We start from the raw sequence: 50714 nt of genomic DNA on the forward strand, positions 1-50714 counted from the left end.
GGGGGCGTCCCCCTCCCGACTCGCGCAGCGAGTCGAGAGAGGGGTGAAGGCGCGAAGCGACTCAGGGGGTGTCAGCCAAAGTTCACCCAGTGGTTGTCCATGCGCGCGCCGGCCAGTTCCTTGGCATGCGCGTGCGTGAACGGGCTGGGGGCGCGCGCATCTTCCAGGGAGTGCGAGACCCCGGCGGCCCACAGGCGGCCGCTGCCTACCGCCAGTGCGCAGACCTCCTCCAGCCCCACCAGGCCGCGCCACTGGCCGTCGGGTGTGAAGGTGGCCACGCCCTGGCTGCGCGGGCAGCTCACGGCCCAGCCCTCGGCGGTGCTGGCGATGCTGCCGCCATAGCCGGCCATCGACTGGCCGGACGGGCACAAGCGCAGCGCCTTGCCATCAAAGAGCGCGAGGATGGGCGCAGCCGCCTTGTCCGCCGCGTCTCCGTGCTCGGCCTGCAGGGCGATGCCCAGCACCGTGCGCTCGGCGTTCCATGCCAGGTGGCGCAGGCTCAGGCGCGCATCGGGCAGGCGCCACTGGCCCTGCAACTCGCCGCTGTCACCGTGCAGCCGCACGATGCTCGAATCCATGGTGTGCAGGTCGCGCTTGGTGCGGCCGGTTTCGGGGGCCGTGGGCACGCCGCCGTTGGCCACGATCAGCGTGGGCTTTGCGCCCTTGGCGGCAGGGGCCCAGATCAGCTCGTGCGCGTCAATGCCGTGCGTCGCCCACTCGTCCACGGTCTCCAGGCTGCGCGCGTCGCGCCGTGCCACCAGGCTGGCGCCCGTGTCCACGTCGGTTTCGGTGGTGTAGAGGGTGCGGCCATCGGCGCTGGCGATCACATGGCCGTTGAAGGAGCGCGTGGCATCGACCCAGTGCCATTGCGCCTTGTCGGCGGGCTGGCCCGGGTGCCAGCGCACCAGCCAGTCGCCGGGGCGGCGCGCGGTGGCGACCATGCTGCCATCGGGCAACTGGCTGAGGCCGTGGGCGCGTGTGGGCACTTCCAGCACGTGGCGTGCGCGCAGCGGCGAAGGGCCGCCGGCCTGGGCTGCCAGCACGCCGATGCGGTAGCTGCCATCGGCCTCCTGCCAGGCGCCCAACAGCTGCATCTCCAAACCCCGGGGTGCGGCATGCGCAGCCAGGGGCATGGCCCCCAGGCTGCCCATCAGCACCAGGGCCTGGCGGCGGCTCAACGATGCGTGCACCTCAGTCTCCGTCTGCGTCGGAGAAGCCGATGCTCACCTGCAGCGCCGGGGCAATTTCCGCTTCGGCCAGGCGCTTGAGCGTGGCCAGCTCCCTGGAGGCCTGCAGCACCCGCTCGCCGCCGGCCTTGCCAGTGGCGCCGGACTGGTCGATGGCCTGCAAGGCCTTGTCCACGCGCTGCGTGGTGGCCAGCAGCTGGTCGGCCAGCGGGTTCAGGCCGCGGCCGCGCAAATAGGTCTCCAGCGGCACCAGGGCCTCGCCGGGTGTGGGCGTGGCGGCGCTGTCGGGCAGCACGGCCAGGTTGCGCAGGGCATTCCACTCGGCCTTCCAGGCGGCAGAGGCCTGGCCGCTGGCGGCACGCGGGTACTCGGGCGGGCGCGTGCCCTGGGCGGCGCGCAGCGGCTTTTCCATGTGCGCCCAGCGCAGGCGCTCGATGCCGCCCACCCACTGGTTGATGAACTCGCCCATGGCCGCGGTGGAGCGCTCCTGCTCGTCCTCGGCCGCCCAGTCGGTGCCGGCAGCGGTGTCGAAGGCGCTGGCCACAGCCACGGCCTCGCGCTCGATGTCCAGCGCCACTTCCACGGCGTAGCTGCAGGCAGCCGATGCCGGGGCAACGGGTTGCGTCCACAGCAGCCATTCCAGTGCCGGCAGGCCCTTGGCAGGCGTGCCGATGCGCTCGAAGGCCTGGGCGCCCTGGGGCTGGGTCTTGATGGCGCGCTCGATGAGGGCTGGGCGCGTGGGCGCAAAGTCCATCTGCCGCTGGGTGCGGCGCGCGATCACGGGGCCCACGGCCACGGCGCCCAAAGTCTCCCAGGCCATCATGCTGCGCTGCCAGGCGCTGCGGGCGTTGGCCAAAGCGGCTTGCGATTGCCCAGCCGGTGCCTCGCACAGCGCGCGCACGGCCGGTGCCAGCGCCTGTGCCGCCGTGGCGAGTTCCTGTGCACGCGGCTTGCCCCAGTGGCCGTACAGGCTCTGCAGTGCATGCGTGGTGTCGTAGAAAGGCACGGCGTTGAGCTTCCAGCCGGTCTGGGCCTGGGCAGGCAGCAGCAGTGCGCCCAGGGCCAGGGCGACCGCGGCGGCGCGAAGGGGTTGGTGTTTCATAGCGACTCCACGAACTTGACCAGCGCGTCGCGCTCGGCCTTGTTCATCTTGAGAACCTTGTCCTTGGCGGCCTCGGCCTCGCCGCCGTGCCACAGCACGGCCTCGAGCACGCCGCGGGCGCGGCCGTCGTGCAGCAGCCGGGTATGGCCGTTCACGTCCTTGATCAGGCCCGTGCCCCACAGCGGCGGGGTCTTCCACTGCCGGCCATTGGCGGCGAAGTCGGGCCGGTTGTCGGCCAGGCGCTCGCCCATGTCGTGTAGCAGCATGTCGGTGTACGGCCAGATGCGCTGGCCCGACAGTGCCTTGCTCGTCAGGTGTGGGAAGGGGCCTTCCTTGGTGACGTAGCTCGGCCGGTGGCAGGTGGCGCACTGGGCCTGCGCGAACAGCGCCTGGCCGCGCAGCACCTGGGCGTCCTTGGGGTTGCGCCGTGCGGGCGGTGCCAGCGTGGCCTGGTAGAAGACCACGTCGTCAAAGGTCTTGTCGTCGATCTCCACGCCGGGCTGGCCCTGCGCGGCGGCGCTCTTGCCGCTCGGTGCGGCCAGGCAATCCTTTTGCGTGGGCGTGCAGGTCTCGTTGGCGAAGTGCCTGGAGGTGATGCCCATGTCGCCCTGGAAGGCGCCGCCGGTCTGGTGCGCGATGGTTGCGACGTTGCCCTTCCAGCCGAAGCGGCCGAGCATCATCTGGCCCGAGGGCGCGTCCCACACCCGGTTGGGCACGCCCTTGATCGGGCCGCCGGCCGCAGCTTGGTCGGCCGCGTTGGCCAGGATGTCGGCTTCGGCAATGGCTTCGAGCAGGCCCACGCCGATGATCTGCGGCGCGATGCGCGGGCTGGCCATGATCTCAGGGTGCATCGGGCCGTAGCCCAGGTCGGCAAAGCCGTAGCTCGGGTCGAGCAGTTCGTAGCGCGTGCCATCGGCGAATTGGCCCTTGATGGTCTTGTAGCGCAGGGTCACACGGCCCTCGGGCTTGACGCCCTGCACGCCCGCGTTGTTGAACTGGTCGCCATACACCGGGTCGTGCTTGGGTCCGCCATGGGCGTCCGCGCCGGGGATGGACAGGCGGATCAACAAGGCCACGGTCGGGTCCTTGGTATCGCCCAGGCGGTTGAAGATGGCTGGCGGTTCGCCCCGGCCGTCCTGCACATGGCAGCCACCGCACGAGCGCGCGATGAAGTGCGGACCCAGGCCGTCGCGCGCCTTGGTGGAGGCCGGTGCCTCGACCCAGTTGCGGCGGAAGAACGAATTGCCGATCACGAAGCGCGTACGCTCCGCATCGTCCAGGTTGGCGGCCGGGAAGGAAAAGGCATTGCGGCCCGTGGCGAACACCGTGGTGTTGCCACCGACCTTCTCGCCGAGCGGGTCGGCGGGCGTGTCGGCCATGAGGCCGCCCAGGGCCGCAAGGCCGATACTGGCAACCGCCAGGCGCAGGGCGCGCCGGCGGTAAGGGGCTTGCAAAGAAAACATGGAACGAAAGGAAAGCGCAGGGAGCCTCAGGGTTGCACCAGCGTGAGCTTGGTGATGCCGATGGCGTTCGCGGCTTCCACGAGGTCCTTGCTTTGTTGGGTCAGGCTGTCGATGGTCTTCTGGATGCGCTGGCGCCCTGGCGCGTCCTTGCCGCCGATGATCTCACGGTCGAACGGTGCCTGGATGCCTTCGGCCGCTGCCACCGAGGCGGCGATCTGCCTGGTGGTCTTGTCGGCCAGTGCCGGGTTCTTGGCGGCGACCAGGTCGCGCAGCGATGCGCCCTTGACCAGGCTGCCGTCGGCGCGCTGGTACTCGCCCAGCCACACGTTCTGGATGCCCTTGGCATTGGTCACGGCGTCGCGGTGCGTGTTGTCCGAGAAGCACGAATGCTCGTCTTCCTGGTCCTGGCTGTTCAGCGCCACTTCCAGGCGTTCGCCGGCCAGCTCGCCGCGCGACAGCGAGCCCAGGCCCACCAGCATCTTGCGCACCGATTCCATGTTGCCCTTGGTGAACTTGGCGCGGTAGTTGGACTTGGCCTCGGGCGCCCAGGACTTCACGAGGAAGGACAGATCGTCGATCAGCAGCTCGGTCACCACGTTCAGGTACTGGCGGCGGCGGTCGGCGTTGGGCTTCTTGCCGTCCACGAAGTCCTCGAAATTGCGGTTGCCCGGACCGGTTTCGGACAGGTCCTGGCCCCACAGCAGGAACTCGATGGCGTGCCAGCCGGTGGCGATGTTCTCCTCGCCGCCGCGCTCGTTCTGTGCCGCCAGCGCCTTCTTGGTGATGGCGATCTTGCGGTTGTTGATCAGGCCGGCCTTGGGCTTGCCTTCGACGCTGTCCACGTAGGACTCGTCCATGGGCCAGGCATTGATCTGGCCTTCGGGGCCCTTGTCGTCGTCGATGGGGCCGCCGTAGAAACGGAAGGCTTCGGTCTGGCCGTAGAACTCGCGTGCGGCCAGCCAGGTCTTGCGGGCCTCGGCCAGGGTCTCGGCCGACGGCTGGGCCGTGAAGGCCTTGATCGCGGCCTGCATGGACTTGGCGCTGCTCAGCGTGTCTTCGTAGTTGGCATGCACCAGCGTGGCGTACTGTGCTGCCACCGCGGCGGGCGTCACGGCCTGCTGGGCCTGGGCGGCCGTGCCCTGCGCCTGCGCCACGCCCATCAGGCCCAGGGGGCTGGCGGCGATCAGGGCCGCGAGGGCGGTGGTGTGCAACAGCTTGGTTTTCATGCGTTTCTCCTCAAACAACGAAGACGGGTGACAAGGCAGACATGCCGGGAACGGTCCGGTCCGGCAAGGCGCCAGGCCGTGGGAAGTCCGGTGGGTGTCGGTGGGGCGCAAGCCCGGAGGGAAGGGACGCGCCGCAGTGCAGGCATCCCTTGATCGCAGTGATTATAAGAATGGGTTTTATTTGCATTGGTGCGGGAAGGGGATTTCCCTGACCTGCAGGTGCGGCTTGCACCCCCCGAAAAGGAGCGGGGCCCTGCATCGCTGCAGGGCCCCGTCCCGCCGCGCCAGGCGCGGCATCCCATGACTTGTGGCGAACCTTCGTCGATCAGCCCAGGCGTGGCTGGCTCGGCGTTGCGGTGAGGTAGCCCACCGCGGCGCCGGCCTTGTTCTTGTAGTTGGCGATGATCAGCGGATCCAGCGTGGGCTTGACCACGTTGTGGATGGCGCCCCAGTCACCGGCGTGCTGGAAGTTGCTCATGATGTAGGTCCAGCCGTTGATCTCGTCCACGGCATGCAGGCCCGTGGATTCGCCGCCGGCGGGGATGGACATCAGGCGCGACAGCTGCTTGGTGTCCACGTTGTAGGCCCACAGGAAGTTGTTCACGTGCTGGCCGCTGTCCTCGCCGATGAACAGGGTGCGCATCTTTTCCGAGAACTTGAGGTTGTCGGGGTTGCCGATGGTGTTCGGGTTGGCGGTGTTGCCCAGGGCGTCGGCGCTGATGTCCTCGCCGACCAGCAGGGCCTTGGTGTCCACGGGCATCCACTCGCTGTTGATGTTGGAACCGGCCGTGTCCTTCTGGCCGCCGCGCAGGTTCAGCGCCATCACGGCACCGGCGTTGATCGCCTTGGGCACGGACACGCCGTTGCCCGCCACGTTCAGCGCATTGCCGGCCACCATCGAGGTCTGCACGTTCTGCAGCGCCGAGTAGGCGATCTTGTCCTTGGCGTTGACGGTGGTGCCTTCCATCTTGGTGAAACCCATGCTGGCGCCCACGAAGGCGGCGTAGCGGTGGGTTTCCAGGAAGGCGGCGGCCTTTTCCATGCCGGGCTTGAGCTTGATCCACTCTTCCTTGCCGTTGGCGACGATGCGGGTGTAGCTGGCGTCGTTCGGGTTGGTGGTGGCCACGGTCATGATGTCCGTGGGCTTGAGCGTGTTGGCCAGGGCCTCGATCTCGGCGCTGTTGGCCGAGCCGAGCTTGATCCAGGTCAGCGGCGCGCCGGCGGTGGCCTTGGCGTCGACGGTGAAGCCGGCGCCGACCTTGGCGGCGTACAGCGTGCCCGAGGACAGGTCTTTTTCCTTGTCGGCCACGAACACGAAGTAGGCGCTGTTGGTGGCGTCGTCACCCATCAGGGCCGTGCGCTGGTCGGGCATGACCTGCACCAGCTCGTGCGAGATGCGGCCCATGCAGAAATGCTTCTTGATGCTGGCGGTGCCGTCGGCGTTCACCGTCACTTCGGGCATGTGGCCGTAGTGGTAGGGGTTGGCACGGCTCGCGTCGCCGTACAGGTTCTTGCTGTAGGCCTGGAACTGGGTGTTGCCGGCGATGGTGAAGGCATCGGGTTCGTACTCTTCGCTCGACAGGTGGGTGCCCCAGGGCGAGAGGCTGGCACCGCAGGTGATCCACAGGCCGTGCACCTTGGAGGTGTCCACGTTGTGGTACTTCACCAGGGCGAGCTTGCCGGTGTTCGGGTCCTGGTCCAGCGTGAGCACGGCGATGGGCGAGGGCAGCTTGCCGTACATGTCGGTCTTGCCGTCCTGGGCCCAGGTGGTGTATTCGAACTGCACCACGGCGAAGACGTGGTTGCCCTTGACTCCGTCGACCTTGGCATTGGGCACGGTCAGCAGCGAGGTGCCGTCCGGGGCGTCGGAGAAGAACTGGCGCTCCTTGCCGGCCACCGAGGTGTCGATGATGGGCTGGTTGTTGATGTCGTAGTAGCTGCCGGCCAGGATCTGGCCGCCCTTGACATTGGCCACCGAGTCGCCGGTGATGAAGAAGGGCTGGTAGGCCAGCGCATAGCTCTTCACCGAGTTGTCGCTCAGCGTGACCTGCATGGTCGAGCCCACGGTGTTGGTGGCCATGGCCGCCGGGTTGGCCAGCGTGGGCGCGGCCATCGAGGTGAAGGCGGTGGACACATAGCTTGCGTCGTCGCCGCCGCCGCAGGCGGTCAGCAGCGCTGCGGCAGCGCCACCGGTGGTCAGGGGAAGCAGGGGTATGCCGGCCAGGAATTGGAGGGCCTGGCGGCGCGAAGGGATGGACGCAGAGGTCATGGAGTGCAGCTTCCGTGGTTTGTTATATGGGTTTTTATGGAGAGCGGCCCGGCGCCCTTGCACCCCGCAGGCAGGGCCAGGCAACCGGACCGCTCTCTTGGTGCCGGATGCTAAGCACACTGTGTGACAGCCATTTGACGGTGCCGTGGCGGCCGGTCGACAGCCCGCTGAATCGCCCTGCGCGCCGAGTGCTCTTGCGTCACGGATCGGTCATATGCGCTTCCTAGACTGCCCACTTCCCATGACCAACCAATACCACGAGGAGTGCGGCTCTCATGAGCAAAACTATTTCTGACAAGGTCGTTCGCAACGACGCTGGCAACACCCCCTTCAGCGCCATCTTGGAAGTCCAGCTGTCACGCCGCACTGTCACGCGCGGTGGCCTGAGCGCGGCGCTGGCCCTGCTGACCGGCACCAGCCTTTCCGCCTGCGGCGGCAGCGACGACGAGCCGCTGAAGCTGGGCTTCAGCTCGCTGGCCAACTCCATGACCGACGCCTGCGTGGTGCCTCCAGGCTATGTGGCCCAGGTGCTGGGCGCCTGGGGCACGCCGCTCAACGACAGCGCTGCCGAGTGGGACCGCGACGGCAAGAACACCTCCAGGGACCTGCTCAACTCCACCGGCATGCACCACGACGGCATGCACTACTTCCCGCTCGACGGCAGCTCCAGCGAAGGCCTGCTGGTGGTCAACCACGAGTACATCGACGAGAAGGCCCTGCACCCCGCCGGCCCGACCACGGTGAACAACAAACGCCCCGCCGAGGAAGTGCGCAAGGAAGTCAACGCCCACGGCGTGGCGGTGATGCACATTCGCAAGACCGGCAACGCCTGGGCCATCGTCAAGAACTCGCGTTACAACCGCCGCTTCACCTCGGCCACGCCGATGGCGCTGGCCGGCCCGGTCGGCGGCACCGACTGGGTCAAGACGCCGTATTCGCCCACCGGCACCACGGTGCGTGGCACCAACAACAACTGCGGCAACGGCACCACGCCCTGGGGCACCTACATTACCGCCGAGGAAAACTGGGCGGCCTGCTTCGTCAACACCAATGCATCGGGCCTGCCCGCGCACCAGGCGCGCGTGGGCGTGCCCACGGCTGCCGGCCGCTACAAGTGGGAAACCGCTGCTGGGGATACCACCGAAGTGCAGGGCGAGTTCGCGCGCTTCAACGTCACCCCCAGCGGCACCAGCGCACTGAACGACTGGCGCAATGAGGTCAACGGCTTCGGCTACCTGGTCGAGATCGACCCCTACAACCCCGACAGCGTGGCCACCAAGCGCACGGCCATGGGCCGCTTCGCGCACGAAGGCGCGGCCTATGGCAAGCCCGAGTCGGGCAAGCCGCTGGCGTTCTACAGCGGCGATGACTCGCGCTTCGAGTACATCTACCGTTTCGTGTCCGATGCCAACTGGGACCCGGCCGATGCACGCCGCACCGACCGCCTGGCCGTGGGCACCAAGTACCTGGACAAGGGCACGCTGTACGCCGCGCGCTTCAACGAAGACGGCTCGGGCACCTGGCTGCCGCTGACGCTGGCCAGCGTAGGCAAGGACGGCACGCGCCTGGGCGACAAGTACAAGACGATCGACGAGATCCTGATCAACACCCGCGCCGCGGCCGACTTCGTGGGCGCCACGCCCATGGACCGCCCCGAGTGGACGGCCGTGCACCCCTCCAACGGCGATGTGTACGTGACGCTGACCAACAACACCAGCCGCAATGCCACCACCGGCACCAACGCTGCCAACCCGCGCCTGAACAACGCCAACGGCCACATCGTGCGCTGGCACGACACGCCCAATGCGAACACCTTCAAGTGGGAGATCTTCGTGTTCGGCTCCGAATCCGGCGCTGCCGCAGACACCAACCGCTCGGGCCTGACGGCGCTGAACCAGCTGGCCAGCCCCGACGGCCTGGCCTTCGACGACCGCGGCATCATGTGGATCCAGACCGACAACGGCATCGACGGTGGCCGCAACAACGCCGTGGCCCGCTCCACCAACGACCAGATGCTGGCCGTGATCCCCGGCGCCATGACCACCGACAGCAAGGGAACGGGCCCGGTCATCAACGCCCAGAACCAGGGCGACCTGCGCCGCTTCTTCGTCGGCCCCAACGAAGCCGAGATCACCGGCTTTGCCTACACGCCGGACTACAGGACCATCTTCCTGAACATCCAGCACCCGGTGAACTGGCCGGCCTACGGCACCAGCGACGCCACGACCGCCCCGACGGGCAGCGTGCGCCCCCGCTCTTCCACCGTGGTCATCCAGAAGGCAGACGGCGGCCCCATCGGGGTGTGACGGGGCGCTTTTTGCAGTAAGCCCTTGCAGGCTGTCACGCGCAGGCGTGGCAGCCTTTTTTCTTGCGTGCCTGCCTGGCGGCAGGCCGGGGTGCTTCAGTAGTCGGAGCCGTACGGCGATGGTGGCCGCGCGCGCGACGTGGACCCGGAGGCCGGTGCGGAACCGCCGCTGCCGCCTGGTGCCGCGGGGTAGGTGATCTGCCCGCTGCCATCCTTGCTGCCCTTGCGCCCGGCGATCTGCCAGGCCGTGCGCTGGTCCACAAGCTTGGCCAGGAACTCGAGTTCCTCGTCCGTATGGTTGATGGCACCGGCCGGCGTCAGCATGCGGCCGCTGCGCGGCGCCACCTCGGCCCAGAAGGCCTGGTGGTAGGACGCCTGGCTGACGACGGATTCGCCGCCGGCCGCGATGTCCACGGTGCCGTAGCAGTTGCAGAAGTAGCTGCGAAAGTCCTGCTCAGGGAACACCTCGGCATACACCCCCGTGCCGCGGATGCCGGCCGTGGCCGTGGGCATGACCACCTGGCGCTCGCTGCCGCGCCCCCAGACGCTGGCCACTGCGCCCGTCAGCAGGCGCAGCACCTTCACCGCGGTGGGGGTATCGCCTTCGAGCGACATGCGCGTGTTCTGGCGCACCATGAAGGCGTCCTTGCCGACGGTGAAGACCACGGTGGAGCCCGGCCCGGTCTCGATCCGGTCACCGGGCGCGATGGCTTCGCCCGCGGCCAGGGCCTGGCCGTTGCGGCGCACGTCGCCACGCGCCTCCACCACGTTGCGGCCCTGCTGCGCGTGTGCCGCCGTGAATCCGCCGGCCGCCGTCCAGGCTGCGGCCGCCTGCAACAGGCTGCGCCTTTGGTACCAGACGATTTCGTCCTCAGTGCGGCCCTGGAGCTGGTGCTGGCTGTTCGTCATGGGATTCCTCCGATGAGGGTTTGGCAGGCGGTTCGAAGCAATCGCGGAAAGTGAACACGATGGAGGTGAAGAACATCGCCGCCAGCATCATGGCTGTGCCGACCATGATGCCGCTCGCGGCCGCGCCCAGCCCCAGCGCCACCATGAGGCCCGATGCAAGGGCCACGACCACGCCGGCCATCAGGAACACGCCCATCCAGCCCAGGCCGAAGACGAGGAAGGCGCCAAAGTTGCGCACGCAGGCCACCAGGCTGAAGAACAGGGCCTTCACGGGAGGGACACCGTGCCAGTGCACCAGCCCCGGCGCATGCCAGAAGGTCAGCGACAGCGGCAGGTACAGCAGCATCGACAGCCACATGGCGGCCTGGAACGCGCCGTTCTCGGCCACTTCGCGCTTGAGCGGCGTGCCGCCCAGGTAGACGCTGGCGAACAGGCCGCCGTCGATCAGCGCCGACAGCCCCATGATGGAGAGAAAGCCCACGGCGTACAGGGCGCCCAGCACCAGCATGTCGCGCAGGCGCTGCTGGCCGGTGCGAAACGCCACCAGCAGCACGGCGGGGGTGGGAAAGCGCCCCATCGTGGTCTCGGCCGCCGCCACCATCATGGCCAGCGTGGCCGAAGGCAGCAGGGCCAGCGCGATGGCCGGGCCAACCAGGGGCACCAAGCTGGCCAGCGACATGGCGGCCATGGTCATGAAGAACAACGCCGCCAGCGCCATGGGTTGGCGCCAGAACGACCGGACGCCGAGCTGTACCCAGGTCATGCCGGTGCGGGCGGGGACGATGTTGAGTTTCATGGGGACAGAGGGCTGCTCGGGACAACGGCCCGTGTGTTCGGGCCTGGCGGATGGGTGGGGGAGACAGTGCCGAATTTACCCCAGCCCACCATGGCCGGGGCCGCATGGGGGCTTGCGAAAGTCCTCCAGGGCGTGACATTCCTCGCGGAATGCCGGTTCAGGCCGGTTTTTGGGGGGCGAAGGGTGCTCAGCCGGCATGCACGGGCTGCGCAATGCGCCCGCGCAGCACGCGCTCGAAGTGGGTCGGGTCGTGCGGTTTGAGCATGGAGGCCTCGCGCGGCAGGTAAAAATCCCACAGCCGCGAGATCCAGAAGCGCAGGGCGCCGGCGCGCAGCAGGGCCGGCAGCAGTTCGCGCTCGGCTGCCGTGAGCGGGCGTACCGCCTGGTAGGCATCGAGCATGCGCCGCGCGCGCTCAGGGTCGTGGGCGCCCGTGGGCAGGTCGATGCACCAGTCGTTCAGGCACACGGCCAGGTCGAACAGCCAGGTGTCGACGCCGGCAAAGTAGAAGTCGAAGAAGCCGGTGAGCTCCTCGCCGTCGAACATCACGTTGTCGCGGAACAGGTCGGCATGCACCGGCCCGGTGGGCAGGGCGGTGTAGGCCGAGGAGGCCGCCACGTGGTTCTGGTAGGCCAGTTCCGAGCGCAGCAGCGCTGCCTGGCTGGCATCGAGGTGCGGCAGCACCACGGGTACCGTCTCGTTCCACCAGGCCAGGCCGCGCAGGTTGGGCTGGTGGCGGTCGTAACCGCGGCCCGCCAGGTGCATGCGCGCCAGCATGGTGCCCACGGCGGCGCAGTGCACCGGGCCGGGGGCCAGCTGGCTCTTGCCGCGCAGCTTGCTCACCACGGCGGCCGGCTTGCCGCACACGCTGTGCAGGATGTCGCCGTTGCCGTCGCCACGCGGGTCGGGCACGGGCACGCCGCCATGCGCCAGGTGCTTCATCAGGTGCAGGTAGAACGGCAACTGCTCGGCCGTGAGGCGCTCGAACAGCGTCAGCACGAACTCGCCCTGGTCGCTGGTCAGGAAATAGTTGGTGTTCTCGATCCCGCCTTCGATGCCGCGCAGTGCGACCAGCTCGCCGAGGTTCAGGCGGCGCAGCAGTGCGCGCGCCTCTTCATTGGAGACTTCAGTGAAAACGGCCATCGCTCAGCGGGGAAAGTGCGGAAAAGGGGAATAACAGGGGGGCGGCGCGCGCAGCGCGCAGGCGCCAGGCGGTCAGAACTTCAGGACGTTCCAGACTCGGGGGGCGGTGTTGGTCTCGGCACCGTTCAAGGCGCCGGTGCGGCCGCGCGCGCCGTCGGGCGACTGCACTTCGTAGCTGGGCATGTTGCCGGTCTTGGGCTGCACGTTGATGCTCTGCGTCTGGCCGCCCACGCGCAGTTCGTCGACGCGGCTGCCCGCGTCCTCGATCTGGATGCGTTCGGTGCGCTGGTTGGTGCGCCCGGACAGGGATTCGGGCGTGGTGAGCGCCTCGCCTTGCCGGGGGGCGCCCACGGGGGCATTCTGGCCAGGGGTCTGGGCCAGTACGGGGCCGCCGGCCAGGGCCAGCAGCAGGGAGAGGTGAACAGCGCGCATGGCCTGATTGTAGAGCGCCCCGCGCACGGGTGCCGCAGGGGCTTTGGCCGTGCACAATGGCTCCCCATGAGCAATAAAAAGACCCTGGTGCTGGTGGACGGCTCCAGCTATCTGTACCGCGCCTACCACGCCATGCCCGACCTGCGGGCCGTGCCGGGCGATCCCACGAGCGCGGCCACGGGCGCCATCCGCGGCATGATCAACATGATGCAGGCCCTGCGCAAGGAAGTGCATGCCGACTATGCGGCCTGCATCTTCGACGCCAGCGGACCGACCTTCCGCGACGAGATCTACCCCGAGTACAAGGCGCAGCGCGCGCCCATGCCCGATGACCTGCGCGCGCAGATCGATCCCATCCACGAGGTGGTGCGCATGCTCGGGTGGACGGTGCTGGCCATTCCGGGCGTGGAGGCCGACGACGTGATCGGCACCCTGGCCGTGACCGCGGCCAGCCAGGGCGTCGACGTCGTGGTCTCCAGCGGCGACAAGGACCTGTCGCAGCTGGTGGACGAGCACATCACCATCATCGACACCATGAACGGCAAGCGCCGCGACGTGGCCGGCGTGACGGCCGAGTTCGGCGTGCCCCCGCACCTGATGGTGGACTACCAGACCCTGGTGGGCGACACCGTGGACAACGTGCCCGGCGTGCCCAAGGTGGGCCCCAAGACGGCGGCCAAGTGGCTCATGGAATACGGTTCGCTGGCCGAACTGGTGGCGCGCGCCCACGAGATCAAGGGCGTGGCCGGCGAGAACCTGCGCAACACGCTCGACTGGCTGCCCACGGGCCGCAAGCTGGTGACCATCCGCACCGACTGCGACCTGGTCGAGCACATCGTGGGCCTGCCCGCGCTCGACGCCATCGTGATCGGCGAGCAGCAGGTGGATGGATTGCGCGGGTTCTATGAAAAGTACGGTTTCAAGGGCCTGGCGCGGGCCCTCGGGGGGCCTGCCGCCGAGCCTGCTGTCGAGCCCACGCCCGCTGCCCGCAAGAAAGCCGGTGGCGATACCGACACCGCCGACCTGTTCGCCGAGCCGGCCGAGGGGGGTGTAGACGGCACTCCGGCCGCTGTGGAAAAGCCAGCCCGCAACGAGCGCTACGAGACCATCCTGACCTGGGATCAGTTCGACCGCTGGCTCGCCACGCTGCATGTGGCGCCACTGACGGCGCTGGACACCGAGACCACCTCGCTCGACGAGATGCGCGCCGAGATCGTGGGCATCAGCTTCAGCGTGGAGCCGGGCGCGGCCGCCTACGTCCCGCTGCGCCACGAGGGGCCCGACGCGCCCGTGCAACTGCCCTTCGACGAGGTGCTGGCGCGCCTCAAGCCCTGGCTGCAGGACCCGCGCCACCTGAAGCTGGGCCAGCACATCAAGTACGACCGCCATGTGTTCGCCAACCACGGTATCGAGGTGCAGGGCTATGTGCACGACACCATGCTGCAAAGCTACGTGCTCGAAGTGCACAAGCCCCACGGCCTGGCCAGCCTGGCCGACCGCCACCTGGGGCGCAGCGGTATCAGCTACGAAGACCTGTGCGGCAAGGGTGCGCACCAGATCCCCTTTGCCCAGGTCGATGTGGCCAAGGCCGCCGAGTACTCGTGCGAGGACTCCGACCAGACCCTGGACGTGCACAAGGCCCTGTGGCCCCTGCTCGAAGCCAACGACAAGCTGCGCGCCATCTACGAACTGGAGATGGCCAGCAGCGAGGCCCTGTACCGCATCGAGCGCAACGGCGTGCTGATCGATGCCCCCACGCTGGCCAACCAGAGCCACGAGCTGGGCCAGCGCATCGTGCAGCTGGAGACCGAGGCCTACGAGATCGCGGGCCAGCCATTCAACCTGAGCAGCCCCAAGCAGCTCGGCGAGATCTTCTTCGACAAGCTCGGGATGCCCGTGGTCAAGAAGACCGCCACCGGCGCGCGCAGCACCGACGAAGAGGTGTTGGAGAAGCTCGCCGAGGACTACCCGCTGCCCGCCAAGCTGCTGGAGCACCGTGGCCTGGTCAAGCTCAAGGGCACCTACACCGACAAGCTGGCCCAGCTGGCGCTGCCGCGCACGGGCCGGGTGCACACCCACTATGCGCAGGCCGTGGCCGTCACCGGGCGGCTGTCGAGCAACGACCCCAACCTGCAGAACATTCCCATTCGCACGCCCGAAGGCCGGCGCGTGCGCGAGGCCTTCGTGGCACCGGCGGGCAGCGTGATCGCCAGCGCCGACTACTCGCAGATCGAGCTGCGCATCATGGCCCACATCAGCGGCGACCACTCGCTGCTGCACGCCTTCCATGCGGGCCTGGATGTGCACCGTGCCACCGCGGCCGAAGTGTTCGGCGTGGAGGTGGACCAGGTCACCAGCGAGCAGCGCCGCTATGCCAAGGTCATCAACTTCGGCCTGATCTACGGCATGAGCAGCTTCGGCCTGGCCAAGAACCTCGGTATCGAGACCAAGGCCGCGGCCGCCTACATCGACAAGTACTTCCAGCGCTACCCCGGCGTCAAGCAGTACATGGACGAGACCAAGGCCGCCGCCAAGTCCATGGGCTATGTGGAGACGGTGTTCGGCCGGCGCCTGTACCTGCCCGAGATCAACTCGCCCAACGGCCCACGCCGCAGCGGCGCCGAGCGCGCGGCCATCAACGCGCCGATGCAGGGCACGGCGGCCGACCTGATCAAGATGGCCATGGTGGCGGTGCAGAAGGAACTCGACGCGCACAAGCCGCAGGTGAAGATGATCATGCAGGTGCACGACGAACTGGTGTTCGAGCTGCCCGAGGGCGAGGTGGACTGGGTGCGCAGCCACATCCCGCGCCTGATGGCCGAGGTGGCGGCACTCAAGGTGCCTCTGCTCGCCGAGGTCGGCGTAGGCCCCAACTGGGACAAGGCGCATTGAGGACCCTTGGCGCTGGTGCGTTCATTGCAAGGTAGAAAAGCATGCGCCTGCGCCACATCGAAGTCTTCAACGCGGTGATGCTCACCGGCAGCGTGAGCGCTGCCGCGCGGCTCATCAACGTCACCCAGCCCGCGGTGAGCCGCATCCTCGCGCATGCGGAGCTGCAGCTCGGCTTTGCGCTCTTCCACCGGCTCAAGGGGCGGCTGGTGCCGACCACCGAGGCGCAGACGCTGTACCCGCACATCGAACGCCTGTTCGCCCAGCTCGACGACGTGCAACGCCTGGCGGCCAGCCTCAAGGGCGACCGGCGCGAGGGCGCGCTGCACATCCTGACCGTGCTGGCACTGAGCTACGAGGTGCTGCCGCGCGCGCTGCGCAGCTTCCGTGCGCTGCACCCGGACGTGGACGTGACCATCGATGCGCTGCACTCGCCGCAGATCGTCTCGGCCCTGGTGCTGCAGGAGGCCGACGTGGGCTTCGTGTTCAGCTCCATCGCCCACCCCTCGCTGAGCCAGGAGCACATCGCCGATGGCTACATGGTCTGCGTGGCACCCAAGGGCATGCTGGGCCCGGCGCTGGTGCAGGCGGGCAGCGTGCACCTCACGGACCTGGCGGACACGCCGGTGGTGCGCCTGGACGTGCGCGACCCCATCGGCACCGTGATGGGCCATGCCTGCCGCGAGGCCGGCGTGGGGCTGCGCACGGCGATCACGGTGCAGACCTACCATGCGGCGCTTGCCCTGGCACAGCACGGCCATGCAGTGGCATTGGTCGACGCCTGCACGGCGGCCTCGGCCGACCGCAGCCAGGTCGACGTGCTGGCCCTGGCGCCGCACATCCCCGTGCCCATCCAGTCGCTGCGCACCGTCAACCGGCCGGCCTCGCTGCTGGCCAGTGCCATGGCCGCCTGCATGCGCCTGGCCGTGGCCGAGACCATGGCCAGCAAGGGCTTGCCCAGCCCCAGGCCCTGAGCACAGGTTCTGGTCGGCGGGGGGCGGGCGGGGCCCCCATAACTTTCCGGCATGGCCTACCCGGAGAAATGAATTGTTCAAAGCGGCGCTGAATTTCTACAGTGCACCTACGCCTTTTCATTTCTTTTCTTCGTCGCAAAGGGAACCCCATGCCAACGACCGCCGCCGCCCGTGCCACCCTGCTGGCCGCCTGCCTGCTTGCCTGCTGTGCTGCCCAGGCCGACACCCTCAAGAAGATCGCCGACACCGGCAAGATCACGCTGGCCTACCGCGAATCGTCCGTGCCCTTCAGCTACCTGGCAGGCACCGGCCAGCCCGTGGGCTTTGCGGTGGACATCTCGAACGCCGTGGCCGAGGCCGTGAAGAAGCGCCTGAACAACCCGGCCATCAAGGTCGAGCTGCAGCCCGTGACCTCGCTCAACCGCATTCCCCTGGTGCAGAACGGCACGGTGGATCTGGAGTGCGGCTCGACCACCAACAACACGGTGCGCGGCAAGGACGTGCAGTTCGCCACCAACTACTTCTACACCGGCACGCGCCTCTTGACCAAGAGGAGCTCGGGCATCAAGGGCTTCGGCGATCTGGCTAAGCGCAAGATCTCCACCACCTCGGGCACCACCAATGCCCAGGTGGTGCGCAAGTACGACCGCGACAACAAGCTCGACATGGAGATCCTGATGGGCAAGGACCATGAGGATTCGCTGCTGCTGGTGGACACCGGCCGGGCCGAGGCCTTCGCCATGGACGACATCCTGCTCTACGGCCTGATGGCCAATGCGCGCAATCCGGCCGAGTGGGATGTGGTGGGCGAGGCGCTGCAGGTCGAGCCCTATGCCTGCATGCTGCGCAAGGACGACCCGCAGTTCCAGGCCCTGGTCAACGGCGTCATCGGCGGCATGATGAAGTCCGGCGAGTTCGAGAAGCTGTATGCCAAGTGGTTCATGTCGCCCATCGCGCCGCGCGGTCAGAACCTCAAGCTGCCCATGGGCAAGGAGCTGCGCGACAACCTCGCCGCCCAGAGCGACAAGCCCGCCATCTGAAGGGAGCCACCGAGCATGTTGGCAAGCCATCGCCCCGCCACGCAGACGGTGGGCATCCTGGGCGGCATGGGGCCGGCGGCGGGCGCGGACTTCGCGCGCCTGTTCGTGCAGGCCTGCGGCGAACGCATGGCGCAACTGGGCATTCCCGTGCACGACCAGGCCTATCCCGAGCACTGGCTGGCGCAGGTGCCCATTCCCGACCGCACGGCCGCGCTGGGCGACACCCGACTGGGCGCGCACCAGCCTGCCGAACCCATGCTGCAGGCCACGGGCCGCCTGGCCGCGCTGGGCGCCCGCGCGGTGGCCATCGCCTGCAACACGGCCCATGCCTGGCATGGCCTTCTGCAGCAGCGCTTTCCGCAGCTGGTGGTGCTGCACGGGGTGCAGGAGGTGGTGGCCGGCCTGGCGGCGCGCCAGGTGCGCAGCGTGGGCCTGTTGGCCACGCGCGGCGCCTACGATGCCGGGCTGTACCAGGGCGAGCTCGAGCGTGCGGGCATTGCCTGCTGCCTGCCCGGCGTGGCCGGGCGCGAGCAGCTCATGCAGGGCATCTACGACGGGGTGAAGGCCGGCGACTATGCGCTGGCGCGCGAGCGCTTCAGGGCGGTGGCGCGGGCGCTGCAGCAGCGCCACGGCATCACCACCCTGGTCATGGGTTGCACGGAGATACCGCTGGCGCTGGAGGAGGGCCCGGCGCTGCCCGGCCTGGCGCTGGTCAACCCCTCGGCCGTGCTGGCGGCGGCGCTGGCGCGGCAGGCCTACCTGGACGCGGGCGCCTGAGCGCCGGCCCGCGCTCCGGGCTTCCAGGGAGAGGTGGGTCCGCGAGGGGAAAAGGCCGTCCACTGCGGCATGTGTTTGGCCGGGCGGTGGCAGCCGCCGCGCAAACCGCCTAGACTGCGCGCTGCCTTGTTCTGTTCATTCACCCTCTCTGGAGATCAACGATGCTGAGCGACGACCACCGACTGGATACCGAGGCCCTGGTGCCCGGCCGTGCCACCGAAGCCGGCGCCACGCGCCGCCTGGCCCTGCAGACCGCCCTGGGCCTGGGCTATGCAGCCGCGGCCACGCCGCTGATGGCGCAGACAGCCATCGCCACCCCGGCCGACGGACTGACGGCCGGCGAGGTCAGCTTCACCGTGGGCGGATTCAAGGTGCCCGCCTACCGCGCCGCGCCCGCCGGCAAGACCGGCCTGCCCGTGGTGCTGGTGATCCAGGAAATCTTTGGCGTGCACGAGTACATCGCTGACACCTGCCGCCGCTTCGCCAAGGCCGGCTACCTGGCCATCGCCCCGCAGCTCTATGCGCGCCAGGGCGATGCCTCCAAGTACACCGAGGCCGCCAAGCTCATGGCCGAAATCGTCTCCAAGGTGCCCGATGCACAGGTGATGGCCGACCTCGACGGCGCCGTGGCCTGGGCCACCGCCAACGGCGGCGATGGCGCGCGCGTGGGCATCACCGGCTTTTGCTGGGGTGGCCGCATCACCTGGCTATACGCCGCGCACGGCCCGGTCAAGGCCGGTGTGGCCTGGTACGGCCGCCTCGTGGGCCAGCCCAGCGAGCTCACGCCCAAGCACCCGGTGGACATCGCCCCCATCCTCAAGGCGCCGGTGCTCGGCCTGTACGGTGAAAAAGACACCGGCATCCCCCTTGACACGGTTGATAAGATGAAAGCTGCCCTGGCCGGTGGCTCCGCCGCCGCCAAGGCTTCGGAATTCGTGGTGTACCCCGATGCGCCGCATGCCTTCCACGCCGACTACCGCCCCAGCTATCGCAAGGAAGCGGCCGACGATGGCTGGAAGCGTGCGCTGGCCTGGTTCAAGGCGAACGGCGTCGTCTGACCGACCGGCTGCTCTCCTACAATCAGCCGCCCCTGCATTCAAGGGGCGGCTTTTTTTGACCCCGCGGTGCCACCCGATTGACATAAAAACAATACCTTTCGCTCAATGGACGCGCACATATAGCTATGACCTTGATAGCAATCATCTTGGCCACCCTGGCTGCCGGCATCGGCAGCGTGTGGCTGGCCGCACTGCTGATGCGCCTGGGGCTCGGGGGCCGCAGCGACAGCGTGGGGCCCCAGCACCTGCTGAGCCTGGCGGCCGGCGCGCTGCTGGCCACGGCCTTCATGCACCTGCTGCCCGAGGCCTTCGAGAGCCAGGCTGGTGCGCACGACCTGTTCGCCACGCTGCTGATCGGCGTGGTGTTCTTCTTCCTGCTCGACAAGGCCGAGCTCTGGCACCACGGCCATGAGCACAGCCATGCGGCGCCTGCCGAGCAGGGCCACGGCGCGCACGACCATGCCGAGCATGCCCACGGGCATGGCCACCACCACCACGGTGCCCCTCGTGCCGGCGGCTGGGCCGTGCTCACCGGTGACAGCGTGCACTGTTTTGGTGACGGTATCCTGATCGCCTCGGCCTTCATGGCCGACATCCGGCTGGGCATGATCGCGGCCGTCTCGGTGCTCGCGCACGAGGTGCCGCACCACATGGGCGACCTGGTGGTGCTGCGCCAGACCAGCCCCAACCGGCGCATGGCGCTGGTCAAGGTGTCGTTGGCGGGCGCCGTCACCGCCCTGGGCGGCATCGTCGGCTACTTCCTCGTGGGGCAGTTGCAGGACCTGCTGCCGTACTTCCTGGCCGTGGCGTCGAGCAGTTTCATCTACGTGGCCCTGGCCGACCTGATTCCGCAACTGCAAAAGCGCCTGTCTGCGCGCGAGACCGTGGCCCAGATCGCCTGGCTGATCGCTGGCATGGTGATCGTCACCTTGGTCAGCGGCGCGGCCCATGCGCATTGAAGGCACGCAAAAGCACATGGTCACGATCTACCACAACCCCCGCTGCGGCACCTCGCGCAACACGCTGGCCCTGCTGCAGGAGCGCGGGGTGCAACCCGAGGTCATCGAGTACCTCAAGACCCCGCTGAACCGGGCCGCGCTGCAGGCGCTGATCGCGGCCATGGGTGTGCCGGCCATCGACGTGGTGCGCAGCAAGGAAGCGGTGTTTGCCGAACTGAAGCTGGGCGAACCCGGGGTGACAGACGACCAACTCATCGACGCCATGGTGGCCCACCCCATCCTCATGAACCGGCCCATCGTCACCACGCCCCTGGGCGCGGGGCTGTGCCGGCCGGCCGAGACGGTGCTGGAGCTGTTGCCTGCGCAGCCTTGAGCCGCTCGGGCTGGCTAGCGTGCCAGTTCCTCGCGCACGGCGGCCACCTGCCGGCGCGAGACCGTGAGCAGCTCCGTCATGCCCTGCAGGCGCACGGCCCAGCCGTCGCCTTCCTCGGGGTCGTAGTGCTTTTCGAGCGCGCGCACGGCGCGCCGGGCCACCAGCGCATTGCGGTGGATGCGCAGGAAGCGCGTGGGGTAGCGCGCCTCCAGCTCGCTCAGGGCCCCGTCCATGATGTAGCTGCGGGTGGCGGTGCGCACCGTCACGTACTTCTGCTCGGCCTTGAAATACAGCACCTCGGCCAGCGGCAGCCGCTCGGTGCGGCCCCGGTCCTGGATCACCAGCGCCTCGCCGTCGGCGGCCGAAGGGGCCGCGGCCGTGCTGTGGGCCGGGCGGGTGGTGCGCTGCACCTTGGCCAGTGCCTGCTGCAGGCGCTCGCGCCGCACGGGCTTGGTGAGGTAGTCCACGGCGTCGAGCTCGAAGGCATTCACCGCGTGGTCGGCATGGGCCGTCACGAAGACCACGGCCGGCGGGCGCGCCAGGGCCTGCAGCGCGTGCGCCAGGCCCAGGCCGTCCTGGCCGGGCATGTGGATATCGAGCAGCACCAGGTCGAAGGCGCTGCCCCCGGTGGGCCCCAGCAGGGCCATGGCTTCGCCGGCGTTGCCGGCCTCGGACACGGTGGTGTGCAGGGTCTCGGCGCAGTCGCCCAGCAGGGTGCGCAGGCGGCTGCGGGCCAGGGCTTCGTCGTCAACAATCAGGATGTTCATGGCGCGGCATTGCGGGTAGGGGCGGAGGGAGGTGGCGACGGGGCTGGTGCGGCGGGCCGGCCATGGCGGCGCGGGCGGCCGGACACGCGGGCCGGCCGGTCCTGCACGGGCAGGGTGATGCGCACCTGGTAGAGGCCGTCGAGCACGCCGGCCGTGAATTCGCCCTGCACATCGTGCAGCAGCGCCAGGCGCGCGCGCACGTTGGCCAGGGCGATGCCATGGCCGCGCGGCACGTCGTGGTAGCGGATGTCGCTCGCGGGCAGGGTGTTGGTGATGCGCACCACCACGCGGCTGCCGCGCAGTTCGGTCATCACCTTGAGCTTGCCGCCGCGCGGGCTCGGCTCCACGCCATGCTTGACGGCGTTTTCCACCAGCGGCTGCAGCAGCAGGGGTGGCAGCCGGGCGCTGTCGGTGCGCGGGTCCAGGCTCCACTGCACCTGCAGGCGCTTGCCGAAACGCACCTCCTCGATACCGAGGTAACGGCGGGCCAGGGTGATTTCCTCGCCCAGGGAGGTCACTTCGCCCTGCTCGACGAGCGCCACGCGGAACAGGTCGCTCAGGTCTTCGAGCAGCGATTCGGCCTTGGCGGGCTCCTTGCGCACCAGGGCGATCGCGCTGTTGAGCGTATTGAACAGAAAGTGTGGGCGGATGCGCGACTGCAGCTCGGTCAGGCGCGCCGTTGTGGCCGCCGGGGTGCGCCCGCGCGCGCGCAGCACCAGGGCCGCGACCAGCAGCGCCGCGAGCAGGGCGCCGGTGGCGGCGCTGGCCACCCAGGGCGAGCGCTCGGCCACGCCGGCCAGGGTCAGCATGGCGCAGGCATAGAGGCCCGCCAGCGCCCCGAGCGTCACGCCGGCCGCATACTGCTGGCCCGTGCCCAGGCCCTGCAGCACGGTCTTCAGGCTGCAGGCGGTGATCAGCCAGGCCAGGGTGGCCGGCAAGGCACCGCCTGTCACCAGGGCCATGTTGGCCAGCCAATCGCTGGGGCCGCGGGCACCGAACAGGGTGCCCACGCCCACCACGACCTCGACGAACAGCACGGCCCGCAGCACCACGCCGACCTGGCAGGCGTCGAACACCAGCGCCCTTCCGGCCGCGGGTTGGCCGCTGCGCGAAGGGCCTCTGGGTGGGCCTGATTCGGCTTCGGGAGGCGGGGTCGATAAAATTTGCGTGTTTTGCATTGCGGCATCCGGGCGTTCCGGGTGTCAGAACTACCGGATTATTGCCCTCCCATGTCCAACAGCCAAGCCAATAGCGCGCCGTCCGCGCCCTCCCACAACCAGCTCGACACCAAGGCCCAGGCCTGGTCGGCGCTCTTTTCCGAGCCCATGAGCGACCTGGTCAAGCGCTACACCTCCAGCGTCTTCTTCGACAAGCGCCTGTGGCAGGCCGACATCGCCGGCAGCCTGGCGCATGCCGACATGCTGGCCGCCCAGGCCATCATCAGCGCCGAGGACCATGCCTCGATCCAGCGCGGCATGGCCCAGATCAGTGCCGAAATCGAGTCCGGCGCCTTCGAGTGGAAGCTCGACCTCGAGGACGTGCACCTGAACATCGAGGCGCGTCTGACCCAGCTCGTGGGCGACGCCGGCAAGCGCCTGCACACCGGCCGCAGCCGCAACGACCAGGTGGCCACCGACGTGCGCCTGTGGCTGCGCGGCGAGATCGACCTGATCGCCGACCTGCTCAAGGAGCTGCAGGTGTCGCTGGTGGACGTGGCCGAGCAGAACGTGGAGGTCATCCTGCCGGGCTTCACCCACCTGCAGGTGGCGCAGCCCGTGAGCTTTGGACACCACATGCTGGCCTACGTGGAGATGTTCGCGCGCGATGCCGAGCGCATGGCCGACGTGCGCCGCCGCGTCAACGTGCTGCCGCTGGGCGCCGCCGCCCTGGCCGGCACCACCTACCCGCTGGACCGCGAGCGCGTGGCGCGCACCCTGGGTATGGAGGGCGTGTGCCAGAACAGCCTGGACGCCGTGAGCGACCGCGACTTCGCCATCGAGTTCACCGCCGCCGCCAGCCTGTGCATGGTGCACGTGAGCCGCCTGAGCGAAGAACTCATCATCTGGATGAGCCAGAACTTCGGCTTCATCAAGATCGCCGACCGCTTCACGACCGGCAGCTCCATCATGCCGCAGAAGAAGAACCCCGACGTGCCGGAACTGGCGCGCGGCAAGACCGGCCGCGTGGTCGGCCACCTGATGGGCCTGATCACCCTGATGAAGGGCCAGCCCCTGGCCTACAACAAGGACAACCAGGAAGACAAGGAGCCGCTGTTCGACACCGTGGACACGCTCAAGGACACGCTGCGCATCTTCGCCGAGATGGTCGGCGGCCAGTTGAACCCCGCCACGGGCAAGAAAGAGGGCGGCATCACCGTCAACGCACCCGCCATGGAGCAGGCCGCGCTCAAGGGCTATGCCACCGCCACCGACCTGGCCGACTACCTGGTCAAGAAGGGCCTGCCTTTCCGGGACGCGCACGAAACCGTGGCCCACGCCGTGAAGGCCGCCGTCTCGCACCAGGTGGACCTGTCCGAACTGCCGCTGGCCGTGCTGCAGGGCTTCCACCCGCAGATCGAGAAGGACGTGTTCGATGCGCTGAGCCTGCGCGGCTCGCTCAACGCGCGCAACACGCTGGGCGGCACGGCGCCTGCGCAGGTGCGCGCCCAGTTGGCGCGCCACCGCGCACGGCTGGGCTGACGCCGCCTGGGCGTGCTTCTTGCATGGTACGGATGCCGCAGGCCGCTGCGCATGACAGCGCCGCAGCCTGCGGCTACGATCCCTGTCTGTTGCACCCGATGACCTATCCGCTGGAGCCCTTCGCATGACCTCGCCCCGCCGCCGTCTTTTTGCCCACACCCTGCGCGCCAGTGCGCTGCTGCTGGGCCTTGCCGCCATGGGCCTGGCATCGGCCCAGCCCAAGCCGATCCGGCTGCTGGTGGGCTTTCCGGCCGGCGGCGGCACCGACGCGATCGCGCGCACCCTGGCCGAGAAGCTCAAGGACGAGCTCGGTACCTCGGTGGTGGTGGAGAACAAGCCCGGTGCGGGCGGGCAGATCGCGGCCCAGACGCTCAAGGCCGGCCCGGCGGATGGCACGGTGTTGTTTCTCACCCACGACCACACCATCTCCATCCTGCCCCAGGTGGTGAAGAACCCGGGCTATGAGCCCGCACGCGATTTCATCCCCGTGGTCGGTATCGCCACCTTCGTGAATGCCTTCGCTGTCTCGGGCGGCACGCCCGCCAGGTCGTTCGGCGAATACGTCACCTGGATCAAGGGCACGGGCGGCGGCAAGGGGGCCGTGGGCATCCCGGCACCCGCGTCCACCCCCGAGTTCCTCGTGAAGCTGGTGGGCGGCAAGTTCGGCATCGACCTCGTGTCCGCACCCTACCGGGGCAGCGCGCCCATGATGGCCGACATGCTGGGCAACCAGATCGGCGCCGGCGTGGCCTCCATCCCCGACTTCATCGAGAACCACAAGGCCGGCAAGGTGCGCGTGGTGGCCGTGCTGGGCAAGAACCGCCAGGCCGCCATGCCCGACGTGCCGACCTTCGATGAACTGGGCCTCAAGGGCTTCGAGGACCTGCCGTACTACGGCATCTATGCACCCGCGGGCACGCCGCAGAAGTTCGTCACCGATTTCTCGAACGCCGTGGCCAAGGTCATCGCCATGCCCGAGGTGCGCGACCACCTCACGGCCATGGGCCTGACCGTGGGCCATATGCCGCCCGCGCAGTTCGCCACGCGCGAGAAGGCCTACACCGCCGCCTGGACCAAGATCATCAAGGACACGGGCTTCGTGGCCCAGTAACCCACCCTGCCGGCGCAGGCCGGCTTCCGCCATGCCCACCACCCGCCTGCCCGCGCACTGGCAGCAGTCCCGTTACCTGCCCTTGCTGGTGGGGCTGTGCAGTGCTGCGCTGGCCGTGCTGCTGGCCTGGCTGGTGATCGACATCTCGCACACCAAGGCACGCACCGAGATCGTGGCCCGCGCGCAGACCCATCTGCTCGAAATCCGCGACCGCCTGGACCGCCAGCTGCAGAGCACGCTGTCGGTGCCCGAAACCGTGGCCGCCTTCGTGGCCGCGCAGGGCCATATGTCGCCCGAGATCTTCGCCTCGGTGGTCGGGCGCCTGCTGGAGAGCCAGCGCAACATCCGCAACCTGGCGCTGGCGCCGGACAACGTCATCAGCGACATCTACCCGCGCCTGGGCAACGAGAAGGCCCTGGGCCTGCGCTACCTGGACAACCCGCAGCAGCGCGGTGCGGTGGAGCGCGCCATCCAGACCCGCCGTACGGTGGTGGCCGGCCCCATCCAATTGGTGCAGGGCGGGTTGGGCATCGTGAGCCGCACGCCGGTGTTCCTGTCGGGCGTGCCCGGCGCGGCCCCCGTGGCCGAGCCGCGCTACTGGGGCATCGTCTCGCTGGCCGTGAACGCCGACACCCTGTTCGCCGATGTGGGGCTCAACACCGAGCAGATGGGCTTCCAGGTGGCTGCGCGCGGCCTCGATGCCCTGGGCGCGCAGGGGGCCGTGTTCGTGGGCCAGGCCGGCCTGTTCGACGAAAAGCCGGTCACGCTCGACGTGCCCCTGCCCGGGGGCGGCAGCTGGATCCTGGGCGCCGTGCCCGTGGGCGGCTGGAAGGCCGCCGGCAGCGCGCCGGCGCTGGTCGTGACGCTGTCGTACGTGTTCGCCCTGCTGCTGGGGCTGCTCAGCGCCTGGCTGGTGCGGGCCCACCAGCAGGTGCTGGCGCTGGCCAGCCATGACCGCCTCACCGGCCTGCCCAACCGCCGCCTGTTCGAGGACCGCCTGTCCCAGGCTGTGTTGGCCGCACACCGCGACCGCCGTGCCGGTGCGCTGCTGCTGATGGACCTCGACGGCTTCAAGGCCATCAACGACAGCATGGGCCACGGCTGTGGCGACCAGGTGCTGCTGCGCGTCGGCCAGCGCCTGGCCGGGATGGCGCGCGCCAACGACACGGCAGCACGGCTGGGGGGCGACGAGTTCGCCCTGGTGCTGAATGCGGTGACCTCGCCGCACGCGGCGATGGAGGTCGCCCAGCGGGTCCTGCAGGACATGCTGGCACCCATCGGCCTGGACAACGGCGAGCATGCACGCATCGGTATCAGCATCGGAGTGGCCGTGTTCCAGGGCGATGCGGCCGAGGCCCTGCCAGCGCTGATCGACCGGGCCGACCAGGCGCTGTACGCCAGCAAGCGCAGCGGCAAGGGCAAGGCCACGCTGGCCACCCCGGCTGAACTGCACACCTTTGCAACCCAGCCGCTGAACAGCGCCACCATGCCCTGAACCATCCATGCGGATGGCGGGTGCAGTGCCTGTGGCTGGCGGGGTGTGGCGTTACCGCCGAAGTTGTAAAACATGCAGTGGCCGCGGGTGAAATTGCCGAAAATGGCCCCATCTGACAACGATGTGCCACTTCCTGGGAACCATGCCATGAAGCGATTCCCCCGCCTTTCCAGGCTCGCCCGGCGCCTTGCGCTGTCGGGGGTACTGGTGTCGAGCACGGCCGCGGTGCACCCCGCGCCCGTGGGGGGCGCCGGCTCTGCGCCCGGCCCCAAGACGACGCAGTCGTCCTCGGCCTCCCACTATGCGCGCTGGCAGGCCAGCATGGACGCGTTCGCCGCGGCCGACAAGGCCCAGGCCCCGGCCGAGGATGGTGTGCTCTTCGTGGGCAGTTCCACCATCCGCTTCTGGACGCAGCTGCCGCAGGATTTTCGCGACGTGCCGGTGCTCATCAACCGCGGTTTTGGCGGTTCGACCATGGCCGACTGCCAGTACTTCGTCAAGCAACTGGTGTTGCAGTACCGGCCGCGCCAGGTGTTCGTCTATGCAGGCGACAACGACCTGGCCGAAGGCCGCTCGCCGCAACAGGTGCTCGAAAGCTTCGAGGGCTTCGTGGCCGCCGTGCGCGCCGAGCTGCCCGACACGCGCATCGCCTACATCTCCATCAAGCCCAGCCCCTTGCGCGCCGAGCTGATGCCCAGGGCACGCGAGGCCAATGCCCTGCTGGCTGCCTATGTGCGCAGCCTGCCCAACAGCGACTACATCGACATCTTCACGCCCATGCTGGACCTGCAGGGCGCGCCCCGCGCCGAACTCTTCGGGCCGGACCGCCTGCACATGAGCGATGCCGGCTACCGGCTGTGGCGCTCGGTGATCGCCGACTATGTGGGGCGCGGCCAGGCCACGCTGCAGGCCGGCCCCTACGAGGCGGTAAAAAAGGCCACGCAAGCCACGGCGGCACCACCAGTGGCCATTCCTGCGATTCCTGAGGCCGCTGCCGTCCAGGTCAGCACCGGTCGCTGAAGGCCTGCTGCTTCATCCTGGAATCGGTTTCGCCCGGGGCGGGTCCTGCGCTGCGGGCTGCATGGCCGTGCGGGCGGGCGTTGGCGGGTACATTGGCGGGCGTTTCTGGCCCGGGGCCAGCACGGCGGGCGGCGTCGTGTCTTCCTTCTGGTGGCGTTCGAGCCACAGGGTCGCCCGCGCCACCGCATAGAGCACACCGAAGGAGGCGGCCAGCAAGGCGATGTCCTGCAGCCAGGGCCGGTCGTATTTCGCACCCAGCCCGACCAGCACCACGAGCACCAGCACCAGGTGCGCACAGAACACCGGCAGCGAGGCCGAGCCCAGTGTCTCCAGCCAGCGCTGGCGCGGCATGCGGGCGGCCAGCCGGGGGCCGTAGTGAATGGCGAGCACCACCAGCGCAAACAGGTTGACCATGCGCATGGGCCCCAGCGCCCATTTGTCGAACCAGGGGTTGAATGGGGCGTACGGCCCGTCGGCATGGAAAGGGATCTGGCCGACCAGGTGGCGCCAGCCCATCAGGAAAATGGCCAGCGCAATGGCCAGCAGCACCGACCAGCGCGGGAAGGCGAACGCCGGCGCATTCGGGTCGTTGCGCGTGGCGCCCATCCACAGCCCCAGCATCCAAAGGAACTGCCAGCTCCACATCACGAAGGCACCGGTCTCGTTGAAGGGCACGGGCAGCGGCACCAGGGCGTTGATGCTGTCGTACACGCCGTGCGACAGGCCGAACTGCGCCGCCAGCCACACCAGCCCGCTGACCAGCATCACCAGCCGCCAGCCCCAGACGAAGGCCAGCACCATCACCCAGGGGCTGGCCAGCATGAACAGCACGTACAGCGGCAGGATATCCAGGAGTGGCGGCTCGTAGAGCAGCAGCAGTCCGCCCACCAGGGCCGTGAACGGCTGCCTGACGTAGAAGTTCAGCAGGTCCACCACGGCCGGCTGCTCGATGCGGATGCCGATGAAGGCGATCACCGTGAACAGGAACAACAGCAGCGCCGCATGGCAGGCATAGATCTTGAGGGCGCGGCGCCAGAAGGCATGGTGCATCTCGGCCACGCTCTTGCGCCAGGCCACGCGGCCGTAGACCATGCCGGCCATGTAGGCCGACAGCAGCACGAAGCCCTCCGCTGCGGACACGTAGCCGAAGGGCTGGCCCAGCGGCGAGGTGAGCCGCGTGGGCAGGTGCGTTACTGTCATCAGCAGCAACATCAGCCCCCGGGCTGCATCGATCTCCCAACTGCGTTGGGAGGGCGGGGCGGGCGCGGGGGGCATGGTGGCTCCTCAGGCGAGGGTGCGTAGCTTGGGCTCTCTGTCCCACTGGCGCGTCTGCGCGGCAGCGATGAAGGCCTTGCTGTCCTTGGGGTCCACCACGCCGGCATCGGGCTCGATACCAGCCGCCTGAAGGATGGCCTGCGTGCCGGGGCAGGCGCCGATGGCCTTGAGGTGGCCGAAGGCATCGCGGAACCAGTCCACGGCAGCAGCTTCGCGCGCGAGCTTCTGGCCCGCCTCGGTCGAGAGTATCGAGGCCACGGCATCGAACACCGTGGAGGGTGTTCCGGCCAATTGCCCATCGGCTGGCAGGCGGCTGCCATCGTCCATCACGGCACCACCCACCTTGGGCGCGACGATCTTCACCGTGGCGCCCGCCTTCTCGATGGCCTTTCGCAGGGTCGCCACCGACTTGGCGTTGGTGCCGTCGTGGACCAGCAGGCCCACGCAGCGGCCTTCCAGCGTCGGCTGCATGCGGTCGATGATGCGCAGCGCGGGCGACAGTGGCAGGTCCTGCGGCTTCACGGCGGCTGGGGGCTTGGGTGGCATGGCATCCATGCCCAGGCCATCGGCCACGCGCTGGGCGAGGGCCGGGTCCACATGCTGCAGGTGGCCGACCACGGCCTCGCGCACGTGCACGGTGGCCACCTTGGACAGCTCGAACACGATGGCCGAGGCGATGTGCGACTGCTCCAGCTCGCTCTGGCTGCGAAAGAACATGCGCGCCTGGCTGTAGTGGTCGGCAAAGCTCTCGGCCCGGATGCGGCCCTTGGCACCCGCGTCGGCGGCTTCGGCGAAATGGCGGAACCCCTGCGCCTGCGAGGCGCGGGGCGTGTCGCCCTGCAGGCTGCTGGGCTCGTAGTTGACGCGGCCCTTGGGCACGTTCATCTGCATGTGGCCGTCGCGCTGCATGTTGTGGAACGGGCACTTGGGCGCGTTGACCGGGATCTGCGCGAAATTCGGGCCGCCCAGGCGCGACAGCTGCGTGTCCAGGTACGAGAACAGCCGGCCCTGCAGCAGCGGGTCGTTGGAAAAATCCACGCCCGGCGGCACATTGGCCGGGCAGTAGGCCACCTGCTCGGTCTCGGCAAAGAAGTTGTCGGGCCAGCGGTTGAGCACCATGCGGCCGATGGTGCGCAGCGGTACCAGCTCCTCGGGAATCAGCTTGGTCGCATCCAGGTGGTCGAAGGGGAAGCTGGCCGCCTCTTCTTCGGTGAAGAGCTGCACGGCGAAGTCCCATTCGGGGTAGTTGCCGGCCTCGATGGCCTCGAACAGGTCGCGGCGGTGGTAGTCGTTGTCGGCCGCCTGCAGTTTCACGGCCTCGTCCCACACCGTGGACTGGATACCCAGCTTCGGCCGCCAGTGGAACTTCACGAAGGTGCTCTTGCCCTCGGCATTCACCAAGCGGAACGAGTGCACGCCAAAGCCTTCCATCGTGCGCAGGCTGCGCGGGATGGTGCGGTCGCTCATGGCCCACATCACCATGTGCAAGGTCTCGGGCATCAGCGAGACGAAGTCCCAGAAGGTATCGTGGGCGCTGCCGGCCTGCGGGTAACCGCGGTCGGGCTCCATCTTCACGGCGTGCACGAGGTCGGGGAACTTCATCGCGTCCTGGATGAAGAACACCGGGATGTTGTTGCCCACGATGTCCCAGTTGCCCTCCTGCGTGTAGAGCTTGACGGCGAAGCCGCGCACGTCGCGCGGCGTGTCCACCGAGCCGGCACCGCCGGCCACGGTGGAAAAGCGGGTGAACACGGGCGTTTGCACCCCCACTTCGGTGAGCACGCGGGCCGTGGTGTAGTCGGCCAGCGATTCGGTCAGCTCGAAGTAGCCGTGCGCGGCCGTGCCACGCGCATGCACGATGCGTTCGGGAATGCGCTCGTGGTCGAAGTGCGTGATCTTCTCGCGCAGGATGAAGTCTTCGAGCAGCGAGGGGCCGCGTGGCGTGCTGCGCAGCGAGTTCTGGTTATCGGCGATCGGTATGCCCAACTGGGTCGTCATGACCGGGTGGTCGGCGCCGGCTTGCTGTTGCAATTCGTCACCATTGCCGCGCAGGGTGTCGGGCGCCGGGGTGGTGGATGGGGTCGAACGTGGCTTGTCCGCGGGCGTGCGGACGGCTGGGGACTTGGCCATGGATGCTCCAGAAATGGGGGGCGGGGACGTGGGTCAAAAGGCATCTTTCCCCAGCAGCGCGCGGGTGGAGGTAGGACCATGGGCCGTCCTCCTGTCGGCGGCGCAAAAAAGGCCCCTTCCGTGAAGTGGCGCACGCCCTGGATACGTAAGTGCTTGCAACGCAGGTCTCCATGCCATGTGGTTTTGTTACGCTTGTCAGTTCCTTTGGAGGGGATCGCGTGAAAGCCAAGAACTGGATGTTTGCCGCCGGCCTGTCGCTGGCGACCCTGGGGGCCATGGGGACAGCCCATGCCCTGCAGATCACGAGCCTGTCCCCCCAGGGCGAGGTCGCTCGCGTGCGCCAGGTGGTGGCCAAGTTCGACGCCGCGGCTGTCAATTTCGGCGACCCGAAGGCGCCGCCACCGCTGACCCTGAGCTGCAGCGATGCCGCCGCCACCAAGGGCAATGGCCGCTGGACGGGCGAGAAGGAATGGGTCTTCGACTTCGAGAACGACCTGCCCCCGGGCGTGCGCTGCACTGCCGCGGTCAAGGCGGGCTTCAAGTCGGCCAGCGGCGCGGCGCTGACCGGGCCCACGAGCTTCCAGTTCAACACCGGCGGGCCGTTCGTGCAGAACATGCGCCCCGGCACCTACCAGGACATCGACGAAGAGCAGGTCTTCGTGCTGCAGCTCAACGGCCCGGCCACGCTGGACAGCATCAAGGCCAACACCTGGTGCGCGCTCGACGGCGTGGGCGAGAAGGTCCCCGTGCGCCTGGTCGAGGGCAGCCAGCGCGATGAAATCCTCAAGTCGCTGGGCCTGGACAAGCGCGCTGCCCAGCAGCCGCTGCAGTACGTGAGCCTGGCCTGCAACCGGCGCCTGACCTCCGGCTCGCGCATGCAGTTCGTCTTCGGCAAGGGCGTGGCCACCCCGAGCGGCGTGGCCAACGCGGTGGAAAAGCGCTTTGCCTACAAGGTGCGCGAACCCTTCTCGGCCGAGTTCAGCTGCGAGCGCGAGAACGCGCAGGCCGCCTGCCTGCCGATCCGCCCGATGGGCCTGTCTTTCAATGCCCCGCTGTCGCGCAAGCTGGCGGCCGGCATCCGCCTGAAGTCGGGCAAGGAAACCATCAAGCCGCAGCTCGAAGGCGGTGCGGACGAGGACAAGAACCCCGATTCCGTGGTCACCAGCCTGCAGTTCACGGCTCCGCTGGCCGAGAACACCCAGTTCACCATCGAACTGCCCAAGGATTTCAAGGACGCCTCGGGCCGCACGCTGCGCAATGCCGACAGCTTCCCTCTCAAGGTGGCCACGGGCGGCAGGCCGCCGCTGGCCAAGTTTGCGGCCGCGCCCTTCGGCATCGTCGAGCGCTTTGCCGAAGGCCCCGAGGGCCCGGCGCTGCTGCCCGTCACCTTGCGCAATGTGGAAGCGGCCCTCAAGGTGCAGGGCCTGCAGGCGGGCAGCGGCACGCCCGCGGCACCCGCCGGCAAGGTGAGCACCCTGCGGCCCACCAGCGACTCGGACATCATCGCCTGGTTCCGCAAGGTCAAGCGCTATGACAACTACAACGTCGACCGCAAGGAAGCGCGCCGCGACACCAAGGGCCCGCTGCCCAAGGTGCTCGACAACGACCGCGACTACGTGCAGTCGCGCATGGTCTCCCTGCTCGGCGGGCAGAACGGCGTGAAGACGCTGGACCTGCCCAAGCCCGCGAACAACGACCCGCGCCCCTTCGAGGTGGTGGGCATTCCGCTGGCGCCCGGCTTCCACGTGGTGGAAATCGCCTCGCAACTGCTCGGCAACTCGCTGCTCGACGAACGCCATGGCGATGCGCGCACCATGTACGTGCGCACCTCGGCGCTGGTGACCAACCTGGGCGTGCATTTCAAGCTCGGCCGCGAGAACGCGCTGGCCTGGGTCACCAGCCTGGACAAGGGCCAGCCCGTGGCCGGCGCCACGGTGCGCGTGTCCGACTGCAGCGGCCGCGAGCTGGCCACCGGCACCACCAATGCCCAGGGCGTGGCCAGCCTCGAAGGCCTGTCGCCGGAGCCCGAGCAGTGCGGTGAAGAGGGCGAACGTGCCTACTTCGTCAGCGCGCGCAGCAAGGGCGCCGACGGCGTGGAGGACATGGCCTTCACCTGGAGCGACTGGCAGCGTGGCATCGAGCCCTGGCGCTTCAACGTGCCCACCAGCAACGAACCCAATCCCGACGAGCGTGCCCACACCATCTTCGACCGCACCCTGTTCCGGGCGGGCGAGACGGTGTCGATGAAGCACCTGCTGCGCACCGACACGCGCAAGGGCTTCGACATCCCCGAGAGCCGGCCCACCACGCTGGTGATCACCCACCTGGGCAGCGGCCAGCAGTACACCCAGCCCCTGGCCTGGCGCAGCACGGCCACGGGCGGCTTCAGCGCGCAGAGCAGCTTTGCCGTGCCGCCCGCGGCCAAGCTCGGCATGTACTCGGTGGAGCTGCGCAATGCCGGTGGCAGCGAGCGCAGCTTCAGCTCGGGCCAGTTCCGGGTGGAAGAGTTCCGCCTGCCGGTGCTCGAAGGCCGCATCGCCCCGACCGACAAGAAGGCCCTGGTGCGCGTGCGCTCCGTTCCCACCGACGTGCAGATCAACTATGTGGCCGGCGGCGGGGCCGCCAACCTGCCGGTGCGCGTTTCGGCCATGGTGCGCAGCAAGTCCCTGCAGTACAACGACTACGACGCCTTCAGCTTCAACCCGCCGCGCAAGCGTGGCCAGTCGGGCAGCGGCAACAGCGACGACGAGGAGGCCGCCGCGAGCCAGGACAGCCGCGTGATCGCCGACAAGCTGGCCGTGACGCTGGACCGCAACGGTGCCGGCAAGCTCACCATCGAGAACGTGCCCCAGGGGCGCCAGCCCCAGGACCTGGTGATGGAGGCCACCTACGCCGACCCCAATGGCGAGGTGCAGACCCTGCGCAGCACGCAGACCGTGTGGCCCGCGGGCGTGGTGGCCGGCATCAAGACCGAAGGCTGGGTGTCAGCCAAGCAGAAGATCCGCTTCCAGGCGCTGGCGCTGCAGCACAACGGCTCCGCCGCGGCCGACGTGCCCTTGCAGGTCAAGGCCGTGGCACGCATCACCACCACCACGCGCAAGCGCATGGTGGGCGGCTTCTACAGCTACGACAACCAGACCGAGACCAAGGACCTGGGCACCATCTGCAGCGGCAAGAGCGACAGCCGCGGCCTGCTGCTGTGCGAGTCCAAGCTCGACGAGGCCGGCGAGGTGGAGCTGGTGGCCATTGCCAGCGACCGCGACGGCAACACCAGCGAGGCGGCATCGTCCGTCTGGGTCACGCGCCAGGGCGAGCTGTGGTTCGGCGGCGAGGACCACGACCGCATCGACCTGCTGCCCGAGAAGAAGAGCTACCAGCCCGGCGAGACCGCCAAGTTCCAGGTGCGCATGCCCTTTCGCTTTGCCACGGCCCTGGTGGCGGTGGAGCGCGAAGGCATCATCGACACGCGCGTGGTGCAGCTCAACGGCCAGGACCCGACCATCGAGCTCAAGATCGAGGACGGTTGGGGCCCCAACGTCTATGTGAGCGTGCTGGCCCTGCGCGGACGCCTGCGCGACGTGCCCTGGTACAGCTTCTTCACCTGGGGCTTCAAGTCGCCACGCGAGTGGTGGAGCTCGTTCTGGTACGAAGGCAAGGAATACCAGGCCCCCACGGCCATGGTGGACCTGTCCAAGCCCGCCTTCCGCCTGGGCCTGGCCGAGATCCGCGTGGGCAGCAAGGCGCACCAGATCGACGTGAAGGTCGTGGCCGACAAGGAAAGCTATGCCGTGCGCGGCAAGGCGCAGGTCACCATCACCGCCACCCTGCCCAATGGCAAGCCTGCCGCCAATGCCGAGGTGGCGCTGGCCGCCGTGGACCAGGCGCTCCTGGAGCTGATGCCCAACACCAGCTGGAACCTGCTCGAATCCATGCTGCAGCGGCGCAGCTGGGGCGTGCAGACCTCCACTGCGCAGATGGAGATCATCGGCCGGCGCCACTACGGCAAGAAGGCCGTGCCCGCGGGCGGCGGCGGCGGCCGCGCGCAGACGCGCGAGCTGCTCGAGACGCTGCTGCTCTGGGAGCCCGCTCTCAAGCTCGATGCCAATGGCCAGGCCAAGGTGACGGTGCCCCTGAACGACGCACTCACCACCTTCAAGATCGTGGCTGTGGCCGATGCCTCGGTGGGCCTTTTCGGCACCGGCAGCACCAGCATCCGCGCCACGCAGGACCTGCAGATCATCAGCGGCCTGCCGCCGCTGGTGCGCGAGGACGACCAGTTCCGCGCCCAGCTCACGCTGCGCAACACCACCAAGGCGGCCATGAAGGTCGAGGTGTCGCCGCGCGCCACGCTGCTGGATGTGAAGCCCCAGACCATCGACATCCCCGCGGGCGAGTCGCGCGAGGTGGCCTGGAACGTGACCGCGCCGGCCCAGCTGGCGCAGACCCGCGCCGAAGCCATCCTCTGGGAGATCGATGCCAAGGACACCGTGAGCGGCGCGCGCGATGCGCTCAAGGCGCGCCAGCGCATCATCCCGGCGATCCCGCTCACGGTGCAGCAGGCCACGCTGGTGCAGGTGGACGGCAGCTTCACCCTGGACGTGAACCCGCCGGCCGATGCATTGCCCGGCCGCGGCGGCCTGAAGATGTCGCTGCAGCCCAAGCTGGCCGAAGGCCTGCCCGGCGTGCGCGACTGGTGGGCCAACTACCCGTTTGCCTGCCTGGAGCAGAAGACCAGCAAGGCCGTGGGCATGCGCGACGGCAAGCTCTGGCAGACCGTGGTGGCCCAGTTGCCCACCTACCTCGACAGCGACGGCCTGGCCAACTACTTCCCGCCGCGCGACGGCGACGCCAACCGCGGCAGCGATACGCTCACGGCCTACCTGCTGGCGGCGACCCACGAGGCTTCCAGCATCGACCCGGCATTCGCGTTGCCCGACGATGCGCGCGCGCCCATGGAGCGTGGCCTGATCGCCTTCATCGAAGGCCGCATCCAGCGCGAGTTCTGGAGCCCGCGCAAAGACCTGGACATGCGCAAGCTGGCCGCCATCGAGGCCCTGTCGCGCTATGGCAAGGCCCAGGGCCGCATGGTCAGCAGCATCACCGTGGCGCCCAACCAGTGGCCCACGCACTCGGTGATCGACTGGGTGAACGTGCTGCGCCGCGTGGCCGACGTGCCCGAGCGTGACAAGCGCCTGGCCGAAGCCATGCAGATCCTGCGCAGCCGCCTGTCCTTCCAGGGCACCAAGGCCATCTTCAGCACCGAGCAGGACGACTACTGGTGGTGGCTGATGCAGAACGGCGACGTCAACACCGCGCGCCTGATACTGGCCGTGATGGACGACCCGGGCTGGAAGGACGACATGGGCCGCCTGGCCAATGGCTTCATCAGCCGCCAGCAGGGCGGTGCCTGGCACACCACCACGGCCAACCTCTGGGGTGGCCTGGCGCTGGAAAAGTTCTCGGCCAAGTTCGAGGCCACGCCGGTCGCGGGCAGCACCAAGGCCAGCATGGGCACGAATACTGCCAGCGTGGACTGGAGCAAGGTCGAGCGCATCAAGACCTCGGATGCCAGCGGCGCCGCGCACCAGACCACCTGGTTCGGCGCACCCGCCGCACCGGGCAACCTGCGCAACAACGGCATGTTCCTGCCCTGGGCGGCCGCGGGCGGCAAGGAAAGCCTGTCCGTCGCCCACCAGGGCACGGGCAAGCCCTGGCTCACGCTGCAGTCGGTGGCCGCCATCCAACTCAAGGCACCGTTCGCTGCGGGCTACGCCATCAAGAAGACCATCACCCCGGTGGAGCAGGCCAACAAGTCGTTGCCCGCCGGCCAGTACACGCGCGGCGACGTGCTGCGCGTGACGCTGGAGGTCAATGCCAGTGCCGACATGACCTGGGTCGCCATCACCGACCCGGTGCCCGGCGGCGCCACCATCCTGGGCAGCGGCCTGGGCCGCGACTCCGAGATCGCTACCCAGGGCGAAAAGCGCAGCGGCAGCGGCTGGCCGGCGTTCGAGGAGCGCAGCTTCGAGTCCTTCCGCAGCTACTACCACTACCTGCCCAAGGGCACGGTGAAGATGGAGTACACCGTGCGCCTGAACAACGTGGGCGACTTCGCGCTGCCCCCGAGCCGCGTGGAGGCCATGTACGCGCCCGAGATGTTCGGCGAGTTCCCCAACGCCCGCGTGAAGGTGGAGGCCGCCAAGTGACAGCCGGCGCCGCGGCCTGGCCAGGGAGGCACCGGCCATGAACGCCAGCGTCTTCGTGGAGCTGCGGTTCTGGGTGCTGGTGGTGTTCTCGCTGGTGCTGCCTGCGGGCATCTATGCGGCGCTGCTGCGCACCCGCGCCATCTCGCGCCCGGCCGTGCTGGGCTTCGGCATTGCGCTGGTGCTCATCGCGGGCGTCGACGTCTACCTGCTGCAAAGCATGGCGGCACTGGCCCGCCAGACGCTCTCGGCGGCCGACGACGCGGTGTTCGCGTCCGAGGTATCGATCGCGCTCTACGTGCTGCCGGCCGTCTTCGGTGGCATCGGCGTCAACCTCATCTCGCATGTGCTGCTGCACCACCTCACCGAGGCCGAGAAGCGCTTCGAGCGGGAGCATCCCGGTGGCTGATCCGGCCCTCTGGTGGCGCCGCCTGGCGCTGACCCTGGCGGCCGCGGCGGCGCTGCCCGCCCATGCGATCCCCAGCTTCACCGAGGTGCGCCAGGATTTCAGGCCCTCCGATACCCTGGTCCTCTCGCAGGAGGGCGAGGTCGTCCAGCGCCTGCGCACCGATGCCACGGTGCGCCGCGGCCAGTGGGTGCCGCTGGCCGACATCTCGCCGGCGCTGCGTGCGGCCCTGGTGCTCAGCGAGGACAAGCGCTTCTACGAACACAGCGGTGTGGACTGGCGCGCGGCCTCGGCGGCCGCCTGGGGCAACCTCTGGAACCAGCGCACGCGCGGTGCCAGCACCATCACCATGCAGTTGGCCGGCCTGCTCGACGGCGACTGGCGCCAGGGCCCGGGCGGGCGCAGCGTGGTGCAAAAGCTCGGCCAGACCGTGGCCGCCCAGGTGCTGGACCGCCGCTGGCGCAAGGACCAGGTGCTGGAGGCCTACCTCAACCTGGTGCCGTTCCGCAGCGAGCTGGTGGGCATCGACGCGCTGAGCCGCACCCTGTTCGACAAGGCCGCCCACGGCCTCGACGACCGCGAGGCGGCCGTGGCCGCCGCACTGGTGCGCGCGCCCAATGCCCGGCCGGCGCTGGTGTCGCAGCGCGCCTGCGGCGTGCTGCGCGATCTGCAGCAGCGCCCGGGCCAGGCGGCGGCCCGCGTGGACTGCGATGCGCTGGACCTGTTCGTCACCGCGGCGCTGCAGCGCAGGGCCTTCGGTGCCAGCGAGGGCATGGCCCCGCACTTCGCGCGCTACCTGCTGCGCCAGCAGCAGGCCGTGCCGGGCGCAGCCCCCGTGCCCGAACAGGTGGCCAGCACCCTGCGCGCACCCCTGCAGCGCTTTGCCGTGCAGACGCTGGCCCAGCACCTGCGCGAGCTACAGGGCCGCAACGTCGAGGACGGCGCGGTGCTGGTGCTCGACAACGCCACGGGCGCCGTGCTCGCCTGGGTCGGCTCTTCGGGCCAGCTCAGCCAGGCCGGCGAGGTCGACGGCGTGCAGGCCCTGCGCCAGCCGGGCTCCACGCTCAAGCCCTTTCTCTATGCCCAGGCGATTGCCGAGCGGCGGCTCACGGCGGCCTCGCTGGTGGACGATTCGCCGGCCCACATCGCCACGGCCGGCGGTCTCTACATCCCGCAGAACTACGACCGCCAGTTCAAGGGCTGGGTCTCGGCGCGCACGGCGCTGGCGGCCTCGCTCAACGTGCCGGCGGTGCGCACGCTGGTCATGGTCACGCCCGATGCCTTCCACCGCCAGCTCGGCGCCCTGGGCCTGCCGCTGCGCGAGAGCGGCGACTACTTCGGCTACAGCCTGGCGCTGGGCAGCCCCGAGGTGCCGCTCCTGCACCTGACGAACGCCTTTCGCACCCTGGCCAATGGCGGCAACCGCGGGCCGGTGCGGGCGTGGCCGGGCCAGCCGGGCGCGGCGCCGGTGCGGGCCATCGATGCCGGCGCGGCCTTCATCGTGGGCGACATCCTGTCCGACGGCAATGCGCGCTCGCGCACCTTCGGCACCGACAGCGTGCTCGCCACGCGCTTCTGGTCGGCCGTGAAGACCGGCACCAGCAAGGACATGCGCGACAACTGGGCCGTGGGCTGGTCGCAGCGCTACACGGTCGGCGTGTGGGTCGGCAACGCCAGCGGTGCAGCCATGCACGACGTGAGCGGCAGCAGCGGCGCCGCGCCCATCTGGGCCGCGGTGATGGGCTTCCTGCATGCACGCGAGCCCAGCCGCGTCCCCACAGCGCCCAAGGGCCTGGTGCGCCAGGCCGTGCAGTTCGGCCCCCTGCAGGCGGCGCCGGAAGGAGCGGCACCGCTGCCGCTGGAGGCGGCGCGCGAGGAATGGTTTGTTCCCGGCACCCAGCAGGCGCGCTTTGCCATCGACGCCGGGCCGGCCGACGACGCCGTGGCCGCGAAGCGCGGTACCAGTCCCTTGCGGGCCGCTCCCGCCACGGCGGAAACTGCCGACGAAGCGCCCTCGGCGCGCATCCTGGCGCCGGTGCCGGGCACCATCATCGCGCTCGATCCCGACATTCCGCCCGAGCGCCAGCGCCTGCAGTTCGTGGCCAGTGGCGGGCGCGACCTGCGCTGGCGCATCGACGGGCGCGAGCAGGGGCGGGGTGCCCGCTCGGCCTGGCCGCCCTGGCCCGGGCGCCACCAGCTGGAACTGGTGGACGCGCGCGGCAAGGTGCATGACACGCTGCAGTTCGAAGTGCGCGGGGCGGGTGTGCGGGCGGCCGGCGCCAGCCCGCCAGCGCGCCGATAAGTGCCGCAAAAGCCCTGCCTTTTCGCGTTATGCCGGGGCTATGGGCGACGTTACACTGTGTTGCAGATAACCGGGTCTGCATGACGCTTGCCCCGCAACGCACGCTTGTCCATGCACTTTTCCCGCCAGTTTTTCTCCCACAGGCTGATCTGGCTGGCCCTGCTGGTCTCCCTGGGCATTGGTTTGCTGTTTGCCCGCACCATCTGGACCATGCGGGAGGACAGCTGGGACTACGCCAGCCGCACCAATGCCAACCTGGCCAGCACGCTGGAGCGAAGCCTTGGCGGCACGCTTCGCTCGCTCGATGAATCGCTCAAGGGCGTGGTGGCGGGGCTGGAGCGCCCCGAGGTGATGGCTTTGCCGCCCGAGATACGCAACGGCGTTTTGTTCGACAACTCCCTGCAGGTGCCAGGCTCCGGCTCGGTGCTGGTGGTCGATGAGCGGGGCGATGTGGTGCTGGACTCGTCCGCCCTGAAGCCGCGCCAGGCCAACTTTGCCGATCGGGACTACTTTCTCGCCTTCTCCCAGGGCGGGCAACAAGGCCTGCACGTGGGTCGCCCCGTACCGTCGCGCATCACCGGGCTGTACATTCTTCCGTTGACCAGGGCCTACTACCACCAGAACGGCCGCTTCGCGGGGGTCGTGGTCGGTGCCATCCGCCTGAATTACTTCGACAGGCTGTTCGGTTCGCTCGACCTGGGGGTGGGCAGCCGGGTGGACCTGTACCGCACGGACGGGCTTCTTGTCTCGCGCTTTCCGCTGGCCCAGGGCGATGTGAATACGACCATCGCTGGCACGGCCGCCCTGGCACGGCTGCAAGCCACGGCGGTGGGCATCGACGCGGTCGATGCGGCGGCTGCCGACGGCTCGCACCAACTGCAGGCCTGGGAGCACGTGGGCTCCTACCCGCTGATCGTGAATGTCGCGCAGTCCAGCGACACCGTGTTGGCCAAATGGCGCCGCAGCGCCTGGGTGCTGAGCATCTTTTCTGCACTGCTCATGGCCGGTTGTGTGGGATTGGCCATGCTGTTCGTGCGCGAACTGCTGCGCCGCCAGGCCGTGAGCGCCGAATTGCGCGCGGCCGAGCGCGACCGGCAGACCATCCTCGACAACCTGCCGTCGCTGGTGAGCTACTGGGACGCGGACCTCACCAACCGTTTTGCCAACAGTGCCTACGACGCCTGGTTCGGCGTGGCACCCGAGCAGTTGCGCGGCATGCGTTTTGGCGAGCTGCTCGGGCCCGACCAGTACGCGATGTGCGAGCCTTTCCTGCGCGGTGCACTGCGCGGCGAGCGCCAACTCTTCGAATGCACCCTGATCGACAGGGCCGGGCAGCTGCACCATGCCATCGTCTCCTACGTGCCCGACATGGACGGCGACCAAGTGCGGGGCGTTTTTTCGCAGACCATCGACATCACCGACCGCAAGCGTATGGAGGAACAGCTGTTCGAGGAGAAGGAGCGCATCCGCCTGACCCTGCAGGCGATCGGCGATGCCGTGATCTGTGCCGATGCGCAGGGCCACATCACCTACCTCAACCCGGTGGCCGAGCGCCTGACGGGCTGGCAGGCCTTCGACGCCGCCGGCAGCCGGGTCGAGGCCGTGGTCCGGCTGCAGGAGCCGGACACGGACAGGATCCTGCCCAGCGCACTGCATGGCGCCATCAACGGCCATCCGCCCGAGGTACCGGTGCGTGGCGTGGTGCAGCACCGTACATCGGGGCAGCGCTTCGATGTCGAGGAAACCGCCAGCACCATCACCGACCGGCATGGCACGGTGACCGGTGCCGTGGCCGTGCTGCGCGACGTCACCGAGGCCGTGGCCATGCAAGCGCGCATGGCCCACCTGGCCCAGTACGACGCGCTGACCGACCTGCCCAACCGCCTGCTGCTGCAGGACCGCGCCCAGCTGGCCATCGCCCACGCACGGCGCGATCGCCGTTGCCTGGCCGTGATGTACCTGGACCTGGACGGCTTCAAGGCCGTCAACGACCGGCTCGGGCACGACATGGGCGACCGGCTGCTGGTGCAGTTCGCGCAGCGCCTGAAGTCCGCCGTGCGTGGATCGGACACCGTGTGCCGCCAGGGCGGCGACGAGTTCGTGGTGCTGCTGCCGGGCCTGGAGGACGCAGAGGGCGCCTGCAGCGTGGCCCGCAAGATGCTGGCTGGCGCGGCCAGCCCCTTCGAGCTGGGTGGCGAGGCGCTGCGCATCGGCCTGAGCGGTGGCATCGCCATGTTCCCCGAGCATGGCGCCACCTTCGAAGAGCTCACGCAGCACGCCGATGCCGCCATGTACGCCGCCAAGCGCGGCGGGCGCCTGCAGTTCATGCTCTACGCGGGCCCCGGGGCCGAACCGCGGGTGATCACGCCGCCGCAGTCCGGGCCGGGTTAGCACGCGCCAGGCGTGCCAGCCCTGCCCAGCGCGGCGGGCGGCATGCGTCTATGCTCGGCGGTTCTGTCCGCTTTTTCCTCGCCTTCCATGCATGCGCTCGCCCCGGTGTTGTTCGTCCTGATCTGGTCCACGGGCTTTCTCGCGGGGCGTGGCGTGGCCAGCCATGCCGACCCGTTCTGGTTCCTGGCCTTGCGCTTTGCCTGCGTGGCCGCCGCCTTCATCGGCGCGGCGCTCTGGGTGCGGGCCGCCTGGCCCAAGGGGGGCCGGCGCATCGCCATGCACCTCTTGGCCGGCGCGCTCATGAGCGGGCTGTACCTGGGCCCGAGCTGGTGGGCCATGTCGCAGGGGCTGGCGGCCGGCATCATGTCGCTCATCGGCGCGCTGCAGCCGCTGTTCACGGCGCTGCTGGCCGTGGCGGTACTGGGCAAGCGCCTGTCCGGAACTACCTGGGCCGGTCTGGCGCTGGGCTTTGGCGGCGTGGGCCTGGTGCTGCTGCCGCGCCTGCAGGCGGCCGATTCCAGCGCGCTGTCGCTGCCCGTGGTGCTGGTCGCAGCGGGCAGCATCTTCTCGCTCACCGTGGGCTCCATGGTGCAGAAGTCGCCCCTGGCCGCGGGCGACGACCTGCGCAGCGCCAGCGCCGTGCAGAACATCGGCGCCGTGGCAGTGCTGCTGGCCATGGCGGGCGCGGTGGGCCAGCCGCACTGGGACAACTCGGCCGCACTCTGGGGCTACCTGGCATTCTCGGTGCTGGTGCTGTCCATCGGCGGCGCCACGCTGCTCATCTGGCTCATGCGCCAGGGAGAGGCCACGCGCACCACAGCCCTGCTGCTGGCCGTGCCGCCGCTGTCGGCGCTGCAGGCCTGGTTCATCTTCGGCGAGACGCTCTCTCCCATCCAGCTCGTCGGGTTCGTGGTGGCCATCGCCGGGGTGGCGCTGGCGCGCCGCTGATCGCCCATGCAAAAATTTCAACGGCCGCACCAAAGCCTTCATGCCGCCCGCGCCGCGGCGGGGCTACGATGCGCTGCATCCATAACAAGGGGACCCCGTGCCTGACCTGTCGAAAATCACCTGCATCGAAGACCTGCGCGTGGTCGCTCAGCGCCGCGTGCCGCGCATGTTTTATGACTACGCCGATTCGGGCTCGTACACCGAGGGCACCTACCGCGCCAACACAGCCGAGTTCCAGTCCATCAAGCTGCGCCAGCGCGTGGCCGTCAACATGGAGGGCCGCAGCACCCGCACCACCATGCTTGGCCAGGACGTGGCCATGCCCGTGGCGATTGCGCCCACCGGCCTCACGGGCATGCAGCATGCCGACGGCGAGATCCTGGGCGCACGCGCGGCCAAGGCCTTCGGCATTCCGTTCACGCTGTCGACCATGAGCATCTGCTCGCTCGAGGACATCGCCGAGAACACCGGCCGCCACCCCTTCTGGTTCCAGGTCTACGTGATGCGCGACCGCGACTTCATCGAGCGCCTGATCGACCGCGCCAAGGCCGCCAACTGCTCGGCGCTGCAGCTCACGCTGGACCTGCAGATCCTGGGCCAGCGCCACAAGGACATCAAGAACGGCCTGTCCACCCCGCCCAAGCCCACCATCCGAAATCTGATCAACCTGGCCACCAAGCCGCAGTGGTGCCTGGGCATGCTGGGTACGAAGCGCCGCAGCTTTGGCAACATCGTCGGCCATGCCAAGGGCGTGGGCGACCTGTCGTCGCTCTCGTCGTGGACGGCCGAGCAGTTTGATCCCCAGCTCAACTGGGGCGACGTGGAGTGGATCAAGAAGCGCTGGGGCGGCAAGCTGGTGCTCAAGGGCATCATGGACGCCGAGGACGCGCGCCTGGCTGTGGACAGCGGGGCCGATGCGCTCATCGTGAGCAACCACGGCGGGCGCCAGCTCGACGGTGCGCCCTCGTCCATCGCCGCGCTGCCGGGCATCGCCCAGGCCGTGGGCAAGGACATCGAGGTCTGGATGGACGGCGGCATCCGCAGCGGGCAGGACGTGCTCAAGGCCCGCGCGCTGGGCGCGCAGGGCACGCTGATCGGGCGCAGTTTCCTCTACGGCCTGGGTGCCTTCGGCGAGGCCGGCGTGACCCGCGCGCTGCAGATCATCCAGAAGGAACTGGACATCACCATGGCCTTCTGCGGCCATACCAACATCAACAACGTGGACCGCTCGATCCTGCTGCCCGGCACCTACCCGGTGTAGGCATCCAGCCAGGTAGCGCGGGCCTTCTCCAGCCTGTATGGCGGCCGTGCCCTTTGGAGTGGGCTGGGCGCCACGGCAGGGCGTTATAACCCATCGATGACTCTTTCATGGATGGCCTGGGCCTGGATTCCCCTCACCCTCTGGGCCGCGCTCGCGCAGACGGCGCGCAACGCCGCACAGCGCTCCGTCACGGCCGAACTGGGCACGCTGGCGGCCACGCTGGTGCGCTTTCTCTACGGGCTGCCGCTGGCCTCGGCCTGGGTGGCGGGCCTGACCTTCGTCGGCACCGGCTACGGCGTTCCGCATTTCTCGCTGCCCTATGCCGCCTGGCTGGCCATGGGTGCGCTCACGCAGGTGGGGGCCACGGCCTTTTTGCTGCTGGCGATGAAGGAGCGCAACTTCGTGCTCGCCGTGGCCTATTCCAAGACCGAGGTGCTGCAGGTCGCGCTGTTCTCGGCCGTGCTGCTGCAGGAACTGCCCGGCCCGCTGGCCTTTGGCGCCATGGCCGTGGCCACCGTGGGTGTGGTGCTGCTCTCGCTGCCGGCCGGCGGCTGGCGCGCGCTGCGCGCAGGGGAGGGCGGCAGCAGCAAGCTGGTGGTCTACGGCCTGGCCTCGGGGGCGTGCTTTGCGCTCGCCAGCGTGGGTTTTCGCGGGGCCTCGCTGGCGCTGGGCGAGGGCGTGGGACCCTGGGTGGCCGGCGCCTGGGGCGTGTTCTGGGCGCAGCTGCTGCAGACCCTGGTGCTGGGCGGCTGGCTGCTGGCGCGCCAGCCTGGCGTGGCCGGCGCGATTGCGCGCGCCTGGCGGCTGTCGGTGGTGGCGGGCTCCATGGGCGCGCTGGCCTCCATCGCCTGGTTCACGGCCTATGCCATGCGCCCGGCGTCCGACGTGCGCACGCTGGGGCTGGTCGAGGTGCTGTTCAGCTACCTGGTGTCGCGGCGCATGTTCCGCGAGAGCCTGTCACGCACCGAGGGCATCGGCCTGGCCCTGGTGCTGGCGGGGCTGGTGGGCATCTGCGCCCAGTGGTAGCGGGGCACCGTGTCAGGGGGCGGGGGCGGGAAGGGCCGCCAGCCGCCGCAGCGTGGCCAGGTAGGCCACCACGTCTTCGCGCTCCTGCGCGTCCTCCAGGCTGTAGTCCATGGCGTGGCCGGGGATCAGCGCCTCGGGGTCGGTCAGCCAGGCCTTGAGCGTGGCGCGGGTCCACAGCAGCTTGCTGGCCTGCAGGGCCGGTGAATATGGGTAGTCCTTGAGGGCGCCTGCACGGCGGCCGACCACGCCGCGGTGGGCGGGGCCCTCGCGGTGCGCCTCCACGCTGTGGCAGCCTGCGCAATGCTCCTGGTACACGGCGCGCCCGCGTTCCACCGATTGAGCGGATGCACCGCTGCCCGCCAGCCAGAGCAGGCAGGCGGCGAACGCCACCGTGCTTCGTTTCACATCGGGCCTCATCCTGGGAGGCCTGGCTGGGGATGCCGGGTGGGAAGGGGGCTGCAAAGTCCGGTGGGGTCGTTCATGGGGCCAGGCTGGGTCGGATGGGGGAGCACGGGGCAGTGGCTGCGGGGCGCCGCCCGTGCCTTGTGCCACCTATACGCGGCCGGCCAGCCATTGGATGCAGCCGCGTGGGGGCGGTTTTGTGGGGAGGCCCTTGCATCCAGATGCCGGTTTGTGGCGTATCCACAGCAGACCCCTTGCAACTTCCACCGTGACTTCGGGCCCATCCCACACAATCGGCGCATGAGCACCCTCACCCCAGACAGTGAACTGATGTACCTCCTTGACCGCATTGCCGCGCAGGACGACTCCGCGCTGAAAGCCTTGTACGAGAGCACCTCGTCCAAGCTGTTCGGCCTGGCGTTGCGCATCGTGCGCCACCGTGACGTGGCGGAGGACGTGCTGCAGGAGGCGTTCCTGAGCATCTGGCGTGGGGCGGGCAACTACCGCGCATCGCTGAGCCCGCCCATGGCCTGGATGGGGCTGATCGTGCGCAGCCGTGCGCTGGACGCGCTGCGCAAGCGCAGTTCCGAGCGCAGCGACCTCACCAACGAGTTCGACGACGAGATGGCCCAGACCCTGGAAGGCGATTCGCCCAACCCCATGGACGTGACCCAGGCCAGCGAACAGGCCTTTGCACTGCACCAATGCCTGGGCAAACTGGACAACAAGCAGCGCGAGGTGGTGAGCCTGGCCTACCTGCGCGACCAGAGCCACAGCGAGCTGGCCGAGCAGCTGCAACTGCCGCTGGGCACCGTGAAGAGCTGGATCCGGCGGGGCCTGGAGCAGTTGCGCCAGTGCATGGCCCGCTACATCTGAGCCGAGGCGCACCATGAACATCACCCAACACCCCGAACTGCTCGACCGCCTGGCTGCCAGCTATGCGCTCGGTACCCTGCGCGGCGGCGCACGCCGCCGCTTCGAGACCCTGGCCCGCGAGCATGCGGCCGTGCGGGCGGCCGCCCTGGTGTGGCAGACCCACTGGTCGGGTCTGGCCGAGCTGCAGGAACTCGCGCAGCCCGATGCCGCCGTGTGGACGCGCATCCACAACCTGGTGCAAGCCGAACGCCAGGCCCAGGCCATGCAGGCAGCTCGCCTGGCCGGTGACGGCGAGCCGGCCTTGCCGGTGTCCGCGGGCCCCGGTGGCTGGCTGCGCAGCCTGCTGCTGTGGCGTGGTGCGGCCGTGGCCGGCGCCCTGGCCACCCTGGTGGCGGTGGTGGTCGGGCTGCAGGTCAATGGCGGCTTGCGCGCCAGCAGCGGCGCCCAGATCGCCGAGCTGCGCCAGCAGCTGCAGGCCGCGCCGCAGATCCAGTACGTGGCCGTGCTGGCCGACGACAAGGCCGCGGCTTCCATGCTGGTGACCTTCGATCCGAAGAACAACCGGCTGGAACTGCAGCGCGTGGGCGGCTTCCAGGAGGGGGCGGACCAATCGCTGCAGCTGTGGGCGCTGCCGCCTGCGGGCGGGCCGCGTTCGCTCGGCGTGCTGGGGCAGGAGAAGCTGCTCAATCTGACGGCCGGCGAGGCCGATGTGCGCCAGGTGCCCGTTCTGGCCATCAGCCTGGAGCCCAGGGGCGGTGTGCCCAGCGCAGGCGGGCCCACGGGCCCCGTGCTGTTCAAGGGCGAGCTGATCCAGCGCATGTTGTAAAAGCATGAAGCCCCCCTGAGGCGCTGCGCGCCTTCCCCCCAGGGGGACGCGGCCCTTGCACGGCGGCACTGGCATGGTTCCGCGCCAAGTTGGACGGGTGGTGGGCGGTGCAGGACGCCGCAAGGCCGCAGGGTGCAGCCCTCGGGGTTTGGGTGGAAGAAAAATATCTGTGGTTTTTGAATCCGTGGCGCACCAGATTGCGTAAGTAGGGTGCAACATCCTCTTACATCGCTTTCGTAATGGAGCCCTCGATGAACCACAGGCATCCTTTCACCGTGTTTGCGGTCCTGGCCATGGTGGCCGGGCTGGCGCAGGCGGACACCGGCAAGCTGCTGCTCACCGGCGGCGTGAGCACCATTGCGGGATCGGCTGGCGGGGGGCTCACGCCCTGGGCCGTGATCGGCAGCAATGCCACCGAGGGCGAGGTCGGCTTCAGCGGCTACGCCACGCGCGCCGGCACGCGCGACTACGGCCTCACTGGCTACGGCGTGGCCGTGGGGCTGTTCGACCGGGCCGAGCTGTCGCTGGCACGGCAGGACTTTGATGCCTCGCCAGCGCTGGCGCTCAACGGCATCGCGGCCTTTGGCGTGACCCCCGGCCAGCACATCAGGATGGACGTGGTGGGCCTCAAGTTCCGGGTCGCCGGCGATGCGGTGCTCGATGCCGACAGCTTCATGCCGCAGATCGCGGTGGGCATCGAGCACAAGCGCGCCCACCCTGGCTCCATCCAGTCGGTCTACAACTTCCTGGGCGTGAAGGACAGCGGCACCGACCTCTATGTAAGCGCCACCAAGCTCTTCCTGGCGCAGAGCCTGCTGGTCAACGCCACGCTGCGTTCCACCAACGCCAACCAGAACGGCCTGCTGGGCTTTGGCTCGGCGGCCCCGGGCAAGAACAGCCGCAGCCTGCAGCCCGAATTTTCGGTGGCCTACCTGGTGAGCAAGAACGTCGCCGTGGGCGCCGAATACCGCTTCAAGCCCAACCACCTGCAGGCGCTGGGCGCTGCGGCCGGCCTGGGCGCAGGGCTGCGCGAGGACGACTGGAAGGACCTGTTCATCGCTTGGGCACCGAGCAAGCACCTGTCGCTCACGTTGGCCTACGTGGACCTGGGCCGCATCGTGCCCGGGGTGACCCAGGGCCGGCGCCAGACTGGCTACTACCTCTCTGCACAAGCCGCGTTCTGACCCCCGGCACTTCTGGAGACCGATCATGAAAAAGACCCTGATGGCCTTGGGCCTCGCCGGTGCCTGCCTGCTGGCGCTGCCCGCCCTGGCCCAATCCGCAGCGCCTGCGGGCCTGTACCAGGCGCTGGGCGAAAAGCCCGGCATCGACCGCCTGGTGGACGACTTCGTCAACCGCGCCGTGAAGGACCCACGCATCGGCGCCCACTTCAAGGACACCAAGCCCGCAGCGCTCAAGGAGAGCCTGGCCGACCAGTTCTGCCAGCTCAGCGGCGGGCCTTGCAAATACGAAGGCGCCGATATGAAATCGGCCCATGCCGACATGCAGATCAACAAGGGCCACTTCCATGCGCTCGTCGAGGTGCTGCAAAGCGCCATGGACGCGCAGGGCATTCCTTTCGCCCAGCAGAACCGCCTGCTGGCCCTGCTGGCCCCCATGCACCGCGACGTGATCACCGTTCACTGACTCAGAGAGAGGGAACCTTGCCCATGCAACACACGCTCATCGCCATCGCCGCCAGCCTCCTTGCCCTGGGGGCGCACGCCGGCAACGTACAGATCCAGGTACTCGACAAGGAGGGCAAGCCCGTGCCCGACGCCGTGGTGGTGGTCTACCCGCCCGCCGGCAGCGGTGCCGCGCCCACGCTGGTGGCACCCAGCCCCGTGATCGAGCAGGAGAAGATGCGTTTCGTGCCTGCCGTGACGGTGGTGGTGCCGGGCACCACGGTGCGTTTCACCAACCAGGACCGCTGGGACCACCATGTGCGCGGCAACGCCGCCGCGCCCGCGGCCAGCGCGGCGCCCGGCACCGGTGGCTTTGAATTGCGGCTGGCCGGCAAGGCCGATGGCAAGCCCTCGAATTTCGCCGACGTGAAGCTCGACACCGCCGGCGTGGTGCTGCTCGGTTGCCACCTGCACGGCTCCATGCGCGGCCACGTGTTCGTGACCGATTCGGCCTGGACACTCAAGACCGACGACAACGGCATCGCCCGCTTCGCCAGCGTGCCCGAGGGCGCAGCCCAGGTGCGCGTGTGGCATGCCGAGCAGCTGGTGGACCTGCCGCGCAAGGCCGTGCAGGTGCTGGCCACGCCGGTGCTCGACACGGTGCAACTGAGCGTGGTGCCGCGCGTGCGCCGGGCACCGCCGCCTTCCACCGCACCTGGCGGCCCCATGGGCTCTTACAGCCAGGCACAGCCGGCCCACCAGCACACGCACTGACGGGCGCCGGGAGCGGGCCGCTTCAGCGGTGGTTCAGTGCCACCTCGGCCGCAGGGGCGGGGGGCATGCTGCCGTCGGCGGGCAGGGCCTGCAGGTAGGCGTACAGGGCGCGCGCATCCACATCGCTGAGCTGGCCCAGGGACTCGAAGGGCATGACCTGGATGGACGTGCCATCGGGCCGCTTGCCGTTGCGCAGCATGGCCACAAAGCTCTCCGCCGTCGGGTAGCGCGCCATGGAGCTGTCCTTGCCGGGGCGGATGTCGGCGGCGGCCGGCCA

At 69.0% G+C, this 50714-nt stretch carries 38 protein-coding genes and 1 pseudogene; 24 read left to right on the plus strand and 15 right to left on the minus strand.

The features are described from left to right. Positions 1-71 precede the first annotated feature (71 nt). The 5 genes from PMI14_RS10990 to PMI14_RS11010 all read right to left on the minus strand — a co-directional run bounded on the left by PMI14_RS10990 (position 72) and on the right by PMI14_RS11010 (position 7247). A complete protein-coding gene (locus PMI14_RS10990) occupies positions 72-1190 on the minus strand; it encodes a DUF1513 domain-containing protein (protein ID WP_007854068.1) in 1119 nt (372 codons plus the stop codon). A gap of 1 nt (position 1191) precedes the next feature. Further along, positions 1192-2289 (minus strand): imelysin family protein, encoded by a 1098-nt coding sequence (locus PMI14_RS10995; RefSeq protein WP_007854070.1) that lies wholly within the window; start codon positions 2287-2289, stop codon positions 1192-1194. Then, positions 2286-3752: a di-heme oxidoredictase family protein gene (locus PMI14_RS11000; RefSeq protein WP_007854073.1), complete on the minus strand. Its 1467-nt coding sequence runs from the start codon at positions 3750-3752 to the stop codon at positions 2286-2288. Before PMI14_RS11000 ends, PMI14_RS10995 begins: the two co-directional genes overlap by 4 nt. 26 nt (positions 3753-3778) lie before the next feature. Beyond that, the gene (locus PMI14_RS11005) at positions 3779-4978 is read right to left on the minus strand and encodes an imelysin family protein (RefSeq protein ID WP_007854075.1); all 1200 of its coding nucleotides are present in this window, start codon (positions 4976-4978) and stop codon (positions 3779-3781) included. Between the two features lie 325 nt (positions 4979-5303). Beyond that, positions 5304-7247: a PhoX family phosphatase gene (locus PMI14_RS11010; RefSeq protein ID WP_007854076.1), complete on the minus strand. Its 1944-nt coding sequence runs from the start codon at positions 7245-7247 to the stop codon at positions 5304-5306. A gap of 275 nt (positions 7248-7522) precedes the next feature. Here PMI14_RS11010 and PMI14_RS11015 point away from each other — a divergent pair, with 275 nt between their 5' ends. Next, entirely contained in the window at positions 7523-9553 is a 2031-nt protein-coding gene (locus tag PMI14_RS11015) for a PhoX family phosphatase (protein ID WP_007854078.1), read from the plus strand. Between the two features lie 95 nt (positions 9554-9648). Here the strand turns inward: PMI14_RS11015 and PMI14_RS11020 are convergent, their stop codons facing one another. The 4 genes from PMI14_RS11020 to PMI14_RS11035 form a co-directional block, all read right to left on the minus strand. Then, on the minus strand, positions 9649-10461 hold the full coding sequence (locus tag PMI14_RS11020; RefSeq protein ID WP_007854080.1) for a hypothetical protein: 813 nt from the start codon (positions 10459-10461) through the stop codon (positions 9649-9651). Continuing rightward, positions 10424-11257, minus strand: a complete 834-nt coding sequence (locus tag PMI14_RS11025) for a BPSS1780 family membrane protein (RefSeq protein ID WP_007854082.1) — start codon at positions 11255-11257, stop codon at positions 10424-10426. The genes PMI14_RS11020 and PMI14_RS11025 overlap by 38 nt, the downstream gene beginning before the upstream one ends. Before the next feature lie 187 nt (positions 11258-11444). After that, a complete protein-coding gene (locus PMI14_RS11030) occupies positions 11445-12398 on the minus strand; it encodes a homoserine kinase (RefSeq protein ID WP_007854084.1) in 954 nt (317 codons plus the stop codon). Between the two features lie 72 nt (positions 12399-12470). Continuing rightward, positions 12471-12830, minus strand: coding sequence for a hypothetical protein (locus tag PMI14_RS11035; protein ID WP_007854086.1), 360 nt, complete (start codon positions 12828-12830; stop codon positions 12471-12473). A gap of 66 nt (positions 12831-12896) precedes the next feature. Between PMI14_RS11035 and polA the strand changes: the two genes are divergently transcribed. The 7 genes from polA to arsC all read left to right on the plus strand — a co-directional run bounded on the left by polA (position 12897) and on the right by arsC (position 20900). Beyond that, positions 12897-15722: a DNA polymerase I gene (polA, locus tag PMI14_RS11040; RefSeq protein ID WP_007854088.1), complete on the plus strand. Its 2826-nt coding sequence runs from the start codon at positions 12897-12899 to the stop codon at positions 15720-15722. 41 nt (positions 15723-15763) lie between these two features. Continuing rightward, positions 15764-16693, plus strand: coding sequence for a LysR substrate-binding domain-containing protein (locus PMI14_RS11045; RefSeq protein WP_007854090.1), 930 nt, complete (start codon positions 15764-15766; stop codon positions 16691-16693). A 149-nt stretch (positions 16694-16842) separates the two neighbouring features. After that, positions 16843-17733: an amino acid ABC transporter substrate-binding protein gene (locus PMI14_RS11050; protein ID WP_007854092.1), complete on the plus strand. Its 891-nt coding sequence runs from the start codon at positions 16843-16845 to the stop codon at positions 17731-17733. A 15-nt stretch (positions 17734-17748) separates the two neighbouring features. After that, positions 17749-18510, plus strand: a complete 762-nt coding sequence (locus PMI14_RS11055; RefSeq protein ID WP_007854095.1) for an aspartate/glutamate racemase family protein — start codon at positions 17749-17751, stop codon at positions 18508-18510. Positions 18511-18671: 161 nt separating this feature from the next. After that, positions 18672-19568 carry a dienelactone hydrolase family protein gene (locus tag PMI14_RS11060; RefSeq protein ID WP_007854096.1) on the plus strand — a complete coding sequence of 299 codons (897 nt, stop codon included), beginning with the start codon at positions 18672-18674 and terminating at the stop codon, positions 19566-19568. 125 nt (positions 19569-19693) lie between these two features. Then, positions 19694-20527, plus strand: coding sequence for a ZIP family metal transporter (locus PMI14_RS11065; RefSeq protein ID WP_007854098.1), 834 nt, complete (start codon positions 19694-19696; stop codon positions 20525-20527). Beyond that, on the plus strand, positions 20517-20900 hold the full coding sequence (arsC, locus tag PMI14_RS11070; RefSeq protein WP_007854100.1) for an arsenate reductase (glutaredoxin): 384 nt from the start codon (positions 20517-20519) through the stop codon (positions 20898-20900). Before PMI14_RS11065 ends, arsC begins: the two co-directional genes overlap by 11 nt. A 14-nt stretch (positions 20901-20914) precedes the next feature. Here arsC and PMI14_RS11075 read toward each other — a convergent pair whose 3' ends face one another. Beyond that, on the minus strand, positions 20915-21667 hold the full coding sequence (locus PMI14_RS11075) for a LytTR family DNA-binding domain-containing protein (RefSeq protein WP_007854102.1): 753 nt from the start codon (positions 21665-21667) through the stop codon (positions 20915-20917). Beyond that, complete coding sequence (locus PMI14_RS11080; protein ID WP_007854103.1) at positions 21664-22845, minus strand: sensor histidine kinase; 1182 nt, start codon at positions 22843-22845, stop codon at positions 21664-21666. Before PMI14_RS11080 ends, PMI14_RS11075 begins: the two co-directional genes overlap by 4 nt. Positions 22846-22896: 51 nt before the next feature. Between PMI14_RS11080 and argH the strand changes: the two genes are divergently transcribed. The 4 genes from argH (at position 22897) to PMI14_RS11100 (ending at position 27992) form a co-directional block, all read left to right on the plus strand. Beyond that, positions 22897-24366 carry an argininosuccinate lyase gene (argH, locus tag PMI14_RS11085; protein WP_007854104.1) on the plus strand — a complete coding sequence of 490 codons (1470 nt, stop codon included), beginning with the start codon at positions 22897-22899 and terminating at the stop codon, positions 24364-24366. 124 nt (positions 24367-24490) lie between these two features. Beyond that, positions 24491-25477 carry a Bug family tripartite tricarboxylate transporter substrate binding protein gene (locus tag PMI14_RS11090; protein WP_007854106.1) on the plus strand — a complete coding sequence of 329 codons (987 nt, stop codon included), beginning with the start codon at positions 24491-24493 and terminating at the stop codon, positions 25475-25477. Between the two features lie 31 nt (positions 25478-25508). Beyond that, a complete protein-coding gene (locus PMI14_RS11095; RefSeq protein ID WP_007854107.1) occupies positions 25509-26972 on the plus strand; it encodes a diguanylate cyclase domain-containing protein in 1464 nt (487 codons plus the stop codon). 147 nt (positions 26973-27119) lie between these two features. Next, entirely contained in the window at positions 27120-27992 is an 873-nt protein-coding gene (locus PMI14_RS11100) for an SGNH/GDSL hydrolase family protein (RefSeq protein WP_007854109.1), read from the plus strand. A gap of 12 nt (positions 27993-28004) precedes the next feature. On the opposite strand, the gene opgC is transcribed toward PMI14_RS11100, so the two are convergent. Together opgC and PMI14_RS11110 are read right to left on the minus strand one after the other, a co-directional pair. Continuing rightward, complete coding sequence (gene opgC, locus PMI14_RS11105) at positions 28005-29267, minus strand: OpgC domain-containing protein (RefSeq protein ID WP_007854112.1); 1263 nt, start codon at positions 29265-29267, stop codon at positions 28005-28007. Positions 29268-29276: 9 nt separating this feature from the next. Continuing rightward, on the minus strand, positions 29277-31397 hold the full coding sequence (locus PMI14_RS11110) for a catalase (RefSeq protein WP_007854113.1): 2121 nt from the start codon (positions 31395-31397) through the stop codon (positions 29277-29279). Positions 31398-31633: 236 nt separating this feature from the next. On the opposite strand from PMI14_RS11110, the gene PMI14_RS11115 reads away from it, so the two are divergent. The 7 genes from PMI14_RS11115 to PMI14_RS11145 all read left to right on the plus strand — a co-directional run bounded on the left by PMI14_RS11115 (position 31634) and on the right by PMI14_RS11145 (position 45934). Further along, complete coding sequence (locus PMI14_RS11115; RefSeq protein ID WP_035203330.1) at positions 31634-37603, plus strand: MG2 domain-containing protein; 5970 nt, start codon at positions 31634-31636, stop codon at positions 37601-37603. 37 nt (positions 37604-37640) lie between these two features. After that, positions 37641-38009 (plus strand): hypothetical protein, encoded by a 369-nt coding sequence (locus PMI14_RS11120; RefSeq protein ID WP_007854116.1) that lies wholly within the window; start codon positions 37641-37643, stop codon positions 38007-38009. Further along, on the plus strand, positions 37945-40308 hold the full coding sequence (gene pbpC / locus PMI14_RS11125) for a penicillin-binding protein 1C (protein WP_081497311.1): 2364 nt from the start codon (positions 37945-37947) through the stop codon (positions 40306-40308). The genes PMI14_RS11120 and pbpC overlap by 65 nt, the downstream gene beginning before the upstream one ends. Before the next feature lie 111 nt (positions 40309-40419). Next, positions 40420-42699, plus strand: coding sequence for a diguanylate cyclase domain-containing protein (locus PMI14_RS11130; RefSeq protein WP_007854120.1), 2280 nt, complete (start codon positions 40420-40422; stop codon positions 42697-42699). Between the two features lie 87 nt (positions 42700-42786). Beyond that, the gene (locus PMI14_RS11135) at positions 42787-43647 is read left to right on the plus strand and encodes a DMT family transporter (protein ID WP_007854122.1); all 861 of its coding nucleotides are present in this window, start codon (positions 42787-42789) and stop codon (positions 43645-43647) included. Positions 43648-43744: 97 nt separating this feature from the next. Then, on the plus strand, positions 43745-44908 hold the full coding sequence (locus tag PMI14_RS11140; protein ID WP_007854123.1) for an alpha-hydroxy acid oxidase: 1164 nt from the start codon (positions 43745-43747) through the stop codon (positions 44906-44908). A 96-nt stretch (positions 44909-45004) separates the two neighbouring features. Then, complete coding sequence (locus tag PMI14_RS11145; protein ID WP_035203310.1) at positions 45005-45934, plus strand: DMT family transporter; 930 nt, start codon at positions 45005-45007, stop codon at positions 45932-45934. A 12-nt stretch (positions 45935-45946) separates the two neighbouring features. Here PMI14_RS11145 and PMI14_RS11150 read toward each other — a convergent pair whose 3' ends face one another. After that, positions 45947-46339, minus strand: a complete 393-nt coding sequence (locus PMI14_RS11150; RefSeq protein ID WP_238541828.1) for a cytochrome c family protein — start codon at positions 46337-46339, stop codon at positions 45947-45949. A 297-nt stretch (positions 46340-46636) separates the two neighbouring features. On the opposite strand from PMI14_RS11150, the gene PMI14_RS11155 reads away from it, so the two are divergent. From PMI14_RS11155 to PMI14_RS11175, 5 genes are all read left to right on the plus strand, one after another. Then, positions 46637-47212 carry an RNA polymerase sigma factor gene (locus tag PMI14_RS11155; protein ID WP_007854128.1) on the plus strand — a complete coding sequence of 192 codons (576 nt, stop codon included), beginning with the start codon at positions 46637-46639 and terminating at the stop codon, positions 47210-47212. A 13-nt stretch (positions 47213-47225) separates the two neighbouring features. Continuing rightward, positions 47226-48038: an anti-sigma factor domain-containing protein gene (locus PMI14_RS11160; RefSeq protein ID WP_007854130.1), complete on the plus strand. Its 813-nt coding sequence runs from the start codon at positions 47226-47228 to the stop codon at positions 48036-48038. 251 nt (positions 48039-48289) lie between these two features. Continuing rightward, the gene (locus PMI14_RS11165; RefSeq protein ID WP_007854132.1) at positions 48290-49222 is read left to right on the plus strand and encodes a DUF3034 family protein; all 933 of its coding nucleotides are present in this window, start codon (positions 48290-48292) and stop codon (positions 49220-49222) included. A gap of 25 nt (positions 49223-49247) precedes the next feature. Further along, positions 49248-49685: a group 1 truncated hemoglobin gene (locus PMI14_RS11170; protein ID WP_007854134.1), complete on the plus strand. Its 438-nt coding sequence runs from the start codon at positions 49248-49250 to the stop codon at positions 49683-49685. Positions 49686-49708: 23 nt separating this feature from the next. Next, positions 49709-50437: a hypothetical protein gene (locus PMI14_RS11175; RefSeq protein WP_007854136.1), complete on the plus strand. Its 729-nt coding sequence runs from the start codon at positions 49709-49711 to the stop codon at positions 50435-50437. 22 nt (positions 50438-50459) lie between these two features. On the opposite strand, the pseudogene PMI14_RS11180 reads toward PMI14_RS11175, so the two are convergent. Next, positions 50460-50714 (minus strand): annotated as a pseudogene (locus PMI14_RS11180) (cytochrome c); the annotation flags it as partial.

Origin of the sequence: Acidovorax sp. CF316, assembly GCF_000276605.1 — a bacterium.
Classification (GTDB): Bacteria; Pseudomonadota; Gammaproteobacteria; order Burkholderiales; family Burkholderiaceae_C; genus Acidovorax.

What these genes read in the sequence shown, in the direction of transcription:
- PMI14_RS11075 (WP_007854102.1), bottom strand. Translation starts at nt 21,667, where the DNA reads ATGAACATCCTGATTGTTGACGACGAAGCCCTGGCCCGCAGCCGCCTG.
- PMI14_RS11035 (WP_007854086.1), bottom strand. Translation starts at nt 12,830, where the DNA reads ATGCGCGCTGTTCACCTCTCCCTGCTGCTGGCCCTGGCCGGCGGCCCC.
- PMI14_RS11025 (WP_007854082.1), bottom strand. Translation starts at nt 11,257, where the DNA reads ATGAAACTCAACATCGTCCCCGCCCGCACCGGCATGACCTGGGTACAG.
- PMI14_RS11165 (WP_007854132.1), top strand. Translation starts at nt 48,290, where the DNA reads ATGAACCACAGGCATCCTTTCACCGTGTTTGCGGTCCTGGCCATGGTG.
- PMI14_RS11010 (WP_007854076.1), bottom strand. Translation starts at nt 7,247, where the DNA reads ATGACCTCTGCGTCCATCCCTTCGCGCCGCCAGGCCCTCCAATTCCTG.
- PMI14_RS11045 (WP_007854090.1), top strand. Translation starts at nt 15,764, where the DNA reads ATGCGCCTGCGCCACATCGAAGTCTTCAACGCGGTGATGCTCACCGGC.
- PMI14_RS11005 (WP_007854075.1), bottom strand. Translation starts at nt 4,978, where the DNA reads ATGAAAACCAAGCTGTTGCACACCACCGCCCTCGCGGCCCTGATCGCC.
- PMI14_RS11110 (WP_007854113.1), bottom strand. Translation starts at nt 31,397, where the DNA reads ATGGCCAAGTCCCCAGCCGTCCGCACGCCCGCGGACAAGCCACGTTCG.
- PMI14_RS11090 (WP_007854106.1), top strand. Translation starts at nt 24,491, where the DNA reads ATGACCTCGCCCCGCCGCCGTCTTTTTGCCCACACCCTGCGCGCCAGT.
- PMI14_RS10995 (WP_007854070.1), bottom strand. Translation starts at nt 2,289, where the DNA reads ATGAAACACCAACCCCTTCGCGCCGCCGCGGTCGCCCTGGCCCTGGGC.
- PMI14_RS11155 (WP_007854128.1), top strand. Translation starts at nt 46,637, where the DNA reads ATGAGCACCCTCACCCCAGACAGTGAACTGATGTACCTCCTTGACCGC.
- PMI14_RS11115 (WP_035203330.1), top strand. Translation starts at nt 31,634, where the DNA reads ATGTTTGCCGCCGGCCTGTCGCTGGCGACCCTGGGGGCCATGGGGACA.
- PMI14_RS11160 (WP_007854130.1), top strand. Translation starts at nt 47,226, where the DNA reads ATGAACATCACCCAACACCCCGAACTGCTCGACCGCCTGGCTGCCAGC.
- PMI14_RS11130 (WP_007854120.1), top strand. Translation starts at nt 40,420, where the DNA reads ATGCACTTTTCCCGCCAGTTTTTCTCCCACAGGCTGATCTGGCTGGCC.
- PMI14_RS11095 (WP_007854107.1), top strand. Translation starts at nt 25,509, where the DNA reads ATGCCCACCACCCGCCTGCCCGCGCACTGGCAGCAGTCCCGTTACCTG.
- PMI14_RS11015 (WP_007854078.1), top strand. Translation starts at nt 7,523, where the DNA reads ATGAGCAAAACTATTTCTGACAAGGTCGTTCGCAACGACGCTGGCAAC.
- PMI14_RS11020 (WP_007854080.1), bottom strand. Translation starts at nt 10,461, where the DNA reads ATGACGAACAGCCAGCACCAGCTCCAGGGCCGCACTGAGGACGAAATC.
- PMI14_RS11050 (WP_007854092.1), top strand. Translation starts at nt 16,843, where the DNA reads ATGCCAACGACCGCCGCCGCCCGTGCCACCCTGCTGGCCGCCTGCCTG.
- argH (WP_007854104.1), top strand. Translation starts at nt 22,897, where the DNA reads ATGTCCAACAGCCAAGCCAATAGCGCGCCGTCCGCGCCCTCCCACAAC.
- opgC (WP_007854112.1), bottom strand. Translation starts at nt 29,267, where the DNA reads ATGCCCCCCGCGCCCGCCCCGCCCTCCCAACGCAGTTGGGAGATCGAT.
- pbpC (WP_081497311.1), top strand. Translation starts at nt 37,945, where the DNA reads ATGTGCTGCTGCACCACCTCACCGAGGCCGAGAAGCGCTTCGAGCGGG.
- PMI14_RS11145 (WP_035203310.1), top strand. Translation starts at nt 45,005, where the DNA reads ATGACTCTTTCATGGATGGCCTGGGCCTGGATTCCCCTCACCCTCTGG.
- polA (WP_007854088.1), top strand. Translation starts at nt 12,897, where the DNA reads ATGAGCAATAAAAAGACCCTGGTGCTGGTGGACGGCTCCAGCTATCTG.
- PMI14_RS11000 (WP_007854073.1), bottom strand. Translation starts at nt 3,752, where the DNA reads ATGTTTTCTTTGCAAGCCCCTTACCGCCGGCGCGCCCTGCGCCTGGCG.
- PMI14_RS11080 (WP_007854103.1), bottom strand. Translation starts at nt 22,845, where the DNA reads ATGCAAAACACGCAAATTTTATCGACCCCGCCTCCCGAAGCCGAATCA.
- arsC (WP_007854100.1), top strand. Translation starts at nt 20,517, where the DNA reads ATGCGCATTGAAGGCACGCAAAAGCACATGGTCACGATCTACCACAAC.
- PMI14_RS11060 (WP_007854096.1), top strand. Translation starts at nt 18,672, where the DNA reads ATGCTGAGCGACGACCACCGACTGGATACCGAGGCCCTGGTGCCCGGC.
- PMI14_RS11120 (WP_007854116.1), top strand. Translation starts at nt 37,641, where the DNA reads ATGAACGCCAGCGTCTTCGTGGAGCTGCGGTTCTGGGTGCTGGTGGTG.
- PMI14_RS11030 (WP_007854084.1), bottom strand. Translation starts at nt 12,398, where the DNA reads ATGGCCGTTTTCACTGAAGTCTCCAATGAAGAGGCGCGCGCACTGCTG.
- PMI14_RS11065 (WP_007854098.1), top strand. Translation starts at nt 19,694, where the DNA reads ATGACCTTGATAGCAATCATCTTGGCCACCCTGGCTGCCGGCATCGGC.
- PMI14_RS11175 (WP_007854136.1), top strand. Translation starts at nt 49,709, where the DNA reads ATGCAACACACGCTCATCGCCATCGCCGCCAGCCTCCTTGCCCTGGGG.
- PMI14_RS11135 (WP_007854122.1), top strand. Translation starts at nt 42,787, where the DNA reads ATGCATGCGCTCGCCCCGGTGTTGTTCGTCCTGATCTGGTCCACGGGC.
- PMI14_RS11100 (WP_007854109.1), top strand. Translation starts at nt 27,120, where the DNA reads ATGAAGCGATTCCCCCGCCTTTCCAGGCTCGCCCGGCGCCTTGCGCTG.
- PMI14_RS11170 (WP_007854134.1), top strand. Translation starts at nt 49,248, where the DNA reads ATGAAAAAGACCCTGATGGCCTTGGGCCTCGCCGGTGCCTGCCTGCTG.
- PMI14_RS11055 (WP_007854095.1), top strand. Translation starts at nt 17,749, where the DNA reads ATGTTGGCAAGCCATCGCCCCGCCACGCAGACGGTGGGCATCCTGGGC.